The following is a 57,671-nucleotide window of genomic DNA, read 5'->3' as shown; positions in this document are numbered from 1 at the left end:
CACCGCGGTGCTGGCCATGGCCAACACCAACCCCGTGACCGACACCGCCGAAGCCGCCGAACACGTCTATGACCTTGGCCGCCGCGCCGGACTGGTCGACGTGCAGCCGGTCGGTGCGGTCACCAAGGGACTTGCAGGGGAAGGACTCGCCGAACTCGGCCTGATGGCGCGATCCCGCGCCCGGGTCCGGGTCTTCTCCGACGACGGTCGCTGCGTCCATGACGCCCGGCTGATGCGACGGGCCCTGGAGTACATCCGCAGCTTCGGTGGCGTCATCTCCCAGCACAGCCAGGACCCGCGACTGGCCGATGGCCAGGCGTGCTGCCACGAGGGTGAGGTCTCCGGCCGGCTGGGTCTGCCGGGCTGGCCCGTGGTCGCCGAGGAGGTCATCGTCGCGCGGGACGTCATGCTCGCCCGGCACACCGGCAGCCGGGTGCACGTCGCCCACGTGTCGACGCCCGGATCGCTCGATGTGATCCGCTGGGCCAAGAAACAGGGCATCGCGGTCACCGCGGAGGTCACCCCGCACCACCTGATGCTGACCACCGATCTCCTCGACGGCTACGACCCGGTCTTCAAGGTCAACCCGCCGCTGCGCCCCGGCGAGCTGGTGGAAGAACTGCGAAAAGGCCTGGTGGACGGCACGATCGACGCGGTCGCCACCGACCACGCGCCGCACGCGCGGCACGACAAGGAGCACGCCTTCGCCGAGGCCGCGTTCGGCATGCTCGGTCTGGAGCAGGCGCTGCAGGTCGTCAACACGACCATGGTCGCGACCGGGGCCATGACCTGGGCGAGGGTCGCTGACGTGATGTCCGTGACTCCCGCACGCATCGCCGGATTGCGCGGTCACGGTCGGCCGATCGACGTCGGGGAACCGGCCAACCTGACCCTCATCGACCCGTCGGCGAGGGTCACGATCGACGCCGACGCCTCACGCTCCCTGTCGCGCAACAACCCCTGGGCCGGAAGGCAACTCGCCGGCCAGGTGCACACCACGCTGCTTCGCGGCGTACCCACGTTCGAACTCCAGAACCAGCCGCAGGAGGCCACCGCATGACCGACATCCTCACCGGCCGGGAACCGGCCGTCCTGATCCTCGAGGACGGCACGACCTTCACCGGCCAGGCGTACGGCGCGATCGGGTCGACGTACGGCGAGGCGGTCTTCTCCACCGGGATGACCGGCTACCAGGAGACACTGACCGATCCCAGCTACCACCGCCAGGTGGTGGTGATGACCGCGCCGCACGTCGGCAACACGGGCGTCAACGACGAGGACTCCGAATCACGCAAGATCTGGGTCAGCGGGTACGTCGTGCGCGACCCTGCGATCCGCCCGTCCAACTGGCGCTCGACCAAAACCCTCGAAGACGACCTGCGTGAGCAGGGCATTGTCGGAATCTGCGACATCGACACCCGGGCACTGACCCGGCACCTACGCGAGCGCGGCGCGATGCGCGTGGGCATCTTCTCCGGTCCGCAGGCGGCGGGCGCGAGCGTGCAGCAGGTCAGCGACCAGCCGCTGATGGCCGGGTCGGAGCTGGCCTCGGAGGTGGCCACGAAGGAGCCGTACGTCGTTGCGGCCCAGGGTGATAAGCGCTTCACGGTTGCGGCGGTGGACCTCGGGATCAAGGCAATGACTCCGGCGCTCATGGCCCGGCGGGGGATCGACGTGCACGTGCTACCGGCCACCACCACCTTCGCCGAGATCGAAGCGATCACACCGGATGGGGTCTTCTTCTCCAACGGGCCCGGTGATCCGGCCACAGCGCCCCAGGTGGGGGTGCTGCAGGAGGTGCTGGCGGCCGGAATCCCGTTCTTCGGAATCTGCTTCGGTAATCAGTTGCTCGGGCGAGCACTGGGTTTCGGCACCTACAAGCTGAAGTACGGCCACCGCGGAATCAACCAGCCGGTGATGGACCGCTCGACCGGCAAGGTCGAGGTCACCGCGCACAACCACGGGTTCGCCGTCGACGCACCGCTCGACCGGGACAGCGAGACCGAATTCGGCCGGGTCAGGGTGTCACACGTCAATCTCAACGACGACGTCGTGGAAGGGCTGGAATGTCTTGATATTCCAGCCTTCTCGGTTCAGTACCACCCGGAGGCGGCCGCGGGCCCGCACGACGCGGAGTATCTCTTCGACCGGTTCGTCGACCTCATGAGCAACCAGCAGAAAGTGAGCAACTGATGCCCCGCCGCGAGGACATCAGGTCGGTCCTGGTGATCGGCTCCGGCCCGATCGTCATCGGTCAGGCCTGTGAATTCGACTATTCCGGCACCCAGGCCTGCCGGGTGCTGCGGGAGGAAGGGTTGCGGGTCATCCTGGTCAACTCCAACCCGGCGACGATCATGACCGACCCGGAGTTCGCCGACGCGACCTACATCGAGCCGATCAATCCCGACGTCGTCGAGTCCATCATCGCCAAGGAACGCCCCGATGCCGTGCTGGCCACCCTCGGCGGCCAGACCGCGCTCAACACCGCAATCGCCCTGCACGAGAACGGAGTGCTGGAGAAGTACAACTGCCCGTTGATCGGTGCCAGTGTCGAGGCCATCGAGCTGGGCGAGGACCGCGAGCGGTTCAAGGGAGTGGTCGAGCGCTGCGGTGCCGAGTCGGCCAAGTCCTTCATCTGTCACACGATGGACGAATGCATCACCGCTGCAGCTGAACTGGGCTACCCGCTGGTCGTGCGGCCCTCGTTCACCATGGGCGGGCTGGGGTCCGGATTCGCGTACGACGAGACCGACCTGCGCCGCATCGCCGGATCGGGTCTGCAGGCGAGTCCGACCACCGAGGTCCTGCTGGAGGAGTCCATCCTCGGCTGGAAGGAATATGAACTCGAGGTCATGCGCGATCGTGCGGACAACGTCGTCGTGGTCTGCTCCATCGAGAATGTCGACCCGGTCGGTGTGCACACCGGCGACTCCATCACGGTGGCCCCCGCGCTGACGCTGACCGACCGCGAGTACCAGCGGATGCGTGACATCGGAATCGCTGTGATCCGCGAGGTCGGTGTCGAAACCGGTGGTTGCAACATCCAGTTCGCCATCGACCCGCAGAACGGCCGGATCATCGTGATCGAGATGAATCCCCGCGTCTCCCGTTCGTCGGCCCTCGCGTCGAAGGCCACCGGCTTCCCCATCGCCAAGATCGCCGCCAAGATGGCCATCGGGTACACCCTCGATGAGGTGCCGAACGACATCACCCGGGAGACTCCGGCCAGCTTCGAGCCCACGCTGGACTACGTCGTGGTGAAGGTGCCGCGGTTCGCGTTCGAGAAGTTCCCGGCGGCTGACCCCACCCTGACCACCACCATGAAGTCCGTCGGTGAGGCGATGTCGATCGGGCGCAACTTCACCGAGGCACTGCAAAAGGCGCTGCGCTCGATGGAGCGCAAGGGTGCCGCCTTCCACTGGGACCCGGACAACGAGCCGAGCAAGGAGATGGGCCGGGCGCTGCTGGAGCAGGCCAAGACGCCCACCGATGGCCGAATTGTCCTGGTGCAGCAAGCTCTTCGAGCCGGACTCAGCGTCGAGGAGGTCTTCGACGCGACCAAGATCGACCCGTGGTTCCTGGATCAGATCGCGTTGATCAACCAGGTCGCGGTGATCGTGAAGGACGCCGACGAGCTGACGCCGGAGTTGTTGCAGATGGCCAAGAAGCACGGCTTCTCCGACGCCCAGTTGGCCCAGTTGCGGGCGATGCCCGAGGCCGTCGTACGCGGTGTGCGCCATGCCCTCGGGGTTCGCCCGGTCTACAAGACGGTGGACACCTGCGCGGCCGAGTTCGCCGCCAGCACGCCGTACTACTACTCCTCCTACGACCAGGAGACCGAGGTGTTGCCGCGTGACAAGCCGGCGGTCCTGATCCTCGGCTCCGGCCCGAACCGCATCGGTCAGGGCGTCGAGTTCGACTACTCCTGCGTCCACGCGTCGTTCGCGTTGCGGGACAAGGGATTCGACACCGTGATGGTCAACTGCAACCCCGAGACCGTCTCGACGGACTACGACACCTCCAGCCGGCTGTACTTCGAGCCGCTGACCCTGGAGGACGTACTGGAGGTCTATCACGCCGAGCGCACCGCCGGACCGATCGCCGGAGTCATCGTTCAGTTCGGCGGCCAGACCCCGCTGGGGCTGGCCGAAGCGCTGGAGGCAGAAGGGGTTCCGATCGTCGGTACCTCACCGGAGGCGATCGATCTGGCGGAGGACCGTGGCGCGTTCGGCCGGGTGCTGGCCGAGGCGCAACTGCCGGCACCCAAGCACGGCACGGCGTACAGCGCCGCCGAGGCCCTCGAGGTGGCCCGGGGGATCGGGTACCCCGTCCTGGTGCGTCCGTCGTACGTGCTCGGCGGTCGCGGGATGGAGATCGTGTACGACGACCAGACGCTGATCGACTACGTCACCCGGGCGACGACTGCCTCGCCGGAGCACCCGGTGCTGGTGGACCGGTTCCTGGACGACGCGATCGAGATCGACGTCGACGCGCTCTACGACGGCACCGACATCTACCTCGGCGGCATCATGGAGCACATCGAGGAAGCCGGGATCCACTCCGGCGACTCTGCGTGCGCGCTGCCGCCGGTGACGCTCGGTGCCGAGGAGATCGCCCGCGTGCGCGAGTCGACTCTCAAGCTGGCGGAGGGGATCGGCGTTCGTGGCCTGATGAACGTCCAGTTCGCCCTGGCCCAGGACATCCTCTACGTGCTGGAGGCCAACCCCGGGCCAGCCGCACGGTTCCCTTCGTCGCGAAGGCCACCGGCGTCCAGCTGGCCAAGGCCGCCGCTCGGGTGATGCTCGGCGCCTCGATCAAGGAACTGCGCGGCGAGGGACTGCTCCCGGCGGACGGTGATGGCACCACGCTGCCGCCCGACGCCGCGATCTCGGTGAAGGAAGCGGTGCTGCCGTTCAAGCGGTTCCGCACCAAGGACGGCGAGGTCGTCGACAGCCTGCTCGGCCCGGAGATGCGCTCGACCGGTGAGGTCATGGGCATCGACCGCGACTTCGGCTCGGCCTTCGCCAAGAGCCAGCTCGGCAGCGTGACCGGCCTGCCGCGCGCCGGCAAGATCTTCGTGTCCGTCGCCAACCGCGACAAGCGCGCGATGATCTTCCCGGCCAAGCGACTGGCCGACCTCGGGTTCACCCTACTTGCGACCGCTGGAACCGCAGATGTTCTGCGCCGCAACGGTGTTCACGCGCAAATCGTCCGCAAGCACAGCGATGGCCGCGGACCCGACGGTGAGCCGACCATCGTGGACATCATCCTGTCCGGCGAGGTGGGAATGGTCGTGAACACTCCGTCCGGTCAGGGTGCCCGGGCCGACGGTTACGCGATCCGCGCGGCCACCACCAGTGTTGACCGCCCGATCATCACCACCGTCCAGCAGCTGGCCGCCGCCGTCCAGGGCATCGAGGCGCAACTGGCGGGGCCCATGCGGGTGAAGTCGCTGCAGGAGCATGCCCGTGAGCTTCGGTAGGCGCCTCGCGCAGCAGGTCGACCGGTTCGGCCCGTTCTGCCCGGGCATCGACCCGCACGCCGCCCTGCTGAAGGCGTGGGGGCTCGCAGACGACGTCGAGGGCCTGCGGGTGTTCGCGGAGATCTGCGTTGAGGCCTTCGGCGGCCAGGTGGCCATCGTCAAACCCCAGTCGGCCTTCTTCGAGCGCTTCGGCTCCGCCGGAATTGCGGTGCTCGAGGATGTCCTGGCCGGGTTGCGCGAAGCGGGGACACTGAGCCTGTTGGACGTCAAGCGGGGTGACATCGGTTCCACGATGGGCGGTTACGCGGATGCCTACTTGAGCGAAGCGTCACCCTTGCGCGCGGACGCGATCACGGTCTCGCCGTACCTCGGCTTCGGGTCCCTGCGACCGGCACTGGACCTGGCCGCCGAAACCGGACGCGGAGTTTTCGTGCTGGCCCTCACGAGCAACCCGGAGGCGGCGCACGTCCAGCACGCGACGTACGACGGGCGTCCCGTGGTCGCCGAGGTGATCGAGCGGGTCGGACAGCTGAACGCACGTGCGCACCGGTTCGGTGACGTCGGCATGGTCGTGGGAGCGACCACCGGGGGCAGTTGGCCGATCTGCGCTTGACCGGGGCGCTGGCGGACGCCAAGGCGCCGCTGCTGGCGCCCGGCCTGGGTGCACAGGGTGCGACCTTCGAGGATGTACGGCGCGGGTTCGGTCCCGCCGCTAGTCTCGTCCTACCAGCGAGTTCCCGGGAGGTCCTCGCCGCGGGACCCGACGTTTCGGACCTACGCAGGGCCGCCCGAGCCGGCAACGACGCCGCGCGGTAGGTTCGGCGGTCGGCAACCGCCCTGCCGGTCCCCAGTCACCACAGAACGAGGAGTCTTCGTGGCCCTTCCCACCCTCACGCCCGAGCAGCGCGCGGAGGCGCTGGCCAAGGCCGCAGCAGCGCGTCGCGAGCGTGCCGAGATCAAGAACCGGCTGAAGTACTCGCAGGGTTCGTTGCGCGAGGTCATCGAGGCCGGCCAGGAGAACGAGGTGATCGGCAAGATGAAGGTCACCGCGCTCCTGGAATCGCTGCCGGGGGTCGGACCGGTGACAGCGCGTCAGATCATGGATGAGATCAGGATCGCCCATACCCGCCGGGTCCGGGGGCTGGGCGTCAACCAGATCACGGCGTTGCTCGAACGGTTCGACAACAACTAGCAACTACCAGAGGTCAGTAACCACGTGAGCCCACTGTTCGTGCTCGCCGGTCCGACGGCTGTCGGCAAAGGCACCGTGTCCGCCTACGTGCGCGATCACTTCCCGCAGGTCTGGTTGTCGGTATCGGCGACGACCCGCCCGCCCCGCCCGGGCGAAGTGGACGGGGTGCAGTACCTGTTCCTGAGCCAGGACGAATTCGACGAGATGGTGCGGCGCGGCGAATTCCTCGAGCACGCGGTGGTGCACGGTCAGGCGAGCTACGGCACGCCGCGCGAGCCGGTGGAGCGGGCCCGGGCCGAGGGCCGGCTGCCGCTGCTGGAGATCGACTTGCAGGGTGCGCGCCAGGTGCGTGAGGCGATGCCCGACGCGCACCTGGTTTTCCTCGCCCCACCGGACATGGATGAATTGGTCCGCCGGCTGGTCGGCCGGGGGACCGAGGACGAGGCCGACCGGGCCCGCCGCCTGCGCACGGCGGAGACCGAAATGGCCGCGATCGGCGAGTTCGATTCGGTCATCGTCAACGACGACGTTCGGCGAGCGGCCGAAGAACTCGTACACTTGATGCAGACCGACGCACACTGAAGAAACGAGATTCATCCGTGTCTGGGACCGTGGCCAAGCCCGAAGGCATCACCAACCCGCCCATCGACGACCTGTTGAAGGTCGCCGACTCCAAGTACGCCCTCGTGCTCTACGCCTCCAAGCGGGCCCGTCAGATCAACGCCTACTACTCCCAGCTGTCCGAGGGCCTGTTGGAGTACGTCGGCCCGTTGGTGGACAGCCACATCACCGACAAGCCCTTGTCGATCGCGCTGCGTGAGATCAACGAGGGCCTGCTCTCGATCGAGCCCACGACCGAAGCCTGAGTTCTTCGAATCTGAGCTGCGGAAGCCGACCGGTGCGGATCGTCCTCGGAGTTGCGGGCGGGATCGCTGCGTACAAGGCGTGCAGCCTGCTGCGGCTGTTCACCGAGGCCGGCCATGACGTCACCGTCGTACCCACCGCCTCCGCGCTGAAATTCGTCGGTGCCCCCACCTGGGCCGCGCTGTCCGGTAAACCCGTCACCGATGCGGTCTGGGATGACGTCGAACAGGTCCGGCACGTGAAGTTGGGTCAGGAAGCCGACCTGGTGGTCGTCGCCCCGGCCACGGCCGATCTGCTGGCCCGGGCCGCGCACGGGATGGCCAATGATCTGCTCACCAACGTCCTGCTCACTGCGTCCTGCCCCGTGGTGCTCGCCCCGGCGATGCACACGGAGATGTGGCAGCACGCCGCCACCCGCGCCAACGTCGCGCTGCTGCGCGAACGCGGCGTGCATGTCATCGAGCCCGCGTCGGGCCGGCTGACCGGTAAGGACTCCGGGCCGGGACGGCTCCCGGAGCCGGAACAGATTTTCGACGCTGCGCTCGCGGCGGCCGAACCCGTCGAGCAGGACCTGGCCGGGCTGTCGATCCTGATCTCCGCCGGCGGCACCCGGGAGCCACTGGACCCGGTGCGTTACCTGGGCAACCGTTCCTCGGGCAAACAGGGTTATGCGTTGGCCCAGGTGGCTGCGGCCCGCGGCGCCAAGGTCACCTTGGTCAGCACCGTCGACCTGGACACGCCCGAGGGAGTCGACGTGCAACGCGTCGAGACCGCGGATCAACTACGCGAGAAGGTGCTCGGCGCGGCGGTCGACGTGATCATCATGGCTGCCGCAGTCGCCGACTTCCGGCCCGCAAGGCGCGAGGCGGCCAAGATCAAGAAGACCTTCGACCCGGCCCATCCCGACGACGCGCCCACGATCACCTTGGTGCGCAACCCGGACATCCTGGCCCAGGCCGTGCAGGCTCGTGGCACTGCGGACTGGCCGGTTCTGGTCGGGTTCGCGGCGGAAACCGGCGACGCCGGGCACACTGTCCTGGAGCACGCTCGCGCCAAGCTCGCCCGCAAAGGATGTGACCTGCTGGTGGCCAACGAGGTGGGTGAGGACATCACCTTCGGCAAGGACACCAGCACCGTCTACCTGCTGCGCGCGGACGGCGGCCCCGAAGCCACCGTCGGTCCCGCCGACAAACGGCAGATCGCCGCTGCGGTGCTGGACGCCGTACGCGATCTCATCACTGTCCGACGCTCCGTCTAAACTCACCCCAGCAACCAGCCAGCAGCCGCTGCATACGAGGAGATCTCCATGGCACGCCTTTTCACGTCCGAATCCGTCACCGAGGGTCACCCCGACAAGATCTGCGACCAGATCTCCGACAGCATCCTGGATGCGATGTTGGCCGAGGACCCTACCTCGCGCGTCGCCGTGGAGACCATGGTCACGACCGGCCTGGTCCACGTTGCCGGTGAGGTGCGCACGCAGAGCTACGTGCCGATCGCCCAGCTGGTGCGCGACACCATCGTCGAGGTGGGTTACGACTCCTCCGACAAGGGTTTCGACGGCCGCTCGTGCGGTGTGTCCATCTCCATCGGCGAGCAGAGCTCCGACATCGCCCAGGGCGTGGACGACGCACACGAGAGCCGCACGCAGTCCTCCGAGGAGGCCTACGACAAGCAGGGCGCCGGCGACCAGGGCCTGATGTTCGGCTACGCGTGCAACGACACCGCCGAACTCATGCCGCTGCCGATCTTTCTGGCCCACCGGCTCTCCGAGCGGCTGACCGGGGTCCGCAAGGACGGCACGCTGCCCTACCTGCGCCCCGACGGCAAGACCCAGGTCACCATCGCCTACGAGGGCGACACGGCCGTCGCGCTGGACACCGTGGTGCTCTCGACGCAGCACGCGGACGGCATCTCGCTGGAGGGCATGCTCGAGCCGGACATCGACACTCACGTCATCAAGCCGGTGCTGGAGGAGCTTGCCGCCAACGGCACCCAGTTGCAGACCGACGGCTACCGCAAGCTGATCAACCCCACGGGCAAGTTCGTCATCGGCGGCCCGATGGGTGACGCCGGGCTGACCGGCCGCAAGATCATCGTGGACACCTACGGCGGCATGGCCCGCCACGGCGGTGGCGCCTTCTCCGGTAAGGACCCGTCGAAGGTCGACCGCTCGGCCGCCTACGCAATGCGCTGGGTCGCCAAGAACGTCGTCGCCGCCGGCCTGGCCACCCGATGCGAGGTGCAGGTCGCCTACGCCATCGGCAAGGCGCAGCCGGTCGGCCTCTACGTCGAGACCTTCGGCACCGAGACCGTGCCGGTCGACAAGATCCAGAACGCCATCCAGACCGTCTTCGACCTGCGTCCGGCGGCCATCGTCGACGAACTGGACCTGCTGCGTCCGATCTACAAGCCGACCGCCGCGTACGGTCACTTCGGCCGGACCCGCGCCGACGGCATCACCGACGCCTTCACCTGGGAGCGGACCGACAAGGTCGAAGACCTCAAGCGCGCTCTGTAACCGGATCAGCGGTGCCGGAACTACCGGTCGCCCGCGTCGTCCTGGACGGTCCGCTGCCGCATCTGGACCGGGAGTTCGAGTACGCCGTTCCCCCCGAACTCGCCGACGTCGCCGTTCCGGGCGTCCGGATCCGGGCCCGGTTCGCCGGCAAGGACACCGCTGGATTCGTGGTGGCGCGGGCCGAGAAGGCCGAGCACACCGGTAAGCTCACCCCGCTGCGGACGGTCGTGAGCGACGAGGCCGTGCTGACCCCGCACATCCTGCGGGTCGCGCGACAGATCGCCGGCCACTACGCGGGCACCTTGTCGGACGTGTTGCGGCTGGCTATCCCGCCGCGGCACGCCCGGGCCGAGAAGGCGCTGACGGCGGGGGCGCCGCCCCCGGTGCCGCCCCTCGCGGCGACCGTGTGGCAGCGCTATGAGGCCGGCCCGGCCTTCCTCGACCACCTCGGATCCGGTGGTGCGCCCGCAGCGGTGTGGACCGCCGGGCCGGACTGGCCCGACGGGATCGCCCAGGCCGCCCACGTCGCGTTGAGCGCGGGAAGGGGGTGGTGATCGTCGTACCCGATCACCGCGACGTGACCCGTGTCGATGCGGCGCTGTCGGCTGCCTTGGGGCCGGACCAGCACGTCCGGCTGACGGCTGACCAGGGGCCGCAGGCCCGCTACACCGCCTGGCTGAAAGCCCTTCGGGGACAAGTGAAGTGTGTGGTCGGCAACCGCGCCGCGGCATTCGCGCCGGTGCGGGATCCCGGTCTTTTCATCTGGTGGGACGACGGTGATGACCTGCTGGTGGAACCCCGTTCCCCGTATCCGCACGTGCGGGAGATCCTGCGCGCACGAGCCGTCGATGCGGGTGCGGCATTGCTGTCCGGGGCGGTCTCCCGGTCGGTGGCGCTGCAGGCGTGGCAGCTGCCGCAGCTCACCGGTCACGATCCGCACCCGGTCGTGCACATCGCGGGCGACGAGGTCGAGCGGGAACGCTCCGGGCCGGCCGCGACGGCCCGGATCCCGACGCGAGCCTGGCACATCGCCCGCGAAGGTCTGCAACACGGCCCCGTCCTGGTCCAGGTGCCCCGACGCGGCTACCTCCCGGCACTGCGGTGCGCCGACTGCGGGACCCGGGCCACCTGCGAACGCTGTCAAGGGCCGCTGGCGCTGGCCGGCCCGGACGGCCCGGCTCTGTGCCGGTGGTGCGGTGCCCGCGGGACGCAGTGCCGCGAGTGCGGCAGTACGGCGTTGCGCGCCACCGTCGTCGGTGCGCGCCGCACCGCGGAGGAGTTGGGCCGGGCCTTCCCCGGTGTCCCCGTCGTGCAATCGGGGGCGCGCGAGGTGTTGGACGCCGTACCCGCATCCCCGGCCCTGGTGATCGCCACCCCCGGGGCGGAACCCGTCGCTACGGGCGGTTATCGAGCCGCGCTGCTGTTGGACGCCTGGGCGCTGACCGAGCGACCCACCCTGGATGCGGGGGAGGAGGCGTTGCGCCGCTGGCTGGCCGCTGCGGTCCTGGTCGACCCGGCCGGCGCGGTCGTGCTGTGCGGTGTCTCCCGGCAACTGCCGGTGCACCAGGCTCTGGTGCGGTGGGCACCCGCGGCGTACGCCGATCGCGAACTGGCCGACCGCACCGCCCTGGGTCTGCCTCCGGCCCGGTGGATGGCGTTGCTGCGCGGCGAAGATGCGGACGTGCGGCATTTCGCTGCCGGGTTGCCCTCGGACTGGGAGCGGCTGGCGACGCCCACGCAGACCATCGTGCGCGCACCGCAGGGCCTGCCCGACCCGGCCCCGATCCTCAAAGCGGTGCGGTCGCGGTGGTCGGCGGCGAAGTTCGGCGGCCCGGTCACCGTCCGGGTAGAACCGACCGCGGGCGAACTGTGAGTACGCCGGTAGCCTCGTGACCATGACTGACTCTCCCGCCACCGGCGCCCCGGTCGCCTACGACGTGGTGGTGTTCGACCTGGGGAACGTCCTGATCAAGTGGGATCCGGTCGAAGCGATCGCCCAGGACGTCGGCGTCGAGCGGGCTCGGCGATTCGTCAACGACCCCGATTTCGACTTCGCGGGCTGGAACCTGTTGCAGGACAGCGGTCGTAGCTGGGAGGACGCGGAGGCCGCCGCCATCGCCTCGCATCCGCAGTACCGCGAGGAGATCCTGGCCTATCGCAACCACTTCCGGCACTCGATCAAGGAGCCGGTCGAGGGCACCCAGGAGATCCTGCGGGAGTTGCACGCTGCCGGCGTACCCCTGGTGGCGCTGACCAACTGGTCGGCCGGAATGTTCCCGGCTGCGCTGGATCGCTTCGACTTCCTGGACCTCTTCGACGACATCGTCGTATCCGGTGAGGAAGGTGTCGCCAAGCCGGACCCCGCGATATTCGCCGTGCTGGCCGACCGGATCCGGCACCTGGGCAGCTTGGACGATGCGCTGTTCATCGATGATTCGCTGGCCAACGTGCAGGGTGCGATCGACGCCGGCCTGGATGCCATCGTCTTCACGACGGCTGCGGATTTGCGGGCCGACTTGCACGCCCGCGGTCTGCCGATCAAGGAGGCCTGAGTGTCCATCACCGATATCCGGATATTCGGCGACCCGGTCCTACGGCAACCGGCCGCCGAGGTCACCGTCTTCGACAAAGAGCTCCGGCAGCTGGTCAAAGACCTCACCGACACCATGATGGACGCTCCGGGCGCCGGGCTGGCTGCGCCGCAGATCGGCGTCAGCCTGCGGGTCTTCACCTACTACATCGACGGTCAACTGGGCCATCTGATCAATCCTGACCTGTCCCTGTCCGCCGAGCAACAGATCGGCGACGAGGGCTGCCTGTCCCTGCCCGGGCTGGTGTTCGAGACCCCGCGGGCCCTGCGGACCGTTGCACGCGGATTCGACATGTACGGCGAGCCGGTGACCATCGAAGGGACCGACCTGATGGCCCGCTGTCTTCAGCACGAGACCGACCACTTGGACGGCATCATCTTCATCGACCGCTTGGATTACGAAACAAAACGATTGGCCATGAAAGCGATTCGCAACGCGCAGTGGACCGGGCAGGACGTGCCCGACGTGCGCATCAGTCCCCACGCCACCCGGGGGCGCCGATGAGAGTGGTGTTCGCCGGAACCCCGCAGGTCGCCGTACCCTCACTGCAGGCCCTTCTGCATTCGCGTCACGAGGTACTGGCCGTTCTCACCCGCCCCGACGCACCGGCAGGCCGGGGCCGCTCCACCCGCCGCTCCCCGGTCGGGCAGGTCGCCGACGAGTCCGGCATCCCGGTCCTCACTGCGAACCGTCCCCGCGAGGTCGAGGGGCAACTGCGTGAGCTCAATCCGGACGCCTGCCCGGTCGTCGCGTACGGCGCGTTGCTGCCGGCCGAGTTGCTGGCGATCCCGCAGCACGGATGGATCAATCTGCACTTTTCGTTGTTGCCGGCGTGGCGGGGCGCGGCACCGGTCCAGCACGCGATCGCACACGGTGACGAGGTCACCGGTGCGACGACTTTCGTCATCGATGAAGGAATGGATACCGGGCCGGTGCTGGGCAGGATGACCGCTGCGGTCGGGCCCCGGGAGACCAGCGGCGAGTTGCTCGAACGGTTGGCCGTGACCGGAGCCGATCTGCTGGTGGCGACCTTGGATGCGCTGGAGTCGGGCGCACTGGAACCGGCTCCGCAGCCGTACGACGGCGTGTCGATGGCGCCCAAGATCACGGTCGACGATGCCCGGATCGACTGGGAGACACCGGCGTTCGCGGTCGACCGGCACGTGCGCGCGATGACGCCCGCGCCCGGGGCCTGGACGACGTTCCGCGGAGAGCGGCTCAAGGTGCTGCCGGTGGGCACCACGGACCAGGTGCTGCCGCCCGGTCGGATGCGCGTGCAGAAGCGCGCGGTGCTGGTCGGCACCGCGACAGAGGCGGTTGAGCTCGGCCAGGTCCAGGCCGTCGGCAAGAAGGTGATGGACGCGGCGGCGTGGGCCCGCGGCGTACGCGACGGGGATGGTGAGGTGCTCGGTGGCTGAACGGGACGCACGGGGCCGGCAGCGGCCGGCCGCTCGGACGCAGAAGCGGGGTCAGTTCTCCACGAACCGGCCCAGCCAACGGCGCCGTGATGGGGACCCGGCGCGGCGGGCCGCCTGGGATCTGTTGCGCCGGGTGGACGGCGGGGGATACGCGAACCTGGAGATGCCCCGGCTGTTGCGGGCGGCTGGACTGAGCGGACGGGATGCGGCGTTCGCGACCGAGTTGGGCTACGGCACCTTGCGGATGCAGGGCTTCTACGACCCGGTCATCGAACTGTGCGCAGGCCGGCCCGTCGGCACGATCGACCCCCCGGTCCTGTCGACCCTGCGGCTGGGCGCGCACCAACTGCTCGGTATGCGGGTGCCCGCGCACGCGGCGGCCTCGGAGACCGTGGGGTTGGCCCGTTCGGTCAATGGTGCCGGTGCCGCGGGGTTCGTCAACGCCGTACTACGCCGAATCACCGAGCGCAGCCGGCAGGACTGGGTCGCTGAGGTCACGGCTGGCCGGGAACCGTTGGAAGCGTTGGCGATCGAGCATTCGCATCCGCTGTGGGTGGTGCGCGCGTTGCGTTCCTCCCTGGTGGCCAACGGGGTGTCCGCGGACACGCTGGAAGACCTGTTGATCGCCGACAACACTCCGGCTCCTGTGACCCTGGTCGCCCGGCCCGGGTTGTCCACGGTGCAGGAGCTGGAACAATTCGGAGCGATCCCCTCGGACATTTCGCCGGTCGGCGCGGTGCTCGAATCCGGTGATCCGGGGCAGATCCCCGCGGTGCGGGATACCCGCGCAGCCGTGCAGGACGCCGGCTCGCAGTTGGTGGGGCTCGCGGTGGCGGGAGCCGATGTGACGACCCGAGCCGATCAGGAGTGGTTGGACCTGTGTGCCGGGCCGGGGGCAAGAGCGGTTTGCTGGCGGCTCTCGCCCACCAGCAGGGCGCCGTACTCTTCGCCAATGAGGTCAGTGAGCACCGCACTGAACTGGTCCGCAAAACCCTTGTGGCAGCTATCGACTCAGGTGCTGAGGTGATGATCGGGACAGGAGACGGTCGCGACATGGGCGCCGAGGAGCCGGACACCTACGACCGGGTGCTCGTGGATGCACCGTGCACCGGATTGGGTGCGCTGCGTCGCCGGCCGGAGGCCCGGTGGCGACGGACCCCTGCAGACGTCGCTCCGCTCACCGTCCTCCAGAGCGAACTGCTAGCTTCGGCACTGGACGCGGCACGTCCGGGCGGGATCGTCGCGTATGTGACCTGCAGCCCGCACGTGGCCGAAACCCAGCAGGTCGTCTCTGAGGCGCTGACCGGTCGTGACGACGTTCGGCAGGAGGATGCTCGACCACTCTTCGAGTCGGTGGGTGACCTCGGACCCGGACCGGCAGTGCAGTTGTGGCCCCACATCCACGGCACCGACGCGATGTTCTTCGCGCTCCTGCGGAAGGTTGCTCCCTGATGCTGATCTCGCCCTCGATCCTGTCGGCGGACTTCGCCAACCTGCAGTCCGAGCTCGACCGCATCGCCAATGCCGACTGGGCCCATGTGGACGTGATGGACAACCATTTCGTGCCCAACCTGACCCTCGGCGCGCCGGTCGTCGAGGCGCTGGCCAAGGTGTCGCCCATCCCGCTGGACGCCCATCTGATGATCGAGGATCCGGATCGCTGGGCGCCGCAGTACGCCGAGGTGGGCGCGCGCAGCGTCACCTTCCACATCGAAGCCGCCAGCGACCCGGTCACACTGGCGCGCACGTTGCGATCCGAAGGCGCCCGCGCGTCGATGGCGCTCAAGCCGGGAACTCCGTTCGCGCCGTACGAAGATCTGCTCCCGGAACTCGACATGGTGCTGGTGATGACGGTGGAGCCGGGCTTCGGCGGCCAGTCGTTCATGGCCGATCAGATGCCGAAGGTGCGCCAGGTGCGCGAGGCGGTCCGCCGGCTCGGCGGGGAGGTCTGGATCCAGGTCGACGGGGGCGTCTCTGCGGCCACGATCGAGCAGTGTGCCGACGCTGGTGCGGATGTCTTCGTGGCCGGTTCCGCGGTCTACGGGGCGGCGTCTGCGGCAGATGCCGTGGACGAGTTGCGCGCACTGGCGGGTAAGCACACGCATACCTGATCCCGCCAGCCGGTGTAGAGTTTTGCCAAACGTGCTCCGGGGTCGGTGTAATTCCGAGCCGGCGGTGATAGTCCGCGACCCGCACATTCGCTTCGGCGAGTAGGCGGTTGATCTGGTGAAACTCCAGGACCGACGGTGAAAGTCCGGATGGGAGGCAGCACGCCAGCGTCGACGCGCACCCATGTGCGCTCGGCGGTCTCTGGTCACCCCGGTGCGCATCGGCGCAGGACGGGAAGGCGGACCAGGTGGCATCGACATACCTGTATCGCGCGGTGGAGCTCGCGCGCCGCGGACCGCTTGCCGACCCCAACCCCCAGGTCGGTTGTGTGCTGGTCCGCGATGACCGGGTGATCGGTGAGGGCTGGCACGAGGGTGCGGGCACACCGCACGCCGAGGTCGCGGCGCTGCAGGCCGCCGGCGGCGCCCGGGGCGCCACGGCCTACGTCAGTCTCGAGCCGTGTCACCACACCGGTCGCACCGGTCCGTGTACGCAGGCGCTGATCGACGCCGGGGTCGCGGAAGTCCGCTATGCCCAACCCGACCCGAACCCTGACGCGGCCGGCGGAGCGTCGGCGCTGCGTACGGCCGGCGTCCGGGTCGAGCACGAACACATCGACACCGACCTGAATCGCTATTGGACGTACGCCGTGTCGCACGCCCGTCCGTTCGTCACCTGGAAGTTCGCGGCGACGTTGGACGGTCGCAGTGCGGCGGCCGACGGCAGCAGCCAGTGGATCACCGGACCCGCCGCCCGGGCGGATGTACAGGCCCGCCGGGCAAGCGCCGGGGCGATCGTGGCGGGAACGGGCACGGTGCTCGCCGACGATCCGCGGTTGACGCTGCGCGGTCACGCCGGAAACCCGCTGCGCGTGATCGTGGGCAAGCGGAGCATTCCGGCGACCGCGCGGGTCCACGCCGACGACAACGTCCTGCAGATCGCGACCCATGATCCGTCCGTCGTCCTCGCGGCATTGCATGATCGGCAGATCTGGCACGCGTGGCTCGAAGGCGGCCCCACGGTGGCTGCCGCCTTCCTGCGCGCCGGACTGGTGGACGAGATCGTCGCCTACCTGGCTCCGGCGCTACTCGGTGCCGGCCGGTCCGCCGTCGCCGATCTCGGCATCGGCAGCATGGCCGGCATTCAGCGCTACGAACTGCGAGACGTCGCCCGTGTGGGTGAAGACGTGCGAATCACCCTGTCCGGAAAGGATGTCTGATGTTCACCGGCATTGTCGAAGAACTGGGCTCGATCGTGGCCATCGACACCGACGGCGATGCGGCCCGGGTCACCGTGCGGGGACCCAAGGTGCTGGACGACGTGAGTCACGGCGCGTCGATCGCCGTGAACGGAGTGTGTTTGACCGTCACCGACTGGACGACCGAGACGTTCACCGTCGACGTCATGGCCGAGACACTGCGGCGGACCAGCCTGGGTCAGGCGGGTGCACCCGTGAATCTCGAGCGGGCGATGCGGGCCGACGGACGCTTGGGCGGACACATCGTGCAGGGACACGTGGACGGGACGACCCGCATCCAGCACCGGGACCAGCAGCCGCACTGGACGGTGGTCCGTTTCGGGCTGCCCACCCCACTGGCGCCGTACGTCGTGGAGAAGGGGTCGATCACCATCGACGGAGTTTCGCTGACGGTCAGCGCCGTCGGGGCCGATTTCTTCGAGGTGTCGCTCATCCCGACCACGCTGGAACTGACCACGTTGGGGCGCAAAGGAATCGGTGACCTGGTGAATCTCGAAGTCGACGTGTTGGCGAAGTACGTGGAGAGGCTGATGAAGTGACGGACAGCAACATTTTCTTGACCTTGTTCGATGCTCACCTGACGATCGGGGGGCAGGCCATCACGTGGCGCGAAATCGTCGGTAACGCCTTCGGTCTTGCCTCGGCGATCGGCGGCATGCGTCGCAAGGTGTGGGCCTGGCCGGTGGGGATCATCGGCAACGCGTTGCTCTTCACGGTGTTCTTCGCGGTCGGCTTCACCGGTCACGGCCAGGAGAAGCTTTACGGCCAAGCCGGTCGCCAGGTGTTCTTCATCATCACCTCCGTCTACGGCTGGTGGCGCTGGCAACAGAACAAGAAGCAGGCATCCGATCCCGATGCACCCGCAGTACAACCGCGTTGGGCGACAGCTCAAGAGCGGCTCGGCTACATCCTGGTGTGGGCCGCAGGAGTCCTGGTGTGCCAGTGGGTATTTCGCACCATCGGTGTCGACTACTGGCAGCCACCGGAGTTCTACTGGTGGGCCGATGCCTGGATCTTCGTCGGCTCAATGCTGGCCACCTACGCAATGGCCCGTGGATGGACCGACTTCTGGCTGATGTGGCTGGCCGTGGACATCGTCGGGGTACCCGAACTCATCTACTTCAAGTTCTACCCCTCCGCTGTGCTCTACCTGGTCTACGCCGCCTTCGTCGTATGGGGCTTCTTCGTGTGGTGGCGTGCATCGCGGGAGGAACAATCGGTGCTCCAACCAGCCGGGCAGGTGTGACGTGGCTACCCGCGAGCTGGCGACCATCGAGGACGCACTGCGCGAAATCGCCGCCGGCCGACCGGTTGTCGTCGTCGACGACGAGGACCGTGAGAACGAGGCCGATCTGGTGATGGCCGCTTCGGCGGCCGATGAGCGCTGGGTCGGTTTCGCGGTCCGCCACGGCTCCGGGGTTCTGTGCGCTCCGATGACCGGTGACATCGCGGACCGTTTGGCCCTGCCGCCGATGGTGAGCGACAACCAGGACCCCAAGGGCACGGCGTACACCGTGTCGGTGGATGCCCGCGAGGAGGTCAGTACCGGCATCAGCGCGGCCGACCGGGCGCGCACACTGCGGGTGCTGGCGGACCCGGCGACAGCGGCCGGTGATCTGACCCGGCCCGGTCACGTCTTCCCGTTGCGGGCACGTGCCGGGGGAGTACTCGAGCGGCCCGGACACACCGAGGCCGCCGTCGACCTGGCCCGGCTCGCCGGGCTCGAACCGGTCGGCGCCATCGTCGAACTCGTCCACGACGACGGGTCGATGATGCGCCTGGCCGCCGCGCAGGATCTCGCCGTCCGCGCCGGTCTGCTGGTCATCTCGATCGCGGACCTGATCGCGTGGCGGCAGCGGCATGACCGGGTCCGCCGCGTCGCCAGCACCCGGCTACCCACGGCGCACGGCGACTTCATCGCCCATGGTTATCTCGACCTCGTCACTGGTGCCGAACACCTCGCCCTGGTCAGGGACGGTGGCGACGTGGTGCGCGTGCACTCCGAATGCCTGACCGGGGACGTTTTCGGATCGCAGCGCTGTGATTGCGGTCCGCAGCTCGACGCGTCGCTGAAGGCTGTTGCCGCAGAAGGTGGAGCGGTGATCTATCTCGGCGGCCACGAGGGGCGCGGAGTGGGGCTGCTGAACAAACTGAGGGCCTACAGCCTGCAAGACACCGGCCTGGACACCGTTGATGCACAGTCCGCGCTGGGGTTGCCTATCGACGCGCGTGAATTCGATGCTGCAGCAGCCATTTTGCGCGAGCGCGGCCTGATGACTATCCGACTACTGACCAACAATCCCGCCAAAGAGCACGCTCTGCGGGCCGGTGGTGTGGACGTGACGGCACGCCTGCCGCTGCATGTCGGTGCCAGTGTGCACAACCTGGGGTATCTGGCCACCAAGCTCGAGCGGATGGGCCACCTGGCACCCGAGCCTGACCTTCTGGAAGGGGCATCATGAGCGGACACGGACCGGTCCTGGAGGTGGACGCCAGCGGCCTGCGCGTGGCGATCGTCGCAGCCAGTTGGCACGACGAGGTGATGGACGGCCTGATCGCGGGAGCGCAGCGGGCGCTCGGCGGTTCGGCCGAGGTGATCCGGGTGCCCGGCACCTTCGAACTGCCGGTGGCGTGCGCGCGCCTGGCCCCGGCGTACGACGCGCTGGTCGCTCTCGGCGTCGTGATCCGGGGAGGGACCCCTCACTTCGAGTACGTCTGTGAGGCGGCCACCGTGGGCATCACGCAGGTCAGCGTGCAGACCGGCGTACCCATCGGCTTCGGGGTTCTGACCTGTGACACCGAGCAGCAAGCCCTCGATCGGGCCGGTCTGCCCGGGTCGATCGAGGACAAGGGATTCGAAGCGGCGCAAGCCGCAGTCGCGACGGCCAGTACCCTTGCCTCCTGTGAAGACGTTCGATCAGTTGTGGGTGGAGCTGGCCGCTAAGGCCCAGCAGCGACCGGAGGGTTCGGGGACAGTCGCCGAACTCGATGCCGGCGTGCATGCCATCGGCAAGAAGATCGTCGAGGAGGCGGCTGAGGTCTGGATGGCCGCCGAGCACGAGGGCCGCGAGCGCACCGCCGAGGAGATCAGCCAGCTGATCTACCACCTGCAGGTGCTCATGTTGGCCAGCGGCATTGAGCCGTCCGACGTCTACACCCACCTCTGAGGTTTGACCATGCTTCGAATTGCCATGCCCAACAAGGGCGCTCTTTCCGAGTTGGCCGCGCAGATGATGCGCGAGGCCGGCTACCGCGGTCGGCGGGACAGCAAGGAACTGGTGATCTCCGACCCCGAGCAGAACGTCGAGCTGTTCTACCTGCGTCCGCGCGACATCGCGGTCTACGTGGGATCGGGCACGCTCGATGTCGGAATCACCGGGCGCGACCTGATGCTGGATTCCGGCTCACCGGCCTCGGAGGTCCTGCAGCTCGGATTCGGTTCCAGCACCTTCCGGTATGCCGCTCCGGTTGGCGCAGACCAGGAACTGGCCGGTAAGCGGATCGCGACCAGCTTCCCGGGGCTGGTCCGAAACCACCTGGCCAGCCTGGGCGTGGAGGCATCGGTTGTCCGGTTGGACGGCGCCGTGGAGTCGGCGGTGACGCTCGGCGTGGCCGACATCATCGCCGACGTGGTCGAGACCGGGACCACCTTGCGCAACGCGGGCCTGGAAGTCTTCGGCGACCCGATCCTGGCCAGTGAAGCCGTCTTGATCCGTCCGGCCAACAGTGCGCGCAACCCGGCCGTCGATGTGCTCGTACGCCGGTTGCAGGGTGTGTTGACCGCGCGCAACTACGTGATGATGGACTACGACATCGCGGTCCAACTGGTCGAGAAGGCCTGTGAACTCACGCCCGGTCTGGAAAGCCCGACGGTCTCGCCGCTGCACGACAAGGGCTATGTCGCGGTGCGCGCAATGGTGCCCAAGGCCCAGACGAACACCGTGATGGACGAGCTGTACGAACTCGGCGCTCGCGCCATTCTGGTCACGGAGATCGCTGCGTGCCGGATCTGAGCGATCCCTACGCACCGTTCCTTCCGCGGCGAGCGCGGATCGTCTCCAGCATCGCGGCGCTGGGGATCGTGCTGGTTTTCGCGATCGTGGGCATCAACGTCCCGCAGGGCGGTTCGGCGGGCTGGACCGGCTTCGACAGCGTCATGTTGATCGCGGTGGGAGTGGCCATAGCTGCCTTCTTGCTGCGTTATGCGATGGTCGGTGCCTGGCCGGACGAGCAGGGTCTGCGGGTGCGCAACCTACTGATCACCCGGCGGCTGGACTGGGCGCAGATCGTGGCGGTGCAGTACGGCGGCGGCCAGCCCTGGGCGGTCCTGGACCTGGCCGACACCGAGCAGCTGGCGGTCATGGCGATCCAGCGGTCCGACGGGCCGGTCGCGATGCGTGAGGCTCAGCGCCTGGCGGCCTTGATCGCGGCGCATGGCGGCCCGGCCGCTCACGAATGACCCTTCGCCGCAACGATGTGTGACGAGACCGTCGCGAGTGGTGGCCGCTAGTGATCGGAGCACCGTGATGTGTGACGACACCGCCACGAGTCGCTGCCGGTCGACCAGGGTGGCCGCTGCGGCGCGGTATCAAGATCAGTAAAGGACCGCTCCTGGCTGGTGCGGATGCGCATCGCTCCGCCACCACCTGAGGAGAACGTCGTGACGACCGTGGACAGACCGCTGCCTGAGCTCCCGGCAGAGGAACACGAGCACTTCGAGTTGGATCCGGCGACCACCATCGACCGCGCGCGTGCGACGAACCCGGTGATCCAGGGATTGTTCACCGGCCTGCTGGGGACACAGACCTCACCGTGGCTGATCGTGGTCGTCCGGTTCGAGGACGACCCGCGCCCGGTACACATCCCGGGCGTCGATCCGTTGGCCCACCACCGCAAGCTGTTCACGGCGACGGGGGCGGGAACGATGAATATGGTCCGGTACTTCCGCGACATGAGTCACGGCAAATTGAACACCGGCGGCTCGGTCGTTGTCGGTCCGTTCACGATCGGTTACGACCGTGCCGCGTACGTCGGGAACTCCGCACCCGGGCCCGGCCAGATCGATCGCGGCGGCGTGCTCGCGGCCGGACGTGCCGCGGCGACCGCTCATCAGATCGACCTGTCCAGCTACGCCGGCATCGTCGTGTGCGGCTACGAGCTGCTGGACCTGTGCGGCTGGGTGGGCGGTATGGCGGCGCTGTGCGACTCACACTCGTTGGTCCCGAGCCTGCTCGGTCAGGAGATGGGTCATGGCTACGGATTGGATCACTCCCGCGTCGACACATCGACCGAGGATTACCAGGATCCGTGGGACACCATGAGCACGGCGAACGCGTACAGCGCCAGCGACCCCGACTACGGCTCGATCGGCCCAGGGCTGAATGCCTGGAACATGCGGATGCGGGGATGGCTGAACGAAGGGCGGGTTGTGCGGATCGACCCGATGCAGCCTGCGCATCGGGAGATCGAGCTCGGCCCCCTGCACGACGCCGGCCCGGCCGCCGCCGCGATCGACGTCGGCGAGTACCTCATCGAGTTCCGGATGGCCGACCGCTGGGATGCGGGGATTCCGCGATCTGCCGTGCTGGTCCATCGCGCCGAGGCCAATCGCTCGTACCTGATGGCCGGTTCCGACGGATCCCACGACCTGGTCGCCGGCGCAAGGTTCGAGCACCAGCAGTTCTTCGGCCCCAGCTTCACCGCCACCGTCGAGTCCATCGACGAGGCCACCCGTCGGGCGCGGATCCGGATCGACCAGACGGTACGGCGGCCTCGGGTGCCGCAGGCGGGAGTGCAGTGGCCACCGCCGATCAGCGACCCCGGTCCGGTCGAGATCGTGGACCCGCGCGTGGCGCAGCTGCAGGAACTGGTCGGCCGTTATCGCCAAGCTCTCGCGGTGAGCGACCGGTACGGCGCCCCGCAGCTGCTACTCCGGGCGCTGGGAGAGCTGGCCGAGGAGGTCGGTCGGCAGGCGGCGGACACCGAGGTCACCACCTTCCACGAGGGTTACTCGTTCGAACCGAAGTCGGTGATTGCCGAGCCGGCCCCGGGCTGATCCCGTCAAGGGGGCCACGACGCGATCCGCCCACGGCGGCGGGTCGACGGGACTGCCGCAACCGCTTGCTACTGCCGATCAACGAGGCGACCAAGGTCGGCGGCGATCGCCACGGCCTGCGGGTTGGCGACGGCTCCCGGCCAGAACATCAGGTCGAAACAACGCCGGACGCTAGCGATCGCCGCCGCCTCATCCAGGCCCGGCAGTTGATCGGCGAGAATCGCTGCCTCACTGTCGTATTCGTCGCGCGGCGCGCCCGAAAGGCCCATCGGGTCGGCCTCGTGGAGCCGCGCGGACAGATCTGCCACGATCCGCGGATCGGGAGAGGTGTCGACGACCCGGGTCGTCCACGGCGGTGGGTCTGCCGGGAAGAGTGTGTCCTCCTGAGCGGCCCACCGATCCCAGTGCGGGGCGAACGTGTCGCCGTCGCGGGCGAGGGCACGTGCCCTACGGACCGCGTTGTCGGCACTCAGCCAGATGCGCTCGTCGAAGAACCCGGTCGCCGGGGAGCACTACTGCCCACCCCCTCGACGACGATGAGGTCGGCTGGCTCCACGACGACTTCGTCCGCGAACGCACCTGTGTACCAATCGAATCGCCGGTACGCCGCTCGCTCGCCTTCACGTAGGGGCCGCAGCACCCGCTCGGCGAGGGTGACCGTTCCCTCGATGAGGCCATCCCACCCGGGGTACAGGTCATCCATGTGGATGACGTTCGCCTGGGGGAAATGCCGCGCGGTATAGGCCGTCTTGCCGGAGCCGCTGCGTCCGTCGATCGCGATGAGGCGCACGCTATTACGCTAACGGTCGTGAGTGTCGCGGTGCGTGTCATCCCCTGCCTGGATGTCGATGCCGGGCGCGTCGTCAAGGGCGTCAACTTCGTGAACCTGCGTGACGCCGGCGACCCGGTTGAGTTGGCCCACCGCTACGACGACCAGGGCGCAGACGAACTCACCTTCCTGGACGTCACCGCCAGTTTCGATCAGCGCGACACCACCTACGAGGTGGTCAGCCGCACCGCCGAAGAGGTGTTCATTCCCCTCACCGTCGGCGGCGGCGTACGCACGGTCGAGGACGTCGACCGGTTGCTGCGCGCGGGGGCCGACAAGGTCGGGATCAACACCGGCGCGCTGGCCCGCCCCGAGGTGATCGCGGAAATCGCCGACCGCTTCGGTGCGCAGGTGCTGGTGCTGTCGGCCGACGTACGCCGATCGCAGACCGGATCGTTCGAGGTCACCACCCACGGAGGGCGCAAACCGGCCGGGGTCGAGGCGATCGAATGGTGTGCCCGGGCTGAGCAGCTCGGTGCCGGGGAGATCCTGCTGAACTCCATGGACGCGGACGGCACCAAGGACGGGTTCGACCTGGAGCTGATCCGCGCGGTGCGGGCCGAGGTGAGCGTGCCGATCGTGGCCAGTGGGGGAGCCGGCAAGCCGGGGCATTTCGTCGAGGCCGTTGCCGCCGGTGCGGACGCGGTGCTCGCAGCCAGCGTCTTCCACTTCGGCGAATTCACGATTGGTGACGTGAAAGCCGCACTGGCGCAGGCCGGTTACGAGGTCCGCTAGACCTCAGGCGACAGAACCTCGAGTCCGGCGGCACGGGCGGCATCGCCGAGCCGGCGGTCGTAGGTGAGCACGTGGGAAGCGTCGAGCCGAATTGCCGCCTCCAAATGCAGCGCATCGAGGGTCCGCAAATACGGCATCGGGAGAAACCCGGCGCCGCGGTAGACCGCCCGGTCGAGCGCGGCGAGGCCGATTCCCTCGAGCAGGACGGTGACGTCCCTTTGCCTCAGGCCTTCGCGGATAGCCAGCCGCCTCAGTTCGGTCTCCAGCAGGTCGCTGGAGACCAATGTCGCCGAGTGGTGATCGAGCCAGTCCAGGACCGCCTGGCTCTCGGGCTGCTCAATGAGCAATGCGGCGAGTGCTGAGGTGTCGACGTAGACCACTCCCAGCGCGGGCGTCGGATTCACCCGTGGTCCGCGCGAAGGTCATCCAGGATCGCCGAGAGATCGGCGGTTGTGGCTTTGCGTTGGATGCCGAGGTCGGACCAGCCGCCAACTCGTCGTGCGGGTCGGACAATCGGCAGGGCCGGGACCGGTGCATCGAGCGGGACGACCATTCCGACAGGAGTGCCACTGTTGGTGAGCACGAACGACTGTCCCTGACTGACCGCGCGCAGCACCCGGCCCGATTCGTTGCGCAGTTCCCGCTGCGACAACGGCTCAGGCTCGGGCGTGCTCACCGCTCAACCGTAGCACCCGTGCGACACAAGTGTGGTTCAGTTCCCGAGTCTGAGGCCCTCGAACGTCGCGACGTCCGCGTCCGCACCGTCGAGGGTCACCGCATCGGTGCGCGGCCGGCCGAAGAGCACCATCACGATGTCCGAGAGCGGACCGGACAGCACCACCGAACCATGACCGTCCTTGGCGGAGTGCAGGTTTCGCCGTCCGAGACCGTCAGGAGCGGCAACCACACCCACGGGCACGCTGCGCAGCGACAGCGCGGTCATGCTCGCCAGCCCCGACCACACCGCGTCGGCCAGCTCCGGCGACAGCTCACGCGGCGTCCACGTCGCGGGATCGCCGCGCAGCAGATCCTCGTGATGCACGAAGAACTCCAGCAGGTTGACCTTCTCGTCCACTGCCGGGATCGCCATCGGGCTCCATTTCGGCGGCCCGGAACGCACCTTCTGCACCAGGCCGGGCCAGTCACCGGCCTTCAGGTCGTCCATCAGCTTCTGCGTGTGACCGGCGGCTGCCGGCAACACGATCCCGATGGCACCGTCGGGCCGGCGCTCCCGCACGACCAGGTGCGCGGCCAGGTCGTTGGCAGCCCAGCCCTCGCACAACGTGGGCGCGTCCGGGCCCAACCGCAGGAAGTCGTCACACAGGCCAGCACGCTCGGCTCGGGCGTAATCAGTCATGCGTCCATAATGACCCGGTGAGCAGTGCCACCCTCCCTTCCGACATCGCCGACCTTCTCAAGCGTGACGAGCACGGGTTGGTCGCGGCGATCATCCAGCAGCACGACACCGGCGAAGTGCTGATGCTGGGCTGGATGGACGACGAGGCCCTTTCCCGCACGCTGACCGAGGGACGGGTGACCTTCTGGTCGCGCAGTCGCAGCGAGTACTGGCGCAAAGGCGACACCTCCGGGCACGAACAACACGTGAAGTCCGTGGCCGTCGACTGCGACGGCGACGCCCTGCTGGTGCGCGTGGACCAGATCGGCGCGGCCTGCCACACCGGCAACCGGACCTGCTTCTTCACGGAACTGAGCGCATGATCGGCTTCGGCGAGACCTGGCCGGCGCTGAACGCCTTCACCGTCCTGGCCCGGGGCCGGCGCGTCATCCCCGTCGTACGCCGAGTGCTCGCCGACGGGGAAACGCCGCTGGGCGTCTACCGCAAGTTGGCGGCCGATCGTCCTGGCACGTTCCTGCTGGAGTCCGCCGAGCATGGTGGCGTGTGGTCGCGCTATTCCATCGTCGGTGTCTCCAGCGCGGCGACGCTCACGGAGGTCGACGGCCGGGCGACCTGGCTCGGCACGCCTCCGGTCGGCGTCCCCGAAGGCGGCTCACCCGTCGACGCGCTGCGCGACACGATCGCCCTGCTGGCCACGGATCCGCTGCCCGGCCTCCCGCCGCTGACCGGAGGGATGGTCGGCGCGGTCACCTACGACGCGGTCCGGCACTGGGAGAAGCTGCCGGACACCGGCGTCGACACGCTCGGTCTGCCGGAAATCAGCATGCTGCTCGCGACCGACCTCGCCGTGTTCGACCACTCGGACGGATCGCTCATGCTGATCGCCAACGCCATCAACTGGGATGCCAGCGACGAGCGCGTCGAGCAGGCCTGGACCGACGCGGTGGAGCGGCTGGACGCGATGGCGCACGACCTGCGCAGTGCGGCGCCCAGCACGGTCGCGATCCCCAAGGCCATCGCGCAGCAACCGGTGTCCAGTCACGCGCAGGAGCAGTTCCACGACATGGTGGAGGCGGCCAAGGAGGCCATCCGCGCCGGTGAAGCGTTTCAAATCGTGGTGTCCCAACGGTTTTCGGTGCCGTGTGCCGCGGATGCGCTCGACGTCTACCGGATGCTGCGGGTGTCGAACCCCAGTCCCTACATGTATCTGTTCCGGCTGCCGCTTCCCGGTGGCGGCAGCTATGACGTGGTCGGCTCCAGTCCGGAGGCGTTGGTCAAGGTGACCGGGCAGCGGGTCATCACCCACCCGATCGCGGGTTCCCGGCCGCGCGGTAAGAGCCCGGAGGAAGACCAGGACCTGGCCGACGACCTGCTCGCCGATCCGAAGGAGCGCGCCGAGCACTTGATGCTGGTCGACCTGTCGCGCAACGATCTGCAGCGGGTCTGCGATGCGGGGACCGTCGAGACGGTGGAGTTCATGACGATCCGGCACTACAGCCACATCATGCACCTGGAGTCCACGGTGGTCGGTCAGCTCTCGACCGGGCGATCGGCGTACGACGTGTTGCAGGCGACGTTCCCGGCCGGCACCCTTTCGGGCGCCCCGAAGCCACGCGCGATGGCGCTGATCGACCAATACGAAGGGCTGCGGCGAGGGGTCTACGGCGGTGTCGTCGGCTATCTGGACTTCGCGGGTGACATGGACATGGCCATCGCGATCCGGACGGCGGTGATCAAGGACGGCGTTGCCCACGTCCAGGCCGGCGCGGGCATCGTCGCCGACTCGGTCCCGGAGAGTGAGTACCAGGAGACCATCAACAAGGCGGCCGCCGCGCTGCGCGCCGTCGCGACCGCCGGGGGACTGACTCCGCTGTGAAACGCCTCGTCTTCCTGGTCATCGCGGTTGCCGTCGCCGTCCTGATGTTCGCCGCCACCCGCACGTGGGTCACCGGCACGGTCAGCGACGCGGTCCTGTCCGACGTCAAGGTCTCCGTCGCCGGCTCCAGCGCAGCTCCCGGCGTCTTCGCGGCCGCACTGGTCGGCGCCGCCGCCGGCATCGTGGCCCTCACCGCCGGCCGCATCGCCCGATGGATCGCCGCCGCGTTCGTCCTGCTGTCCGGGGTCCTGGCCCTGATCAGCGTCGTCATGGTGATGGTGAACCCGGACGGACCGGTCAGTGATCAGGCCGCCGCGACGACCGGGCGCACCGGGTCGGTGGCCGCGCACGGCACCCTGACGCCCTGGGTCTGGCTGGCGTTGGCCGCTGCGATCCTGCTGGTCGCTGCCGGGGTGCTCACCCTGGTCGCCGTCCGCCGGTGGGGCGGGCTGTCCGGCCGGTACGACGCGCCGGCCGGCCGCGCGCAGGCGCCGGTGAGCGACTGGGACAAGTTGACCGCCGGTCTGGACCCCACCGCCGAGCGCGATGGACCGTCGGCCTGACAGAATGGGCGCCATGGTTGAAGACACCGGCTCCCATGCTGCCCACGGCGCTGCTGAACACGACGGCGAGATCCACGAGGACCACGGGCACAGCGTCGCGGCCTGGACCTGCGTCGGCATCCTGATGATCGCCGCGCTGCTGATCTCCTTCGGCGTCGCCTTCGGTAACCACGTTCTCGACATCATCGGTGTCGTGCTCATCGTCGTCGGTGTAGCCGCCGGGATCGTACTCAACAAGGCCGGCTTCGGGACCGCCTCCGCGCCCGAGCGCCAGTCGGCAGCCCGCGAATCCGTCTGACCGGTGGGCACTGTTCTCGACTCCATCATCGAAGGGGTCCGCGCGGATCTGGCCGTGCGCCGGGTTCAGATCCCGGTCGTCGACGTCACGGCGGCGCCTTCCGTGCGCGATGCGTTCGGCGCCTTCGAGAAGGCCGGCCTGGGCGTGATCGCCGAAGTGAAGAGAGCCAGCCCCAGCAAGGGTGCGCTGGCGCAGATCACCGACCCCGCCGCACTGGCCCAGCAGTACGCCGAGGGTGGAGCGACCGCTATCTCGGTGCTGACCGAACAGCGCAGGTTCAACGGCTCGTTGGCAGACCTGGACGCGGTCCGGGCCCGGGTCGACATCCCGATCCTGCGCAAGGACTTCATGGTGGACGCCTACCAGATCGACGAGGCGCGCGCGCACGGCGCCGACATCGTGCTGCTGATCGTCGCGGCGCTGGATGACGCGCTGCTGCGTGACCTCTACCAGCAGGCCCGGGACCTCGGAATGACCGTGCTGGTCGAGGTCCACGACGAGGCGGAGGCCGAGCGCGCGGTCCACCTGGGTGCCCGCGTGATCGGGGTCAACTCCCGCAACCTGAAGACGCTTGACGTCGACCCCGGGGTCTTCGCGCGGCTGGCACCGATGATCCCGGACGACATGATCAAGGTGGCCGAGTCCGGTATCACCGGACCGGCCGATGTCGCGAGGTACCAGCAGCTGGGTGCTCGCGCCGTACTCGTCGGGGAAGCCCTGGTCCGCAGCGGTGATCCGCGGTCGGCCGTGAGCACGCTGATGGGGCGTGCGGCATGACGGGCCTGGGGCGGTTCGGTGACTTCGGCGGCCGGTACGTGCCCGAAGCGCTCGTCGCGGCGCTGGAAGAACTCGACGAGGTGCGCACCAAGGCCGCGCACGACCCGGCGTTCCTGGGTGAGCTGGCCCAGTTGCACCGCACCTACACCGGCCGGCCCTCCATCATCACCGAGGTGCCCCGCTTCGCCGAGCACGCCGGCGGCGCGCAGATCGTTCTGAAACGCGAGGACCTGAACCACACCGGCTCGCACAAGATCAACAACGTCCTGGGCCAGGCTCTGCTCGCGCGCCGGATGGGCAAGAAGCGCCTGATCGCCGAGACCGGTGCCGGTCAGCACGGCGTCGCCACCGCGACGGCTGCCGCGCTGATGGGCATGGAATGCGTCGTCTACATGGGCAAGGTCGACACCCAGCGTCAGGCGCTCAACGTCGCTCGCATGCGCTTGCTCGGTGCCACGGTCGTCCCGGTCGAGCACGGCTCGCAGACGTTGAAGGACGCCGTCAACGAGGCCTTCCGCGACTGGGTCGCCAACGTCGAGCACACCCACTACGTACTGGGTACCGTCACCGGGCCCTACCCCTTCCCGGAGATGGTGCGCGACTTCCACCGCATCATCGGCGTCGAAGCCCGCGGTCAGGTGCTGGACACCTACGGCCGGCTACCGGACGCCGTACTCGCATGTGTCGGAGGCGGATCCAACGCGATGGGGATCTTCCACCGGTTCATCGACGACGCCGGGGTGCGGCTGATCGGGCTCGAAGGCGGCGGTGAAGGCGTCGAGTCCGGGCGGCACGCCGCTCGGTTCAGCGGTCAGGCGACCCCCGGGGTGCTGCACGGTGCGTTCACCTACGTGTTGCAGGACGAGGAGGGGCAGACGGTCGAATCCCACTCGGTGTCCGCCGGGTTGGACTACCCGAGCGTCGGTCCGGAGCACGCCTACCTGCGCGATGCCGGACGCGCCGAGTACTGGGCCATCACCGATGACGAGGCGATGGAGGCGTTCGGGCTGCTGACCCGCACCGAGGGTATTCTGCCGGCGATCGAGAGTTCGCATGCCCTGGCCGGCGCGATCAAACTGGGCCGCGAACTCGGCCCGGGTGCACTGCTGCTGGTGAGCTTGTCCGGTCGCGGCGACAAGGACGTCGAGACCGCGGCGCGGTGGTTCGGACTTCTGGAGGACCACGCATGACCGAGTTGACCTCGGCACTGGACCGGGCCCGCGACGAGGGCCGCGCCGCGTTCATCGCCTACCTGCCCCTGGGTTTCCCGACGGTTGCCGACTCCCTGGACGCCATGCGGGCGGTCGTGGCCGCCGGAGCCGACGTGGTCGAGATCGGCCTGCCCTACTCCGATCCGTTGCTGGACGGTCCCGTCATCCAGACGGCGGTCAGCAAAGCACTGGCCCGCGGGTCGCATGTCCGCGACGTCTTTGCCGCCGTCCAGGCGATTCGCGAGGCCGGGGCGGCGGCCGTGGTGATGACCTCCTGGAACCTGATCCTGCAGTACGGCGTGGCCAAGTTCGCCGAGGATTTCGCCGACGCCGGAGGTTCGGGCTTGATCACTCCCGACATCACCCCCGATGAGGCGGGCGAGTGGCTCAGCGCTGCCGCCAAGTTCGACCTGGACCCGATCTTCCTCATCGCCCCGTCGACGACGCCTGAGCGGTTGGAGCTGACGACGCAGGCCTGCCGCGGTTTCGTCTACGCGGCCTCGGTGATGGGAGTGACCGGTGCGCGCGAGAGCCTCGGCGAGCGCGCCGCCGGACTGGTCGAACGGGCCAAGGCGGTCACCGACGTTCCGATCTGCGTCGGGATCGGGGTCTCCAACGCCGAGCAGGCCCACGAAGCCGCACAGTTCTCCGACGGGGTCATCGTCGGCACCGCCCTGGTGCGGCCGCTGGTCGATGCCGACGCCGAGGGCCGCAGCGCCGCCGAGGGGATCCGCGCGATGGTGCAGATCGCGCAGGGGCTGGCGGCCGGCGTACGCCGTTGATGGTCACCTACCTTCCCAGCCCTACCCACGGGGTCTTCTGGCTCGGACCTATCCCCGTGCGGATGTACGCGCTGTGCATCCTGGCCGGCATCGCGGTGGCGATCTGGATCACCGGCCGACGGCTGGTGGACCGTTGCGCCAAGGCAGAGGACGCGCTCAGCGTCGCCTGGTGGGCGGTGCCGTTCGGCATCGTCGGCGGCCGGATCTACCACGTCATCACCAGTTGGCAGCCGTACTTCGGGCAGGGCGGTCACCCGATCGACGCTCTCAAGATCTGGCACGGCGGACTCGGCATCTGGGGCGCCGTCGCGCTGGGTGCGCTGGGCGCCTACATCGGCTGCCGGCGGTCCGGCGTGAACTTCCTGGACTTCTGCGACGCGGCCGCGCCCGGGGTGCTGGTCGCGCAGGCCATGGGCCGCTGGGGCAACTACTTCAACAACGAGTTGTACGGCGGTCACAGCACCTTGCCGTGGGCGTTGCAGATCCATCAGTGGGACGAGTCGGCGGGCCGAGCGGTGCTGGACAGTGCGGGCAACCCGGTCGTCCTGGGTTATTTCCAGCCCACCTTCCTGTACGAGTCGCTCTACTGCCTGGCCATCGCCCTGCTCATCGTGTTGCTCGACCGGCGCCGGATCCTGGGGCGGGGGCGGGTGTTCGCGCTGTACGTGATGCTCTATCCGTGCGGACGCATCGTCTTTGAACTGATGCGGACCGACCCGGCGAACCATATTCTGGGTTTACGAGTGAATGTGTGGGTGTGCATTCTGGTGTTCATCGCAGGTTTGATCGGGTTCCTCGCGGTCGGCAGGCGCCATCCGGACGGAGTTCGCGAAGGCTGCGAGGAAGAACAGGTTTGTCTCACGGAATGAGACTTTGTGTCCCATTTGGTGAACACTCGCGCAGCCGACTAGGCTGACGGGACCCGCAGGCCAACGTCGTCCCGCTGGGCGCACTGCGGTGTGCCTTCGGTAGACGACGAACCGGCTCCGGCCGGAGAACGGTGAGCGGATATGGCTTCCATGCCCTTCTCAGCGGTACCCGCCTCCACGGGTCTCTACGACCCGGCCAACGAGCACGACGCGTGCGGGGTTGCCATGGTCGTGACCATGCGGGGTACCCCCGGTCACGACATCGTCGAGCACGCCATGACGGCGCTCATCAACCTGGAGCACCGCGGGGCCACCGGTGCGGACCCGATGGTCGGTGATGGGGCAGGCATCCTGACCCAGATCCCCGACGAGTTCTTCCGCGCCGTCGTCGACTTCGAGTTGCCCACCGCCGGCTCCTACGCCGTGGGCACGGTGTTCCTGCCCACCGACCCCGACGAGCAGTGGGCCGTGGGTGAGCGGTTTGCCCAGATCGCCGCCGAGGAGGGCCTACGGGTGCTGGGCTGGCGCGACGTGCCCACCAACCCCGATGTGATCGGTCAGGCCGCGCGCGACGTCATGCCGGCGTTCCGCCAACCGTTCGTGACCTCGGTCGAAGGCGACCTCACCGGCGTCGAACTGGACCGGCGCGCCTACTGTCTGCGCAAGCGCATCGAGAACGAAAAAGGCGTCTACTTCCCCTCGTTCTCGTGTCGGACCATCACCTACAAGGGGATGCTGACCACCGGCCAGGTCGAGCCGTTCTATCCCGACCTGTCCGACCGGCGGTTCACCACCGAGTTGGCGCTGGTGCACTCGCGGTTCTCCACCAACACCTTCCCGAGCTGGCCGCTGAGCCACCCGTACCGCTACATCGCGCACAACGGTGAGATCAATACCGTCAAGGGCAACCGCAACTGGATGCGCGCCCGTGAATCCCAGCTGAGCAGCGACCTGTTCAAGGGCGACCTATCTCGGATCCTGCCGATCTGCTCCAACTTCTCCTCCGACTCGGCCAGCTTCGATGAGGTCCTTGAGTTGCTGCACCTGGGTGGCCGCAGCCTGCCGCACGCGGTCCTGATGATGATCCCGGAGGCGTGGGAGAACCACTCCACCATGGATCCGGGCCGACGCGCGTTCTACCAGTACCACTCCACGATCATGGAACCCTGGGACGGCCCCGCCTGTGTGGCGTTCACCGACGGCACCCTCGTTGGCGCCGTCCTGGACCGCAACGGTCTGCGACCCGGCCGCTACTCGGTCACCGACGACGGCCTGGTCGTGCTCGCCAGCGAGGCCGGTGTCCTCGATCTCGACCCGTCCAAGGTGGTGCGCCGCGGCCGGTTGCAGCCCGGCAGGATGTTCCTGATCGACACCGAGCAGGGCCGCATCGTGGGCGATGACGAGATCAAGGAAGAACTGGCCGGCGCGCACCCGTACGCCCAGTGGCTCCAGGACGGCGTCATCAAACTCGCCGATCTGCCCGAGCGTGAGCACATCTGGCACACCCCCGCCTCGGTGGTACGTCGCCAGCAGACCTTCGGCTATACCCAGGAGGAACTGCGCATCCTCGTGGCGCCGATGGCCAAGACCGGCGGCGAAGCGCTCGGTGCGATGGGCACGGACACTCCGATCGCCGTACTCTCCGATCGCCCGCGGTTGATCTTCGACTACTTCACCCAGTTGTTCGCCCAAGTCACCAACCCGCCGCTGGACGCGATCCGCGAGGAACTGGTCACCTCACTGGGCGGCCTGATGGGTCCGGAGAGCAACGCGCTGACGGCGGGTCCGGAGCACGCCCGGATGCTGCAGTTCGACTTCCCGGTGATCGACAACGACGAGTTGTCCAAGATCACGCACCTCGAGATCGACGGCCGCCAGGCGACGTACGTCATCCGGGGCACCTACAACGTCAACGGCGGCGTCACGGCCCTGCGCGCACGGCTGCGCGGCATCTTCGCCGAGGTCAGCGAGGCGATCCGGGACGGCTACCAGTTCATCGTGCTGTCCGACCGGGACAGCAACGCCGAATTCGCACCGATCCCGTCGCTGCTGCTCACCTCGGCCGTGCATCACCACCTGACCCGCGAGAAGACCCGCACCCTGGTCGGTCTGGTCGTCGAGGCCGGGGACGTGCGGGAGGTGCACCATGTCGCGTTGCTCATCGGGTACGGCGCGGCGTGCGTCAACCCCTACCTGGCCATGGAGTCGGTGGAGGACATGATCCGCCGCGGCGCGATCACCGACATCACGCCGGAGAAGGCCGTCAAGAACCTCATCAAGGCCCTCGGCAAGGGCGTGCTGAAGGTCATGTCCAAGATGGGTATCTCCACGGTCGCCTCCTACCGCGGGGCCCAGGTCTTCGAGGCCATCGGACTGTCCCGCGAACTGGTGGACGAGTACTTCACCGGCACCGTCAGCCGTCTCGGCGGGGTCGGTCTGGATGTCCTGGCCAAGGAGATCGCCGCCCGGCACGCGATCGCCTACCCGGTCAACGGTCAGCCGCTGTCGCACCGCACCCTCGAGGTCGGCGGTGAGTACCAATGGCGTCGTGAGGGCCCGCAGCACCTGTTCGATCCGGAAACGGTGTTCCGCCTGCAGCACGCCACCCGGGCGCGGCGTTACGACATCTTCAAGCAGTACACCGCACGGGTCGACGACCAGGCCGAACGATTGATGACCCTGCGCGGTCTGTTCAAGTTCAAGTCCGATCGCCCCGCGATCCCGGTGGACGAGGTCGAGCCCATCAGCGAGATCGTGAAGCGGTTCTCCACCGGCGCCATGAGCTACGGCTCCATCAGCAAGGAAGCGCACGAGACGCTGGCCATCGCGATGAATCGCCTTGGCGCCCGGTCGAATACCGGTGAGGGCGGCGAGGACGTCGACCGGCTGCTCGACCCGACGCGCCGCTCGGCGATCAAACAGGTCGCCTCCGGCCGGTTCGGGGTCACCTCGCTCTACCTCACCGAAGCCGACGACATCCAGATCAAGATGGCGCAGGGCGCCAAGCCCGGCGAGGGCGGCCAGCTGCCCGGCAACAAGGTCTACCCGTGGGTCGCGCGCACCCGGCATTCGACGCCCGGCGTCGGGCTGATCTCGCCGCCGCCGCACCACGACATCTATTCGATCGAGGACCTCGCACAACTGATCCACGACCTGAAGAACGCCAACCCGGAGGCCCGGGTGCACGTGAAGCTGGTCTCCGAGGTCGGTGTCGGCACCGTAGCGACCGGTGTGTCCAAGGCGCACGCGGACGTCGTGCTGATCTCCGGCCACGACGGTGGCACCGGCGCAGCTCCGCTGACCTCGCTGAAGCACGCGGGTGCGCCGTGGGAGATCGGCCTGGCCGAGACCCAGCAAACGCTCCTGCTAAACGACCTGCGCGACCGGATCGTCGTACAGACCGACGGCCAGATGAAGACCGGCCGCGATGTCGTCATCGCCGCGTTGCTGGGCGCCGAGGAGTTCGGGTTCGCGACCGCACCGCTGGTGGTCAGCGGCTGCATCATGATGCGGGTCTGCCACCTGGACACCTGCCCGGTGGGTGTGGCCACGCAGAACCCGGAGCTGCGCGAGCGGTTCAACGGCAAGCCCGAATTCGTCGAGACGTTCTTCGAGTACATCGCCACCGAAGTGCGAGAACTGCTGGCGGAGTTGGGTTTCCGCTCCATCGAGGAAGCCGTTGGCCAGGTGGAGACCCTGGACACGACCGAGGCGATTCACCACTGGAAGGCGCAGGGGCTGGACCTCTCGCCGATCCTGCGGCAGGTCGACGTACCCGCCGGTGCCGCCCGGCACCACGTCGTGCCGCAGGACCACGGTCTGCAGAAGGCGCTGGACCAGCAACTGATCGCCATGTGCCACGACGCGCTGGAGAACCAGGAGCCGGTGCGCGGCGAGGTCGCCATCGCCAACGTCAACCGCACGGTGGGCACGATGCTCGGTCACGAGGTGACCAAGCGCTACCACGAGGGCCTGCCGGACGGGACGATCGAGTTGTCCCTCGTCGGTGCCGCCGGTCAGTCGTTCGGCGCCTTCCTGCCCAAGGGCATCACCTTGCGGTTGTTCGGCGAGGGCAACGACTACGTCGGTAAGGGTCTGTCCGGCGGGCGGGTCGTCGTGCGACCGACCCGGGACGCATCCCTGGTCGCGGAGCTGAACGCGATCGCCGGCAACGTGATCGGGTACGGCGCCACGAGCGGGCAGATCTTCCTGCGCGGTCTGGTGGGGGAGCGCTTCTGCGTGCGCAACTCCGGTGCGACGGCCGTGGTCGAGGGAGTGGGTGATCACGGGTGCGAGTACATGACCGGTGGCACCGCGCTGATCCTCGGTCCGACCGGCCGGAACTTCGCCGCGGGGATGTCCGGCGGTGTCGCCTACGTCCTCGACCTGGACGAGCGTCTCGTGAACCCCGAACTGGTGGACGTGATGGCGCTTCGCCTGTCCGACCTGGACGTGGTGCACAGATTGCTGCAGGAACATCAGGAATGGACCGACTCCGCGGTGGCCGGCGGCCTGCTGACCGATTGGGAGGCCAGCTCCGAACGGTTCTCGCTGGTGCTGCCGCGGGCCTACCAGAAGGTGCTGGACGTGCGTGAGGACGCACAGGCCGAGGGACTCGACCTCGACGGCGACGAAGTGTGGGAGCGAATCATGGAGGTGAGCCGTGGCTGACCCGCGCGGTTTCTTGAAGGTCCGCGAGCGTGAGCTGCCGGCCCGTCGTCCCGTCCCGGTGAGACTGAAGGACTGGAAAGAGGTCTACGAGGAGCAGCAGCTCGGCACCCTGCAGCGTCAGGCCAGCCGTTGCATGGATTGCGGAATCCCGTTCTGCCACAGCGGTTGTCCGCTCGGCAACCTCATTCCGGAGTGGAATGACCTGGCGTGGCGGGGCGACTGGTCCGATGCGATCGACCGGTTGCACGCGACCAACAACTTCCCGGAGTTCACCGGTCGGCTGTGCCCGGCGCCGTGTGAAACGGCTTGTGTGCTGGGCATTTCCGAGCCGGCGGTGACCATCAAGCAGATTGAGGTCACCACCATCGAGCAGGCTTTCGAGCACGGGAACGTCACGCCGCAGATCCCGACCCGCTTGTCCGGCAAGACGGTTGCGATCATCGGCTCCGGCCCCGCCGGCCTCGCGGTTGCCCAGCAGTTGACCCGGGTCGGGCATACCGTGGCGGTCTACGAACGTGCCGACAAGGCCGGTGGCCTGCTGCGGTACGGCATTCCCGAGTTCAAGATGGAGAAGTCCGTCCTCGATCGGCGCCTGGCGCAGATGGAAATGGAGGGCACCCGCTTCCGTTGCGGCACCGCCGTGGGCACCGAGGTGACTGGCGAGCAGCTGCGGCAGCGCTACGACGCCGTGGTGCTGGCGATCGGTGCGACCGTGCCGCGCGACCTGCCCGTCCCCGGCCGTGAACTGAACGGCATCATGCAGGCAATGGACTTCCTGCCGCCGGCCAACCGAGTCGCGGTGGGGGAGAGCGTCGAGGGCCAGGTCACGGCGCAGGGTAAGCACGTCGTGGTCATCGGCGGTGGCGACACCGGCGCGGACTGCATCGGTACCTCACTGCGCCAGGGCGCTGCATCGGTCACCTCGCTGGAGATCATGCCGCGACCGACCGATGAGCGGCCCGACAACCAGCCGTGGCCGACGTACCCGATGATCTACCGCGTCGCCAGCGCCCACGAAGAGGGTGGCGAACGCACCTACGCGGTGAACACCACGGAACTGGTGGGTGACGATCAGGGCAACGTGAAGGCGCTACGCCTGGTAGAGGTGGAGCGGACCGATAAGGGCTTCGAGCCGGTCCCCGGCACCGAGCGGGAGATCCCCGCCGACCTGGTTCTGCTGGCGATGGGGTTCCTGGGTCCGGAGAGCAAGGGGGTCGTCGAACAACTCGGTGTCGATCTCGACGAACGCTCGAACATCAAGCGGGACAAGGATTTCATGACCTCCGTCCCCGGTGTGTTCGTCGCCGGTGACGCGGGCCGCGGGCAGTCGCTGATCGTGTGGGCGATCGCCGAGGGCCGAGCCGCAGCCCGGGGGTAGATGCCTTCCTCACCGGCGGATCGGCCCTCCCGGCGCCGATCAAACCCACCGATCGACCCCTGGTGGTGTGAGGGTGTTACTCGTTCGTACGGCTTCTGCTCATTAGGGTTGGGAGCATGCGACGCGCCAAGATCGTGGCCACTCTCGGCCCAGCCACCGATGGCCCGGAACGAACTCTCGAGCTGGTGCAGGCCGGGCTCGACATCGCGCGGCTGAATCTGTCGCACGGGGAGCATCCGGAACACGAGAAGCGGTACGTGGCGATCCGTGACGCCTCGAACCAGACCGGCCGCGCGGTGGGCATCCTGTGCGACCTGCAGGGGCCGAAGATCCGCACCGGCCGGTTCGCCGACGGCCCGGTGGAACTGAAGAACGGTGCGACCTTCACCATCACCACCCGGGATGTCCCGGGGACCCAGGACATCGTGTCGACGACCTTCAAAGGTCTGCCCGGTGATGTCCGGCCCGGGGACCGGTTGCTCATCGACGACGGCAAGATCGAACTTCGCGCGGTGGCGGTCGACGGTCAGGATGTTGTCACGACGGTGGTCGAGGGCGGGGTCTGCTCGAACAACAAGGGCATCAACCTGCCGGGTGTCGCCGTCAGCGTGCCGGCGCTGTCGGCCAAGGACGAGGACGATCTGCGGTTCGCGCTGCGGCTGGGCGCCGACCTGATCGCGATGTCCTTCGTGCGCGAGCCCTCGGACATCGACCGGGCGCACGAGATCATGCGCGAGGAGGACCGATTCGTCCCGGTCATCGCCAAGATCGAGAAGCCGCAAGCGGTGGCCAACCTGCGCGCGATCGTCGACGCCTTCGACGGGGTGATGGTGGCCCGCGGCGACCTGGGCGTGGAGATGCCGCTGGAAGAGGTACCGATCGTGCAGAAGCGTGCGGTCGAGATCTGCCGGCGCGCCGCCAAACCGGCCATCGTGGCGACCCAGGTGCTGGAGTCGATGATCGAGAATCCCCGCCCGACCCGGGCGGAGACCAGCGACTGCGCGAACGCCGTACTCGACGGTGCGGACGCCATCATGCTGTCCGGCGAGACCAGTGTCGGCGCGTGGCCGCTGGAGGCGGTCAAGACGATGGCCAAGATCATCGAAAGCACCGAGGAGCACGGTCTGGAGCGGATCCGGCCGCTCGGCACCAAGCCGAAGACCAAGGGCGGAGCGATCACCGCCGCTGCGGCCGAGGTCGGTGAGCAACTCGACGTGAAGTTCCTGGTCACCTTCACGACGTCGGGTGACTCCGCGCAGCGACTGGCACGGGTGCGCTCCAAGCGGCCGATGCTGGCGTTCACGCCGTTCGAGTCCACCCGCAACCGCCTGGCCGTGGTGTGGGGTGTGCAGACCTTCCTGATGCCCCAGGTCAAGCACACCGACCAGATGGCCAAGCAGGTCGACGAGATCCTGCTGACCAGCGGCCTGTGCGAGGAAGGCGACCAGGTCGTCATCGTCGCGGGTGCGCCGCCCGGCATCCCCGGATCGACGAACGCACTGCGGGTCCACCGGGTCGGCGACGCCGTGAACAAGGTCACCCCGGCGTACGAGGACGACTAGCCCACGCCGTCGGTTTCGCAGTGGCCCGGGTGCTCGTCTATGCTTGGGCCCGCCCTGCCGGGGTGGTGGAATGGCAGACACGGAGCACTCAAAATGCTTTGCTCGCAAGGGCGTGCGGGTTCAAGTCCCGCTCCCGGCACTCTGATCGAAGGTGGCCTTTCTCAAGGCCGCGCAATGACGCTACTTCAGCGAAGTCCGATAGATGTGGTAGGTGGTTTCGGCCGCGAACGCATCGGTGAACTTGGCGTTCGCAACCGGCAGTGACCGGTTCTCGTTGAGAACTTGCACCGCCTTGCCCGAAATGCCCGGTGGCAGGGTGAATGTGCGTTGGCCTGCCGTACCGTCGGTCATCGCGAAGATGTAGGCGTACCCGTCCTTGAGCTTGAGCATCGAATCGATGCCGGTGCCGAAGCTCCACCGATACGACTGGGTGTTGAGGACCGGGGCCAACGCCTTCACCTGGTTGTTGACCACGCCCATCGCGTCGATATTCGCGCGGTACTTCTTGCCGCAGGTGCTGGTCGGGCTGTACTGCGCTTCCCGGATCACGTTGGCGCTTTGGCAGGCCCCGGTGAACGATTGGTTGAACCAGAACAGTCCGCGGGCCTCATGGATAATCGTCGACATCGCCGCCGCCTTCAACTGCGCCGGTGTGATGTAGGGCGCGGCAGGCGCACCGGACATCCCGTTGAAGTTCTCTATCCAGGTCCACGTGGGTTGCAATTTGCCGTCGGCTGCGTCCCGCTTGCGAAGGGCCTCGTTGGTGAGGCCGTAGGAATGCGCGGTCCGGCACGTCTTTTGCGGGATCGGCACCGCGTATAGGTTGCCCCGATACGGCGTCCAGTCACAGAACGGGATCGAGTACCAGTACATATCGACGGAGACAGCGTCGGTGTAGTCGTTCACGAATTTGAGCTGATCGGAGAGCGCCATATCGCTCCCGATGACCTGTGAGGTGTAGTTGGCGTAGGAGAAGCGGTTGGAGCCCACGGTTTTGCGGAGCGCCGCCAGGTGCTGCTGGCCCGCAGAAGCCGGGGTGAAGGTGCCGTCGGCTTCGTCATCGAGAAACACCCCGGGGTTGTACGGCGAAGTATTCGACTGACCCTTGAGGCCGGTACCCAGCCAGTACACGCGGTTGGACGGGAACAGCGAGAAATCCGTGCCTTCCCACATCCCGATATAGGTGTTGATCCCCTTCGATTTGTCGAACGCGATCTCCTGGTCACTGGAGACATTGCAGAACCAGCAGCCGATAGGGAAGAAGCTGGCGGAGTTCCAGCCCCCTGCCCGTGCGTTCGCAAACTTGGCCCAGTAGGCCGAACCGCCCTCCCACGGGATCCGCGGGAGATTTCCCACCAGTGTCGTTCTGGTGCGCTTCAGAAACTGCGGCTGGTCGCGGTCGGGAGAGACCCTACTGACGGCCGAAGCGGACGAGCCGACCAATTGGACGGCGGGAATTCCGATGGCGGTGACTGCAACGGCGGTGACCGCAGCCAGGTACCGATTGCGTCGCGGAGTCGACGGCAATTTCATCATGGAAACCTCCTCGCCCGGCGCGACCACCAAGAAACCCGGCCGGATGGTTACATTGAAGCCGGTGCCGATTGCCGGTAGGTCAAACCGAGGCGTCGGATTCCCGTTGCCTTTTCTAAAGCAACGCGGTGACCTCGGGGTTGGCACCTGCCCGTACGGCGGCCTGCGCGTCTCCTGCGGAGCGGGCATCCCGCGCCAGCGCAGCCAGGCGCTGGCAGTCCGACAGAGTGTGCCGGGACAGGGCGTAGCGGACCATGGGCACCTTGGCCGACGCCATCGAAAGGCTCTGTACCCCCAGGCCGGTGAGCACGAGCGCCAGCAACGGATCACCGCCGGCCTCGCCGCAAACTCCCATCGGTTTGCCGCGGTCGGCCGCGCCGTGGCAGGCAGCGGCGACCACGTCGAGCACTGCGGGCTGCCACGGGTCCAGCAGGTCCGACAGGGCGCCGTGCATCCGGTCCGCGGCCATGGTGTACTGACCCAGGTCGTTCGTGCCCAGGCTGCCGAAATCGACCTCGGCGAGCACGTCCCGGGAGCGCAGGGCCGCGGCAGGCACCTCGATCATCACCCCGGACTTCGGCAGGCCGTTCTCGCGGACGCGCCGCGCGAACCAGGCCGCTTCCTCGGCAGTGGCCACCATGGGGGCCATGACACGGACGTCGGCGCCGGTGTCCTTCGCGGCGATCGCGAGCGCCTCCAGTTGCGCGTCCAGCAGATCGGGCCGCACGGCGGACAACCGCAGCCCACGCTGACCGAGGGCGGGGTTCTCCTCGGGTCCGAGGTCGGCGAACGCCAGCGGTTTGTCCGCGCCCGCATCGAGGGTGCGCACGATGACCCGGCGCCCCGGGAACGGCGCGAAGACCTGCCGGTAGATCTCGGCTTGCTCCTGCGCGGTCGGTGCGGTCGTGGCCGACAGGTAGACGAATTCGGTGCGGAAGAGCCCGACCCCCTCGAGGTCCTGGGCTCCGGCGTCGACGGCGTCGGCGACACCGCCGATGTTGGCCAGGAGGGCGACCGGGTGACCGTCCTGCGTGCGGCCGGGCCCGGAGGAGGAGGCGAGGGCCGCCGTACGCCGATCGCCCCGCTCGCGCAGCCGCTCGACCGTCTCGTGCGAGGGAGACAACAGCACCTCGCCGGCGTCGCCGTCCACGGCGACCATGGTGCCGGGCTTCAGGTCCATTGCTCCCTCGCAATGCACCACGGCCGGGATGGCCATTTGCGCCGCGAGAATCGCGGTGTGGCTCGTCCGGCCGCCCTCGGCGGTCACGATTCCGGCGACCAGGGATCGGTCGAGGGTCGCGGTCTCGGCGGGGGCCAGATCTTCGGCGACGATGACACTGGGCTGGGTGAGTTCGGGAACGCCGGGTGCGGGCACCCCGAGCACCGCAGCGACCGTGCGGGCACCGACGTCACGCAGGTCGGTGACCCGCTCGGCGAAGTAGCCGCCGAGCGCCTCGAACTGGGCGGCGAACTCCTCGACGCCGGCCGCGACCGAGGTCGCCGGGCCCTGCCCGGCGGCCAGGTGTTTGCCGACCGCCTTGTGCAGACTCTTGTCCCGGGCGATCAGTGCGGTCGCGGTGAGGATCTGCTGTGCGGTGTCGTCCGCATGCGCCGCGCGGGTATCGAGGTCGGTAGCGACGTGTTCGAACGCCTCCTTGACCCGGACCAGTTCGGCGTCCGGATCGGCCGCCGCCGGCTCGTTGTCCGGCGGGCGGACCGCCGCAGAGACGAGCACGACGGGACCGTACGCCGCTCCGGAACTGACCCCGATACCTCGCAGCACAGTCATCGGACTCAGGCGTCCAGATCCTGCGACAACAGCTCGACGAGGGAATCCAGTGCCTGATCGGCACCTTCCCCGTCAGCAGTCAGCACAACTTCTTCACCGTGCTTGGCGCCCAGCGCCATGACGCCGAGGATGCTGGTCGCGTCCACCGGGTCCTCGCCCTTGCGGCCGATCTCGATGTCCAGGCCGCTCTCGGATGCCGCTTGGACGAAGAGCGCTGCCGGACGGGCGTGCAGGCCGACCGATGAGGCGATGGTGACGGTGCGTTCCGCCATGAGTGTCTCCTTGCTGGTTGACGAACGATGGCCTGTTCAGACAGTAGCGGCGGCGTCCACCTGCTGGCGGCTGCGGTCACCCGACTTCAGGGCGACAACCAACGCCGTGGTGATGAGGACACCGATCGCCAGCGCGACCAGGAAGAGCAGGAAGTTGCCGATCAGCGGCAGCACCCAGATTCCGCCGTGCGGGGCGCGCAACGTCGTCCCGAACTGCATGGCCAGGGCGCCGGTCACGGCCGAACCCGCCACCGAGGAGACGATGACCCGCCACGGATCGGCTGCTGCGAACGGGATGGCGCCTTCACTGATGAAGGACAGACCGAGCAGCCAGGCGGCCTTGCCGTTCTCGCGCTCGGGTTCGCTGAACAGGCCCGGTCGCACGGTTGTGGCCAGTGCCATCGCCAGCGGCGCGACCATACCGGCGGCCATCACGGCGGCCATGATCTTCAACTGGGGGCGTTCGTGGCGGTGCCGGCAGCGGCCAGACCGGTGGTCGCGAAGGTGTAGGCCACCTTGTTGACCGGGCCGCCGAGGTCGAAGCCCATCATGGCGCCCAGGATGGCTCCCAGGACCAGGGCACTCGTGCCGGACATCCCGTTCAGCCAGTGGGTCAGACCGTCGGAGATGCCCTTGATGGGGCGGCCCAGCACGGTGATGAACAGACCAACGGTCAGCAACGTCGACAGCAGCGGGATCACGACGACCGGCATCACACCGCGCACGCCCTTGGGCACCGCCCAGCCGGAGATCCACTTGGCCAGGAACCCGCCGAGGAATCCGGTGACGATGCCGCCGATGAAGCCCGCGTGCATCGTCACAGCCACCGCGCCGCCGACGATGCCGGGGACCAGGCCGGGCCGGTCGGCGATCGCGAAGGCGATGAACCCGGACAGGATCGGGACCAGGAATCCGAACGCGGCTGCTCCGATCAGGAAGAGCAACGCCGCCCAGTGCATACCGTTGGCCGGGTTGAAGCTGTTCTGCAGGATCGTCACGCCCTGAGCAGTGGACGTCGGGTCCAGCGTGAAGTTCTTCGTCACGTCGATCGCGCCGCTCTTGCCGCCCGCGAACTGGGCGACCATGAAGCCGAGCGCGATCAGGATGCCGCCGGCGGCGACGAACGGGATCATGTAGGACACGCCGGTCATCAGGATCTGACGGATCCGGGTGCCCCAGCCGGCGCTCTCATCGACCTTGGTCGCCATGCCGGAGCCGGTGAGCGTGGCGGTGGCTGCGGCGGCGGCCCTGCTCGGGTCGGCCTTCCACTCGGCCGCGAGGGCGGCCGCCTCGTCGATGAGAGCCGGCCCGTCGCTGATCGCCTTCTTGACCCCGACGTCGACCAGCGGCTTGCCGGCGAACCGGTCGCGCTCGCGCACCTCGACGTCGTGGGCGAAGATCACCGCATCGGCGGCCGCGATCTGCTCCGGGGTGAGTTTGGTCAGGCCGGCTGACCCCTGGGTCTCGACGGTCATCGTGTACCCGGCTTCGCGGGCTGCGTTCTCCAGCGCCTCGGCCGCCATGTAGGTGTGGGCGATCCCGGTCGGGCAGCTGGTCACGCCGACGAGGGTCAGCGATGCCGGTGCATCGTCGGTCGGTGCGGCAGAGCCCGGTGCCTCGGTGATCGGTGCCGTCGCCGCGTCGGCCGTGCCGGCGGTCCCTGCCGGTGCCGGCTCATCCAGGGACACGTGCTCGTTCACCAGGTCCACGACCTCCTGGTCCGAGGTCGCTGACTCCAGGCGAGCGCGGAAGTCCTTGTTCATCAATGCTTTTGCCAGCTTCGGCAGCATCTGCATGTGGGCGTCGCCACCGTCGGCGGGCGCCGCGATCAGGAAGATCAGGTGCGCCGGACCGTCTTTGGCCCCCAGTCGATGCCGTCGCGTGAACGGGCGAAGGCCAGCGACGGTTCGGTGATGGCGGCGCTGCGGGCGTGCGGGATGCCGATGCCGCCGGGCAGGCCGGTCGCCATCTTGGCCTCCCGGTCCCGGACATCGCGCAGGAACACGTCGATGTCGGTACAGCGGCCGGAGTCGGCCAGGGTCTGCGCCAACCGGGTGGTGGCGTCCTCCCTGGTGGTGGAGTCCAGGTCGAGCAGGACCTGGTCGGTGGTGATGAGCGACACGGCTGTGTGTCCTTTCGTGGTGCGGTGCGGACCGCGGGGTGGGGTGGGACTACGAGATCGCGATGGTGGGATCGGGGTGGTGGGAGACGGTGACGTCGATGTCCTGCAGGTCTGCCGCCACGGGGACGGCGCTGCCCGGGAGGCGAACGGCGGCCGCTCCCCAGGTGGTCCCGGCGATCAGTGCGCGTTCCGGGTCGTGGCCGGCGTGGAGTTCGGACAGCAATCCGGCCAGCAGGCAGTCACCCGCGCCGACGGTGGAGCGCGGTTTGCTGACGCGCGCGCCGGCCCAGACGCAGCGCTCCGCGTCGACCAGTACCGCACCGTCGGCGCCCAGACTGACCACGACCGCGCCGACTCCGCCGGCGACCAGGGTGTGCGCCGCCTCGATGACCTCGCCGAGCGTGGCCAAGGGGGCACCGACGAGTTCGGCCAGCTCTTCGTGGTTCGGTTTGATCAGGTCGGGTCCGGCGGCCACGGCCACAGCAAGCGGCGGTCCGGAGGAGTCGACCGCGACCCGGACTCCGTGCTCGCGTCCCAGGGCGACGATCCGTGCGTAGAAGTCATCAGGTACGCCGGGTGGCAGGCTCCCGCAACCGACCAGCCAATCGGCGGCGGGGAGTTCGAGTGAGACCTGCTGCAGGAGGGCCGCCGTGTCGGTGCCTTCGAGGACCGGGCCGGCCTCGTTGAACTTGGTCGTCGTGCCATCGGGTTCCACCGCGGCGACGTTCATCCGGGTCTGTCCGACGATGGGGACCGCGCGGTAGGAGACGCCCGCGCGGGTCAGCAGTTGCGTCATGAGCTGCCCCTCGGGTCCGCCCGTCGGCAGCACCGCGAGGGACCGGCTGCCCATCGAGGTCAGGGCACGACTCACGTTGATGCCCTTGCCGCCGGGATCGATCCGACTGGACAGTGCGCGATTGACCTCCCCGACCCGGAAGCCGGGCACTGAGATCGTCCGGTCGACGCTGGGGTTCGGAGTGATGCTGACGATCATGCGAGCACCACCTCGGGTCCGGCGTCGGCAATCTCGGTCGCGGCCAGGCCGCGGTCGGAGATGAGGACGTCGACCCGGCTGAGGGGCGCGAACGAATGGAACTGATCCGCGTCGTACTTGCTGGAGTCGGCCAGGACCACGACGTGCCGCGCGCAGTCGATGATGGCCTGCTTCGAGGTGGCTTCGGCCTGGTCCGGGGTGCTCATCCCGTGCCGGAGGCTGAAGCCGTTGGTGCCCACGAAGGCGACGTCGGCGGACACGTTGGCCAGCGCATCGGTGGTCCATCGCCCGACCGTGGCCCCGGTGAGCCGGCGGACCCGGCCGCCCACCACGAACAGATCGACGTGGGGAAAGGTTGCCAGGGCGGCCGCGGCCGACACCGAGTTGGTGACGACGGACAGTTCGATCTCCCGGGGGAGCAGTTCGACCAGGGCCTGGGTCGTCGTACCGGCGTCGAGCACGATCGTCCCGCCGGTCGGGATCTCATCGAGGGCGCGTGCGGCGATCGCTCGCTTCTGGCTGGTCAGCCGCCCGGCGCGCACGTCCACGGCCGACTCCGGGGTGAACCGCTCGATCGGAATCGCGCCGCCGTGGACCCGGCGAACGGCGCCGCGTTGCTCGAGGACCCGCAGATCGCGGCGCACGGTTTCGGTGGTCACCCCGAGGGTGTGGGCGATCGTGCTGACCTCCACGCGCCCCGCCGTACGAGCCTCGTTGAGGATCTGCTCGTGTCGCTCCGTTGCGTACATAGAGCAAGGAAACCACATGAAACAATCGAAAACAACACAAACGGGCATTTGTTTGGGTTGGAAACTCGATCCGTGGGTGTCACCGGCCACGCGACAGCCTGAATCGGCGGATCCGGAAGTGCTGCCGCTCACACGTCGTATGGTTGAACGGTGGATCACCGCGAGCACCGCCGCCTGCTGGCCCAGGCGCGGGAAGCGTTCCTCGCCCAGGCCGAGCCGCCTGCAGTGCGCGATATCGTGCTCGACTCGTGGAAGCGCTCGCTGTCCAGCGGTCTGGATCCCGAGGCGGAGGTCGATCAACCGACCTTGACCCAGCAGGATCTGGTCGCGTTGCAGGCGGCCCACCCGCTGGGCGAGTTCATGCCGCTGATCCGCCAGTTACTGGTGGAGGGTGCCTCCGAGGCCGGGATGCTCGTGGCGGTCAGCGATGCAGCGGGACGGCTGCTGTGGGTCGAAGGCGACCAGGGCCTACGCGCCCGCGCCGAGTCGATGCTCTTCGTCCCCGGCGCGACCTGGAGCGAACAGGTCGTCGGCACCAACGCGCCGGGCACCGCCCTGGCGCTCGATCAGGCGGTGCAGATCCGGGCCGCCGAACACCTGGCCCGCCAGGTGACCCGCTGGAGTTGTTCCGCCGCGCCGATCCACGATCCGGAGACCGGCGCGATGCTCGGCGTCCTCGACCTCACCGGTGACGACGAGGCGGCCAACCCGCAGAGTCTGTCGATGGTGCGGGCGACCGTCGCCGCGGTCGAAGCCCAGTTGCGCCTGGCCCGGTTGTCGCGCTGGGCCGACCTATCGACGTACGCCGTGCCGGCGCCATCCCCTCAACGGCGCCTTCAGGTGCTGGGCGCCCGAGCGGGTCTGCTGACCGAGCCGCACGGAGTGCGGCGGCTCAGTCTGCGACACAGCGAACTGCTTCTGCTCCTGAGCCTTGCGCCGGACGGTCTGACCACCGAGGAGATCGCCGTCGCGCTGAGCGACCGGGAGATTCCGGCGGTGACCGTGCGCGCCGAGATGTCCCGGCTGCGAGCGGTGCTCGGTGAGGAAACGATTGCCTCACGGCCCTATCGGGTCGCCGGGCCGTTGACCACGGACCTGGCCGCCATGCGGGATCTGCTGGCGCGCGGATCGGTGACCGAGGCCGCCCAGTGTTACCGCGGGCCGCTGCTGCCGACATCGGAGTCGCCGGCGATCACCGAACTACGTGACGAGGTGCACGTGCAGATCAGGGCGGCAGTGCTGCGGGCGGGCGATCCGGACGTTCTGCTGCGCTTCGCCGACACCGAATTCGGTCGCGACGACCTGGAATTGTGGGAGGTCGCGCGGCGCCGGCTGCCAACCGATTCGCCCCGGATGGTCAGCGTGGAGGCGCGCATCCACGCGCTCACCTTCGGCGACTTCTGACCCCGGCACCGGTCCCGGTGTGATCAGTGCAACGTTGCTGCAACTGGCTGCTTCGTAATGTGCGTCACATCCGGCAAGGCCGCCGGAGCAGACCACCGAAAGGCAGTGTCCGATGACTGTTTACGCCCCGCCCGGACAAGAGGGCAGCAAGGTCACCTACAAGTCCCGCTACGACAACTACATCGGCGGACAATGGGTGCCGCCGGTGTCCGGTCAGTATTTCGAGAACGTCTCGCCGGTCAACGGCAAGGTCTTCTGCGAGGTGGCGCGCTCCACCTCCGACGACATCGAGAAAGCTCTCGATGCTGCGCACGCCGCCGCACCCGCCTGGGGCAAGACCTCGGTCGCCGAGCGTTCCAACATCCTGAACAAGATCGCCGACCGCATCGAGGCCAACCTGGAGATGCTCGCCGTCGGCGAGACCTGGGACAACGGCAAGCCGGTTCGCGAGACCCTGGCCGCCGACCTGCCGCTCGCGGTCGACCACTTCCGCTACTTCGCAGGTGCGCTGCGCGCCCAGGAGGGGCACATCTCCCAGATCGACGACAACACCGTCGCCTACCACTTCCAGGAACCGCTGGGTGTCGTCGGTCAGATCATCCCGTGGAACTTCCCGTTGCTGATGGCCGTGTGGAAGCTCGCGCCCGCGCTGGCGGCCGGGAACGCGGTCGTCATCAAACCGGCCGAGCAGACCCCCGCCTCCATCATGTTGCTGATGGAGCTGATCGGCGACCTGCTGCCGGACGGCGTGATCAACGTGGTCAACGGCTTCGGTGTCGAGGCCGGTAAGCCGCTGGCCTCCTCCAAGCGCATCCGCAAGATCGCCTTCACCGGTGAGACCACCACCGGCCGGCTGATCTCGCAGTACGCCTCGGAGAACCTCATCCCGGTCACCCTCGAACTGGGCGGCAAGAGCCCGAACATCTTCTTCGAGGACGTCGCCAGCCAGCAGGATGCGTTCTACGACAAGGCCCTCGAGGGTTTCGCGATGTTCGCGCTGAACCAGGGTGAGGTCTGCACCTGCCCGAGCCGCGCGCTGATCCAGAAGTCGATCTTCGACCCGTTCCTGGGCGACGGCATCGACCGCGTGAAGGCGATCAAGCAGGGCAACCCGCTGGACACCGACACCATGGTCGGGGCGCAGGCCTCCAACGACCAGTTGGAAAAGATCCTGTCCTACATCGACATCGGTACCCAGGAGGGCGCGCGCATCATCACCGGTGGTGAGCGTGTCGACCTCGGCGGCGACCTGTCGGGTGGGTACTACGTGGCGCCGACCGTGTTCGTGGGCAACAACAAGATGCGCATCTTCCAGGAGGAGATCTTCGGACCGGTGGTCTCGGTGACCGAGTTCGACGACTACGACGACGCCATGTCGATCGCCAACGACACGCTCTACGGGCTGGGCGCCGGCGTCTGGTCGCGGGACATCAACACGGCGTACCGGGCGGGCCGCGAGATCCAGGCGGGTCGGGTGTGGACCAACTGCTACCACGCCTACCCGGCGCACGCCGCGTTCGGCGGGTACAAGTCCTCGGGTATCGGCCGCGAGAACCACCTGATGATGCTCGACCACTACCAGCAGACCAAGAACCTGCTGGTGTCGTACGACGCCAACAAGCTCGGGTTCTTCTAAGCCGGCATGAGCGCCGACCGAGGTGAGGACACGAGCGAAGCGAGGCCCGGAGCCGAGGCCGGAGGCGCGACAGAGAGAATGGTCGACTACGTCACTGTCCCAAGACCCGTCGAGCGGGTGGCGGTGACCGGCGAGGCTGCGCAACTGCTGCGCAGCCTCGCTGCGGCCAACGGCCCGTTGATGTTCCACCAGTCCGGTGGCTGCTGCGACGGGTCGGCGCCGATGTGCTTCCCCCAGGGTGAGTTCAAGCTGGGCGACGCTGACGTCCACCTCGGCGACCTCGACGCAGGCGAAGGGGTCGTCGTACCCGTCTGGATGTCCAAGGAACAGTTCGAGGTGTGGAAGCACACCCACCTGACCATCGACCTGGTCCCCGGCAGGGGCGCAGGGTTTTCGCTGGAGGCGCCCACGGGCAAACGGTTCCTGATCCGCTCGCGTCTGATGTGAGGTGGGTGACCTACGGCTGACACGTAGGCGTAACACGGCCGTGCTTGAGTATGGGTCGTGAGCACCGTCGATACCGCATCGCCGCGGATCCTCGTCGCCGAGGACGAGGCCATCATCCGCCTGGACCTGACCGAAATGCTGACCGAATCCGGGTACGACGTCCTGGAGGCAGTCGGCGACGGCCGGGCGGCCGTCGAACGAGCAACCGCACTGCAGCCCGACATCGTCGTCATGGATGTCAAAATGCCTGTGCTGGACGGCATTTCGGCGGCCGAGCAGCTCGGCGCAAGCGGGGTCGCACCGGTGGTCATGCTGACCGCGTTCTCCGACAAGGAGCTGGTCGAGCGGGCCTCGGACGCCGGGGTCATGGCCTACGTGCTCAAACCGTTCACGATCGACGACCTCCGCCCGGCGATCACCGTCGCACTGCATCGGTGGAGTGAGCGCAAGGCCCTGGAGACCGAGATCGCGGATCTGGGCGAACGGCTGGAGACCCGCAAGAGACTGGATCGTGCCAAGGGCATCTTGATGGCCCGTCTCGGTCTGGACGAGCCGGGCGCTTTCCGGTGGATCCAGAAGACCGCGATGGACCGCCGGCTGGGCATGCGCGAGGTCGCCGACGCGGTGATTGCGGGCGGTGCGGCACCGGCTACGCCGACTGCACCGTCGGCCGGCACCGCGGGACAACCGGTCGGCGAACGACCCAAGCCGAGCCCGCCGCGGGCTCCGGCGGACGGGCAAAGGTAACAAACAGGACTCGAACCCGTGTGTGTCCCTAGAAGACACCGCGATTCGGCTTAGTGTTCATCGGCAGACGACTGCGCGGGCAGTTGCTACGTGTTACAGGAGGATTTTCCAGTGCGTTCTTTCATGAAGGTGGCGGTCCCGGCCGTCGCGGCGGGTCTGGCGCTCGCCGGCTGCGCCAACAGCAGTACCGGTGGTGGCACCAGCTCCGCCGGTGCAGGTGGTGGAAGCAATCTGACCTCGCTTCCCGTGGTGACCACGCTCGATGTCCCCAAGGACGCAGTGTCGCCGGCCGGGGACGGCAAGGCCACGTGTGACTCGGGTACGACGCTCGCGTACGTGGGTGCCGAGACCGGCGCCAACGCCCAGTTGGGTATCAACATCTACAACGGCGTGCAGCTGGCCATCAACCAGCACAACAAGGCCAACCCGGGCTGCCAGGTGCAGTTCAAGAAGTACGACACCGAAGGCGACCCGACCAAGGCCACCGGCCCGGTCACCCAGGCTGTGAACGACGACAAGATCATCGGCGTGATCGGTCTGCCGTTCTCCGGTGAGTCCAAGGCGACCGGCAAGATCTTCGACCAGGCCGGTCTGGCGCACATCACGCCCTCGGCCACGAACCCGACGCTGACCCAGAACGGTTGGACGACGTTCTTCCGCGGTCTGGCCAACGACAACGTGCAGGGCCCGGCGGCCGCCAACCTGGCCACCAAGCTCGGCGCCAAGAAGGTCTTCGTGGTCCAGGACGACTCCGACTACGGCATCGGTCTGGCCGCAACCACCACCAAGGCGCTGGGCGACAAGCTCGCCGGCACCGACAAGGTGACCACCGGTCAGAAGGACTTCTCCGCCACGGCGCAGAAGGTCATCAACTCCAAGGCCGACGTCGTGTTCTACTCCGGTTACTACGCCGAGGGTGCGCCGTTCGACCAGCAGTTGGTGCAGAAGGGCTTCAAGGGCGCCTTCATCGGCCCGGACGGTGTCAAGGACGACGAGTTCATCAAGCAGGCCGGTAGCGCCAGCTCCAACGCCTACTTCACCTGCCCCTGCATCCCCGGCGAGTTGATCCCCTCCTTCAGCAAGGACTACTCGAGTGTCTCGGGTGGCAAGGCTCCGGGCACCTACTCGGTCGAGGGTTACGACGCGGCGACGATCATGCTGACCGGTATCGACAAGGGCGACGGCACCCGCGCCAAGTTGAAGGACTTCATCAAGACCTACGACGCGGACGGCCTGTCCAAGAAGTACAAGTGGACCTCCACCGGTGAGCTCGAAGCACTCCCGGTCTACGGCTACAAGGTCGACAACGGCAAGATCGTCTCGGTCGGTGTGATCAGCCAGTAACTGTCCGATCCGGGCTAACCACGGCTGCGGCCCCGTCAGTCCCCGGGCTGACGGGGCCGCAGGTGCGGGTGGCCCGAACCTCGATCGAACCCCCAGGAGCCATTTGTGCACACCTTTGCTCTCGCCGTCGCGACGGACGACAGCTGGATCCAGTTCGACTGGTCCTACCTGCTACAGAATTTCTGGACCGCGACCTTCGACGGACTGACCTTCGGTGCGATCTACGCCCTCGTGGCCCTCGGATACACACTGGTGTACGGCGTGTTGAACCTGATCAACTTCGCCCACTCCGAGGTCTTCATCTCCGGTGCGTATGCGGTGGTGTTCACCCTGACGGCGCTGGGGTTCGGGCCCAATGCGCCGAACCTTCCCCTGGCCTCGATCATCCTGGACCTCGTGCTGGCGTGCCTGGCGGCCATGCTGGTCAGCGGCCTGGTCGCACTCCTGGTGGAGCGGGTCGCCTACAAACCGCTACGAGATCGCGGTGCCCCGCGGTTGGCCTACCTGATCAGCGCGATCGGCGCCTCGTTCGCGATCCAGTACCTGCTGTTCAACTGGCGCGGTTCGAACGCGGAATCGGCGGTCATCATGTTCACGCCGAAGCCGGTCTTCGACGTGTTCGGCACGATCATCGACAGCCAGCAGCTGACCATCGTCATCGCGGCAGTCGTGATGATGGTCGCGGTCGACCAGTTCATCCGCCGCACCCGCCTCGGTCGCGGTATCCGCGCCGTCGCCCAGGACCCTGACACCGCAACCCTGATGGGCGTCAACAAGGAGCGCATCATCATGTCGACGTTCCTCATCGGTGGCCTGTTGGCCGGTGCTGCGGCGCTGTTCTATGTGATGAAGGTTCCGGCGGGCGTCATCTACAACGGCGGTTTCGTCCTGGGTATCAAAGCCTTCACCGCGGCCGTGCTCGGCGGGATCGGCAACATCCGAGGGGCGTTGCTCGGTGGTCTGCTGCTGGGCATGATCGGTAACTACGGCCAATACCTGCTGGGCGATGCGCAATGGACCGACGTGGTCTGCTTCGTGGTCCTGGTGCTGGTCCTCATGGTCCGGCCCGAGGGCATCCTCGGCTCCAGTCTGGCGAAGGTGCGTGCGTGATGAGTATGGGTCAAGCCCCCATGGGCGGCGCCGCCGAGGCGCAGGAGATGCAGGACGAGCAACTCGAGGAGTCGACCCGCAGACCGGGCCGGTTCCACAAGCTGCAGGAGAAGTGGAACGGCCTCGAGCGCTGGCAGCAGTGGGCCTTCCTGGCGGTCTTCGGGCTCATCGTCTTCTTCCTGCCGGTGCTCAATCCGCCGATCATCAGCACCGAGCCCGGGACCGACTTCCCGCTGGCCTGCTTCGACATGGCCCGGTTCGCGTTGGCGGCCCTCGGTCTGAACGTCGTCGTCGGGCAGGCGGGATTGCTGGACCTGGGATACGTCGGCTTCTTCGCCGTCGGCTCCTACGTGGCGGCGTTGTGGACCAGTACCGACTCCACGATGGTCCACATTCCCTACCTGTGGACCCTGCCGCTGGCGATGATCGTCACCGTCGTGTTCGGTGTCCTGCTGGGTGTGCCGACACTGCGACTACGCGGTGACTATCTGGCCATCGTGACGCTGGGGTTCGGTGAGATCATCCGGTTGCTGGCCAGCATCATTCCGCCGCTGCGCGGCAACGTCGGTTTCCAGAACGTCGGTGCGCCACCCGGCGAACACAACGGCCAGCCGATCTTCGACAACAGCCACGGCACGCCCTGGTACATGTTCACCGTGGTCATCATCGTCCTGGTGATGATCCTGCTGGGCAACCTCGAACGATCCCGTGTGGGTCGGGCCTGGGTCGCGATCCGCGAGGACGAGGACGCCGCCGAGACGATGGGTGTGCCCACGTTCAAGTTCAAGTTGTGGGCGTTCGGGACCGGTGCCGCCATCGGTGGTTTGTCCGGTGCGATCTTCGCCGGGCAGGTCGGCTTCGTGAACAACCAGAAGTTCGACGTGGCCACGTCGATGCTGTTCCTGGCGGCGGTGGTGCTCGGCGGTGCCGGCAACAAGTTCGGCGCCATCCTGGGCGGCGCTCTGGTGTCCTACCTGCCCAACCGGTTCCTGTTCATCGCCGACTGGAAGTACTTCATCTTCGGTGTCGCCCTGATCGTCTTGATGATCTTCCGGCCCCAGGGTCTGCTCGGTGTGCGCAACCACCTGCTGGCCGCGACCCGTCGACTGAAGCAATGGGTGAGTACGACGCCGGTCGCGACGACCAGCCCGGCGACGGCGACGGGGGAGGAGCAGCGATGACCAATCCGCATGACGATCCGGACGCGACGCCGCCTACCGAGGGTCACCTCAGCCCCGAGGTCGAAGTCACCGTCCCGGAGGACCTGCCCGATATCGCCCAAGTGGTGGCGCCGGATCGCACGATCCGGGTCGGGGTCGGCGAGCCGCTGGTCTCGCTGAACGAGCTGACCGTGACCTTCGGCGGTCTGACCGCGCTCGATCACGTCACCTTCGACATCCTGCGCGGGGAGATCCTGGGTCTGATCGGACCCAACGGAGCGGGCAAGACCACCTGTTTCAACGCGATGACCGGTGTCTACCGTCCCTCCGCCGGGACCGTCACCATGGAGGGCAACTCCCTGGTCGGCAAGAAGAAGCACGCCATCACCCAGGCCGGTATCGCCCGGACGTTCCAGAACATCCGGCTCTTCGGCGAGATGACCGCTCTGGAGAACGTCGTGGTGGGCCTGGATGCCCGGCACCGCACCAGTGTTCCCGGTGCGATCTTCCGGACCACGCGACACCGGCGCGAGGAGCGTGAGGCCATCGACCGGGGGATGGCGTTGCTGGAGTTCGTCGGTATCGCCGACAAGGCCACCGCTCCCTCACGCAGCCTGCCCTACGGCTACCAGCGCCGGTTGGAGATCGCCCGTGCGCTGGCCACGGAACCCAAGCTGCTGTGCCTGGACGAGCCGGCGGCCGGCTTCAACCCGGCCGAGAAGCAGGAGTTGATGGAGCTGATCCGCTCCATCCGCGACGACGGCTACACCGTCCTGCTGATCGAGCACGACATGAAACTGGTCATGGGCGTCACCGACCGCATCGTGGTGCTGGAGTTCGGTCGCAAGATCGCGGACGACGTACCGGCCAAGATCCAACAAGACCCCGCGGTCATTGCCGCCTACCTGGGCACCGACGAAGAGGACGAAGACGATGGCGCTGCTTGAGCTGGACGACGTCAGCGTCCACTACGGGCGGATCCAGGCGATCCACAACATGTCCATCCACGTCGACGAGGGGGAGATCGTCAGCCTGATCGGCGCCAACGGTGCCGGCAAGACCACCACGATGCGCTCCATCGCCGGTCTGCTGTCCCTGTCCGGTGGGAGCATCAGCTTCGACGGCGAGGACATCTCCAAGACCAGAGCGCATCTGCGCGTCGTGAAGGGTATGTCGCTGACCCCCGAGGGCCGGGGCATCTTCCCCTCGCTCACGGTCATGGAGAACCTCGACATGGGCGCCTACACCCGCAGCGACAAGGCGGCGATGGCCGAGGATCTGGACCGGGTCTTCGACCTGTTCCCGCGACTGAAGGAACGCCAGAAGCAGTCCGGCGGCACGATGTCCGGTGGCGAGCAACAGATGCTGGCAATCGGGCGCGCGTTGATGGCCCGGCCCAAACTGCTGCTGCTGGACGAGCCGTCGATGGGTCTGGCGCCGCAGTTCATCCGGCAGATCTTCTCCATCGTCAAACAGGTGAACCAGCAGGGAACGACGGTCCTGTTGGTGGAGCAGAACGCCAACCAGGCGCTCAGACTGGCGCACCGCGCCTACATCCTGGAGACCGGCCGGATCACCCGGGAGGGCCTGGGCCGCGAGCTCGCGTCGGACGACGCGGTGCGCGCCGCATACTTGGGCGCCTGACTCCCCAGCCGGGCACGAGCGCGAGTATTGTCTGACGCGTTCTGTCGTGCTCGGCCCGAGGAGTTGTGTGTTGGCTGCGAACCTGACCGTTTGTCGCATCGGAAGCTCCGATCACGACATCCTGGCCCCCCTGTGGGTTTCCTCGGTCAGCGACGACGGACATCGCACCGACTTCGCCGAGCGACAGGTGATCGAGGGCCGACTCGCGAATGCCCTTGCGCGAGAAGAAGTTTCGATCTACCTGGCTCGAGTCGACGATGTACCCGCCGGGTTCGCGGTGCTCACGCTCGACCAGTTGTCCGGTCTGACGGTCGAGCCCACC

At 67.9% G+C, this 57,671-nt stretch carries 56 protein-coding genes, 1 tRNA gene, 4 pseudogenes and 1 riboswitch (2 of these 62 only partly in view); of the genes and pseudogenes, 48 read left to right on the top strand and 13 right to left on the bottom strand.

Going from position 1 to position 57,671, the window contains the following annotated elements; translation table 11 throughout:
• The 25 genes and pseudogenes from ACFQBT_RS09240 to ACFQBT_RS09120 all read left to right on the top strand — a co-directional run.
• Positions 1–1,060 carry the 3' portion of a dihydroorotase gene (locus ACFQBT_RS09240; RefSeq protein ID WP_377822159.1) on the top strand. It extends 236 nt beyond the left edge of the window, so the window shows 1,060 of its 1,296 coding nt (coding positions 237–1,296); the start codon falls outside the window, past its left edge; it ends in the stop codon at positions 1,058–1,060.
• On the top strand, positions 1,057–2,193 hold the full coding sequence (gene carA, locus ACFQBT_RS09235; protein WP_377822158.1) for a glutamine-hydrolyzing carbamoyl-phosphate synthase small subunit: 1,137 nt from the start codon (positions 1,057–1,059) through the stop codon (positions 2,191–2,193). Before ACFQBT_RS09240 ends, carA begins: the two co-directional genes overlap by 4 nt.
• Positions 2,193–5,482: pseudogene (carB, locus tag ACFQBT_RS09230) on the top strand (carbamoyl-phosphate synthase large subunit). The gene carA and the pseudogene carB overlap by 1 nt, the downstream one beginning before the upstream one ends.
• Positions 5,463–6,298: pseudogene (gene pyrF, locus ACFQBT_RS09225) on the top strand (orotidine-5'-phosphate decarboxylase). The pseudogenes carB and pyrF overlap by 20 nt, the downstream one beginning before the upstream one ends.
• Before the next feature lie 58 nt (positions 6,299–6,356).
• On the top strand, positions 6,357–6,674 hold the full coding sequence (mihF, locus tag ACFQBT_RS09220) for an integration host factor, actinobacterial type (RefSeq protein ID WP_377822156.1): 318 nt from the start codon (positions 6,357–6,359) through the stop codon (positions 6,672–6,674).
• A 24-nt stretch (positions 6,675–6,698) separates the two neighbouring features.
• Entirely contained in the window at positions 6,699–7,256 is a 558-nt protein-coding gene (gmk, locus tag ACFQBT_RS09215; protein ID WP_377822154.1) for a guanylate kinase, read from the top strand.
• A gap of 17 nt (positions 7,257–7,273) precedes the next feature.
• On the top strand, positions 7,274–7,540 hold the full coding sequence (rpoZ, locus tag ACFQBT_RS09210; protein ID WP_377822152.1) for a DNA-directed RNA polymerase subunit omega: 267 nt from the start codon (positions 7,274–7,276) through the stop codon (positions 7,538–7,540).
• Positions 7,541–7,572: 32 nt separating this feature from the next.
• Positions 7,573–8,796: a bifunctional phosphopantothenoylcysteine decarboxylase/phosphopantothenate--cysteine ligase CoaBC gene (gene coaBC / locus ACFQBT_RS09205; protein WP_377822150.1), complete on the top strand. Its 1,224-nt coding sequence runs from the start codon at positions 7,573–7,575 to the stop codon at positions 8,794–8,796.
• 48 nt (positions 8,797–8,844) lie between these two features.
• A complete protein-coding gene (gene metK / locus ACFQBT_RS09200; RefSeq protein WP_377822148.1) occupies positions 8,845–10,059 on the top strand; it encodes a methionine adenosyltransferase in 1,215 nt (404 codons plus the stop codon).
• A gap of 11 nt (positions 10,060–10,070) precedes the next feature.
• Entirely contained in the window at positions 10,071–10,613 is a 543-nt protein-coding gene (locus ACFQBT_RS09195) for a primosomal protein N' family DNA-binding protein (RefSeq protein WP_377822146.1), read from the top strand.
• On the top strand, positions 10,610–11,932 hold the full coding sequence (locus tag ACFQBT_RS09190) for a hypothetical protein (RefSeq protein ID WP_377822145.1): 1,323 nt from the start codon (positions 10,610–10,612) through the stop codon (positions 11,930–11,932). The genes ACFQBT_RS09195 and ACFQBT_RS09190 overlap by 4 nt, the downstream gene beginning before the upstream one ends.
• Before the next feature lie 22 nt (positions 11,933–11,954).
• Positions 11,955–12,611: an HAD family hydrolase gene (locus ACFQBT_RS09185; protein ID WP_377822143.1), complete on the top strand. Its 657-nt coding sequence runs from the start codon at positions 11,955–11,957 to the stop codon at positions 12,609–12,611.
• Positions 12,612–13,154 carry a peptide deformylase gene (gene def, locus ACFQBT_RS09180; RefSeq protein WP_377822141.1) on the top strand — a complete coding sequence of 181 codons (543 nt, stop codon included), beginning with the start codon at positions 12,612–12,614 and terminating at the stop codon, positions 13,152–13,154.
• Positions 13,151–14,068: a methionyl-tRNA formyltransferase gene (fmt, locus tag ACFQBT_RS09175; protein ID WP_377822139.1), complete on the top strand. Its 918-nt coding sequence runs from the start codon at positions 13,151–13,153 to the stop codon at positions 14,066–14,068. Before def ends, fmt begins: the two co-directional genes overlap by 4 nt.
• Positions 14,046–15,520 (top strand): annotated as a pseudogene (locus ACFQBT_RS09170) (RsmB/NOP family class I SAM-dependent RNA methyltransferase). Before fmt ends, ACFQBT_RS09170 begins: the two are co-directional and overlap by 23 nt.
• The gene (gene rpe / locus ACFQBT_RS09165; protein WP_377822138.1) at positions 15,520–16,179 is read left to right on the top strand and encodes a ribulose-phosphate 3-epimerase; all 660 of its coding nucleotides are present in this window, start codon (positions 15,520–15,522) and stop codon (positions 16,177–16,179) included. Before ACFQBT_RS09170 ends, rpe begins: the two are co-directional and overlap by 1 nt.
• Before the next feature lie 27 nt (positions 16,180–16,206).
• Positions 16,207–16,344: riboswitch (FMN riboswitch) on the top strand.
• 80 nt (positions 16,345–16,424) lie between these two features.
• The gene (ribD, locus tag ACFQBT_RS09160) at positions 16,425–17,396 is read left to right on the top strand and encodes a bifunctional diaminohydroxyphosphoribosylaminopyrimidine deaminase/5-amino-6-(5-phosphoribosylamino)uracil reductase RibD (protein WP_377822136.1); all 972 of its coding nucleotides are present in this window, start codon (positions 16,425–16,427) and stop codon (positions 17,394–17,396) included.
• Positions 17,396–17,974 (top strand): riboflavin synthase, encoded by a 579-nt coding sequence (locus ACFQBT_RS09155; RefSeq protein WP_377822135.1) that lies wholly within the window; start codon positions 17,396–17,398, stop codon positions 17,972–17,974. The genes ribD and ACFQBT_RS09155 overlap by 1 nt, the downstream gene beginning before the upstream one ends.
• Positions 17,971–18,681, top strand: coding sequence for a nicotinamide mononucleotide transporter family protein (locus ACFQBT_RS09150; RefSeq protein WP_377822134.1), 711 nt, complete (start codon positions 17,971–17,973; stop codon positions 18,679–18,681). The genes ACFQBT_RS09155 and ACFQBT_RS09150 overlap by 4 nt, the downstream gene beginning before the upstream one ends.
• Position 18,682: 1 nt before the next feature.
• Complete coding sequence (gene ribB, locus ACFQBT_RS09145) at positions 18,683–19,897, top strand: 3,4-dihydroxy-2-butanone-4-phosphate synthase (RefSeq protein WP_377822132.1); 1,215 nt, start codon at positions 18,683–18,685, stop codon at positions 19,895–19,897.
• The gene (gene ribH, locus ACFQBT_RS09140) at positions 19,894–20,379 is read left to right on the top strand and encodes a 6,7-dimethyl-8-ribityllumazine synthase (RefSeq protein ID WP_377822130.1); all 486 of its coding nucleotides are present in this window, start codon (positions 19,894–19,896) and stop codon (positions 20,377–20,379) included. The genes ribB and ribH overlap by 4 nt, the downstream gene beginning before the upstream one ends.
• Positions 20,339–20,602 (top strand): phosphoribosyl-ATP diphosphatase, encoded by a 264-nt coding sequence (locus ACFQBT_RS09135; RefSeq protein ID WP_377822128.1) that lies wholly within the window; start codon positions 20,339–20,341, stop codon positions 20,600–20,602. Before ribH ends, ACFQBT_RS09135 begins: the two co-directional genes overlap by 41 nt.
• A 9-nt stretch (positions 20,603–20,611) precedes the next feature.
• The gene (gene hisG / locus ACFQBT_RS09130; protein WP_377822126.1) at positions 20,612–21,448 is read left to right on the top strand and encodes an ATP phosphoribosyltransferase; all 837 of its coding nucleotides are present in this window, start codon (positions 20,612–20,614) and stop codon (positions 21,446–21,448) included.
• Positions 21,436–21,894, top strand: a complete 459-nt coding sequence (locus ACFQBT_RS09125) for a PH domain-containing protein (protein ID WP_377822123.1) — start codon at positions 21,436–21,438, stop codon at positions 21,892–21,894. Before hisG ends, ACFQBT_RS09125 begins: the two co-directional genes overlap by 13 nt.
• Before the next feature lie 201 nt (positions 21,895–22,095).
• Positions 22,096–23,490, top strand: coding sequence for a hypothetical protein (locus tag ACFQBT_RS09120; protein WP_377822121.1), 1,395 nt, complete (start codon positions 22,096–22,098; stop codon positions 23,488–23,490).
• Positions 23,491–23,558: 68 nt separating this feature from the next.
• On the opposite strand, the gene ACFQBT_RS09115 is transcribed toward ACFQBT_RS09120, so the two are convergent.
• Both ACFQBT_RS09115 and ACFQBT_RS09110 read right to left on the bottom strand, forming a co-directional pair.
• Positions 23,559–23,798, bottom strand: a complete 240-nt coding sequence (locus tag ACFQBT_RS09115; protein WP_377822120.1) for a hypothetical protein — start codon at positions 23,796–23,798, stop codon at positions 23,559–23,561.
• Between the two features lie 161 nt (positions 23,799–23,959).
• Entirely contained in the window at positions 23,960–24,280 is a 321-nt protein-coding gene (locus tag ACFQBT_RS09110) for a uridine kinase family protein (RefSeq protein WP_377822118.1), read from the bottom strand.
• 18 nt (positions 24,281–24,298) lie between these two features.
• On the opposite strand from ACFQBT_RS09110, the gene hisF reads away from it, so the two are divergent.
• On the top strand, positions 24,299–25,054 hold the full coding sequence (hisF, locus tag ACFQBT_RS09105) for an imidazole glycerol phosphate synthase subunit HisF (RefSeq protein WP_377822117.1): 756 nt from the start codon (positions 24,299–24,301) through the stop codon (positions 25,052–25,054).
• Here the strand turns inward: hisF and ACFQBT_RS09100 are convergent.
• Genes ACFQBT_RS09100 through ACFQBT_RS09090 form a run of 3 tightly spaced genes read right to left on the bottom strand, consistent with a single transcriptional unit; the run spans position 25,051 to position 26,411 of the window.
• Positions 25,051–25,458, bottom strand: a complete 408-nt coding sequence (locus ACFQBT_RS09100) for a type II toxin-antitoxin system VapC family toxin (RefSeq protein ID WP_377822115.1) — start codon at positions 25,456–25,458, stop codon at positions 25,051–25,053. The genes hisF and ACFQBT_RS09100 overlap by 4 nt on opposite strands.
• Positions 25,455–25,730 (bottom strand): type II toxin-antitoxin system Phd/YefM family antitoxin, encoded by a 276-nt coding sequence (locus tag ACFQBT_RS09095; RefSeq protein WP_377822113.1) that lies wholly within the window; start codon positions 25,728–25,730, stop codon positions 25,455–25,457. Before ACFQBT_RS09095 ends, ACFQBT_RS09100 begins: the two co-directional genes overlap by 4 nt.
• A gap of 36 nt (positions 25,731–25,766) precedes the next feature.
• Positions 25,767–26,411: a TIGR03085 family metal-binding protein gene (locus tag ACFQBT_RS09090; protein WP_377822111.1), complete on the bottom strand. Its 645-nt coding sequence runs from the start codon at positions 26,409–26,411 to the stop codon at positions 25,767–25,769.
• Positions 26,412–26,428: 17 nt separating this feature from the next.
• On the opposite strand from ACFQBT_RS09090, the gene hisI reads away from it, so the two are divergent.
• From hisI to ACFQBT_RS09030, 12 genes and pseudogenes are all read left to right on the top strand, one after another.
• Positions 26,429–26,773: a phosphoribosyl-AMP cyclohydrolase gene (gene hisI / locus ACFQBT_RS09085; protein ID WP_377822109.1), complete on the top strand. Its 345-nt coding sequence runs from the start codon at positions 26,429–26,431 to the stop codon at positions 26,771–26,773.
• Entirely contained in the window at positions 26,770–28,287 is a 1,518-nt protein-coding gene (locus ACFQBT_RS09080; RefSeq protein ID WP_377822107.1) for an anthranilate synthase component I, read from the top strand. Before hisI ends, ACFQBT_RS09080 begins: the two co-directional genes overlap by 4 nt.
• On the top strand, positions 28,284–28,850 hold the full coding sequence (locus ACFQBT_RS09075) for a Trp biosynthesis-associated membrane protein (RefSeq protein WP_377822105.1): 567 nt from the start codon (positions 28,284–28,286) through the stop codon (positions 28,848–28,850). The genes ACFQBT_RS09080 and ACFQBT_RS09075 overlap by 4 nt, the downstream gene beginning before the upstream one ends.
• Positions 28,851–28,863: 13 nt before the next feature.
• Entirely contained in the window at positions 28,864–29,148 is a 285-nt protein-coding gene (locus ACFQBT_RS09070; RefSeq protein ID WP_377822103.1) for an HGxxPAAW family protein, read from the top strand.
• A gap of 3 nt (positions 29,149–29,151) precedes the next feature.
• Complete coding sequence (trpC, locus tag ACFQBT_RS09065; RefSeq protein ID WP_377822101.1) at positions 29,152–29,925, top strand: indole-3-glycerol phosphate synthase TrpC; 774 nt, start codon at positions 29,152–29,154, stop codon at positions 29,923–29,925.
• Positions 29,922–31,115 carry a tryptophan synthase subunit beta gene (gene trpB / locus ACFQBT_RS09060; protein ID WP_377822099.1) on the top strand — a complete coding sequence of 398 codons (1,194 nt, stop codon included), beginning with the start codon at positions 29,922–29,924 and terminating at the stop codon, positions 31,113–31,115. The genes trpC and trpB overlap by 4 nt, the downstream gene beginning before the upstream one ends.
• Complete coding sequence (trpA, locus tag ACFQBT_RS09055; protein ID WP_377822098.1) at positions 31,112–31,918, top strand: tryptophan synthase subunit alpha; 807 nt, start codon at positions 31,112–31,114, stop codon at positions 31,916–31,918. The genes trpB and trpA overlap by 4 nt, the downstream gene beginning before the upstream one ends.
• Entirely contained in the window at positions 31,918–32,787 is an 870-nt protein-coding gene (gene lgt / locus ACFQBT_RS09050) for a prolipoprotein diacylglyceryl transferase (protein ID WP_377822096.1), read from the top strand. The genes trpA and lgt overlap by 1 nt, the downstream gene beginning before the upstream one ends.
• Positions 32,788–32,928: 141 nt before the next feature.
• Positions 32,929–37,458, top strand: coding sequence for a glutamate synthase large subunit (gene gltB, locus ACFQBT_RS09045; RefSeq protein WP_377822094.1), 4,530 nt, complete (start codon positions 32,929–32,931; stop codon positions 37,456–37,458).
• Positions 37,451–38,907, top strand: a pseudogene (locus ACFQBT_RS09040) (glutamate synthase subunit beta). The gene gltB and the pseudogene ACFQBT_RS09040 overlap by 8 nt, the downstream one beginning before the upstream one ends.
• Before the next feature lie 45 nt (positions 38,908–38,952).
• Complete coding sequence (gene pyk / locus ACFQBT_RS09035) at positions 38,953–40,398, top strand: pyruvate kinase (RefSeq protein WP_377822092.1); 1,446 nt, start codon at positions 38,953–38,955, stop codon at positions 40,396–40,398.
• A 56-nt stretch (positions 40,399–40,454) separates the two neighbouring features.
• Positions 40,455–40,537: transfer RNA gene (locus ACFQBT_RS09030), tRNA-Leu, on the top strand.
• Between the two features lie 41 nt (positions 40,538–40,578).
• On the opposite strand, the gene ACFQBT_RS09025 is transcribed toward ACFQBT_RS09030, so the two are convergent.
• The 8 genes from ACFQBT_RS09025 to ACFQBT_RS08990 are packed head-to-tail and all read right to left on the bottom strand — an operon-like array spanning position 40,579 to position 47,857.
• Entirely contained in the window at positions 40,579–42,120 is a 1,542-nt protein-coding gene (locus ACFQBT_RS09025; protein WP_377822090.1) for a hypothetical protein, read from the bottom strand.
• Entirely contained in the window at positions 42,047–43,720 is a 1,674-nt protein-coding gene (gene ptsP, locus ACFQBT_RS09020; protein WP_377822089.1) for a phosphoenolpyruvate--protein phosphotransferase, read from the bottom strand. Before ptsP ends, ACFQBT_RS09025 begins: the two co-directional genes overlap by 74 nt.
• Before the next feature lie 5 nt (positions 43,721–43,725).
• On the bottom strand, positions 43,726–43,992 hold the full coding sequence (locus ACFQBT_RS09015; RefSeq protein ID WP_377822087.1) for an HPr family phosphocarrier protein: 267 nt from the start codon (positions 43,990–43,992) through the stop codon (positions 43,726–43,728).
• Positions 43,993–44,028: 36 nt separating this feature from the next.
• Positions 44,029–44,436 carry a hypothetical protein gene (locus tag ACFQBT_RS09010; RefSeq protein WP_377822085.1) on the bottom strand — a complete coding sequence of 136 codons (408 nt, stop codon included), beginning with the start codon at positions 44,434–44,436 and terminating at the stop codon, positions 44,029–44,031.
• A gap of 5 nt (positions 44,437–44,441) precedes the next feature.
• Entirely contained in the window at positions 44,442–45,788 is a 1,347-nt protein-coding gene (locus tag ACFQBT_RS09005; RefSeq protein WP_377822083.1) for a fructose-specific PTS transporter subunit EIIC, read from the bottom strand.
• Between the two features lie 41 nt (positions 45,789–45,829).
• Entirely contained in the window at positions 45,830–46,114 is a 285-nt protein-coding gene (locus ACFQBT_RS09000; protein ID WP_377822082.1) for a PTS sugar transporter subunit IIA, read from the bottom strand.
• A 49-nt stretch (positions 46,115–46,163) separates the two neighbouring features.
• A complete protein-coding gene (gene pfkB / locus ACFQBT_RS08995) occupies positions 46,164–47,108 on the bottom strand; it encodes a 1-phosphofructokinase (protein WP_377822080.1) in 945 nt (314 codons plus the stop codon).
• The gene (locus tag ACFQBT_RS08990; RefSeq protein ID WP_377822079.1) at positions 47,105–47,857 is read right to left on the bottom strand and encodes a DeoR/GlpR family DNA-binding transcription regulator; all 753 of its coding nucleotides are present in this window, start codon (positions 47,855–47,857) and stop codon (positions 47,105–47,107) included. The genes pfkB and ACFQBT_RS08990 overlap by 4 nt, the downstream gene beginning before the upstream one ends.
• 150 nt (positions 47,858–48,007) lie before the next feature.
• Here ACFQBT_RS08990 and ACFQBT_RS08985 point away from each other — a divergent pair, with 150 nt between their 5' ends.
• The 10 genes from ACFQBT_RS08985 to ACFQBT_RS08940 all read left to right on the top strand — a co-directional run.
• The gene (locus ACFQBT_RS08985) at positions 48,008–49,261 is read left to right on the top strand and encodes a GAF domain-containing protein (protein WP_377822077.1); all 1,254 of its coding nucleotides are present in this window, start codon (positions 48,008–48,010) and stop codon (positions 49,259–49,261) included.
• Between the two features lie 112 nt (positions 49,262–49,373).
• Positions 49,374–50,897, top strand: coding sequence for an aldehyde dehydrogenase (gene adh / locus ACFQBT_RS08980; RefSeq protein ID WP_377822075.1), 1,524 nt, complete (start codon positions 49,374–49,376; stop codon positions 50,895–50,897).
• Positions 50,898–50,975: 78 nt separating this feature from the next.
• On the top strand, positions 50,976–51,344 hold the full coding sequence (locus tag ACFQBT_RS08975) for a DUF779 domain-containing protein (protein WP_377822074.1): 369 nt from the start codon (positions 50,976–50,978) through the stop codon (positions 51,342–51,344).
• Positions 51,345–51,401: 57 nt separating this feature from the next.
• Positions 51,402–52,091, top strand: a complete 690-nt coding sequence (locus tag ACFQBT_RS08970) for an ANTAR domain-containing response regulator (RefSeq protein WP_377822073.1) — start codon at positions 51,402–51,404, stop codon at positions 52,089–52,091.
• A gap of 111 nt (positions 52,092–52,202) precedes the next feature.
• The gene (locus tag ACFQBT_RS08965) at positions 52,203–53,435 is read left to right on the top strand and encodes a branched-chain amino acid ABC transporter substrate-binding protein (RefSeq protein WP_377822071.1); all 1,233 of its coding nucleotides are present in this window, start codon (positions 52,203–52,205) and stop codon (positions 53,433–53,435) included.
• Between the two features lie 105 nt (positions 53,436–53,540).
• Positions 53,541–54,545 (top strand): branched-chain amino acid ABC transporter permease, encoded by a 1,005-nt coding sequence (locus tag ACFQBT_RS08960; RefSeq protein WP_377822069.1) that lies wholly within the window; start codon positions 53,541–53,543, stop codon positions 54,543–54,545.
• On the top strand, positions 54,545–55,726 hold the full coding sequence (locus ACFQBT_RS08955; RefSeq protein WP_377822067.1) for a branched-chain amino acid ABC transporter permease: 1,182 nt from the start codon (positions 54,545–54,547) through the stop codon (positions 55,724–55,726). The genes ACFQBT_RS08960 and ACFQBT_RS08955 overlap by 1 nt, the downstream gene beginning before the upstream one ends.
• Entirely contained in the window at positions 55,723–56,652 is a 930-nt protein-coding gene (locus ACFQBT_RS08950) for an ABC transporter ATP-binding protein (RefSeq protein WP_377822066.1), read from the top strand. Before ACFQBT_RS08955 ends, ACFQBT_RS08950 begins: the two co-directional genes overlap by 4 nt.
• On the top strand, positions 56,639–57,349 hold the full coding sequence (locus tag ACFQBT_RS08945) for an ABC transporter ATP-binding protein (RefSeq protein WP_377822064.1): 711 nt from the start codon (positions 56,639–56,641) through the stop codon (positions 57,347–57,349). The genes ACFQBT_RS08950 and ACFQBT_RS08945 overlap by 14 nt, the downstream gene beginning before the upstream one ends.
• Before the next feature lie 70 nt (positions 57,350–57,419).
• On the top strand, positions 57,420–57,671 hold the start of the coding sequence (locus ACFQBT_RS08940) for a GNAT family N-acetyltransferase (protein ID WP_377822063.1). Its footprint extends 315 nt past the window's final position; only the first 252 of its 567 coding nucleotides appear in the window; its start codon is at positions 57,420–57,422; its stop codon lies off the right edge, out of view.

Origin of the sequence: Branchiibius cervicis, assembly GCF_042661605.1 — a bacterium.
Lineage (GTDB): Bacteria > Actinomycetota > Actinomycetes > Actinomycetales > Dermatophilaceae > Branchiibius > Branchiibius cervicis.
Note: the sequence above shows the minus strand (reverse complement) of the source record. Positions and strands in the feature narration are given on the sequence as shown.

Excerpts from the sequence above, each read along its gene's own strand:
- carA (WP_377822158.1), top strand. The coding sequence starts at position 1,057 with ATGACCGACATCCTCACCGGCCGGGAACCGGCCGTCCTGATCCTCGAG.
- metK (WP_377822148.1), top strand. The coding sequence starts at position 8,845 with ATGGCACGCCTTTTCACGTCCGAATCCGTCACCGAGGGTCACCCCGAC.
- ACFQBT_RS09185 (WP_377822143.1), top strand. The coding sequence starts at position 11,955 with ATGACTGACTCTCCCGCCACCGGCGCCCCGGTCGCCTACGACGTGGTG.
- fmt (WP_377822139.1), top strand. The coding sequence starts at position 13,151 with ATGAGAGTGGTGTTCGCCGGAACCCCGCAGGTCGCCGTACCCTCACTG.
- rpe (WP_377822138.1), top strand. The coding sequence starts at position 15,520 with ATGCTGATCTCGCCCTCGATCCTGTCGGCGGACTTCGCCAACCTGCAG.
- ACFQBT_RS09155 (WP_377822135.1), top strand. The coding sequence starts at position 17,396 with ATGTTCACCGGCATTGTCGAAGAACTGGGCTCGATCGTGGCCATCGAC.
- ribH (WP_377822130.1), top strand. The coding sequence starts at position 19,894 with ATGAGCGGACACGGACCGGTCCTGGAGGTGGACGCCAGCGGCCTGCGC.
- hisG (WP_377822126.1), top strand. The coding sequence starts at position 20,612 with ATGCTTCGAATTGCCATGCCCAACAAGGGCGCTCTTTCCGAGTTGGCC.
- ACFQBT_RS09090 (WP_377822111.1), bottom strand. The coding sequence starts at position 26,411 with ATGACTGATTACGCCCGAGCCGAGCGTGCTGGCCTGTGTGACGACTTC.
- ACFQBT_RS09080 (WP_377822107.1), top strand. The coding sequence starts at position 26,770 with ATGATCGGCTTCGGCGAGACCTGGCCGGCGCTGAACGCCTTCACCGTC.
- ACFQBT_RS09070 (WP_377822103.1), top strand. The coding sequence starts at position 28,864 with ATGGTTGAAGACACCGGCTCCCATGCTGCCCACGGCGCTGCTGAACAC.
- trpB (WP_377822099.1), top strand. The coding sequence starts at position 29,922 with ATGACGGGCCTGGGGCGGTTCGGTGACTTCGGCGGCCGGTACGTGCCC.
- trpA (WP_377822098.1), top strand. The coding sequence starts at position 31,112 with ATGACCGAGTTGACCTCGGCACTGGACCGGGCCCGCGACGAGGGCCGC.
- lgt (WP_377822096.1), top strand. The coding sequence starts at position 31,918 with ATGGTCACCTACCTTCCCAGCCCTACCCACGGGGTCTTCTGGCTCGGA.
- gltB (WP_377822094.1), top strand. The coding sequence starts at position 32,929 with ATGGCTTCCATGCCCTTCTCAGCGGTACCCGCCTCCACGGGTCTCTAC.
- pyk (WP_377822092.1), top strand. The coding sequence starts at position 38,953 with ATGCGACGCGCCAAGATCGTGGCCACTCTCGGCCCAGCCACCGATGGC.
- ACFQBT_RS09025 (WP_377822090.1), bottom strand. The coding sequence starts at position 42,120 with ATGCCCGCTCCGCAGGAGACGCGCAGGCCGCCGTACGGGCAGGTGCCA.
- ptsP (WP_377822089.1), bottom strand. The coding sequence starts at position 43,720 with ATGACTGTGCTGCGAGGTATCGGGGTCAGTTCCGGAGCGGCGTACGGT.
- ACFQBT_RS09015 (WP_377822087.1), bottom strand. The coding sequence starts at position 43,992 with ATGGCGGAACGCACCGTCACCATCGCCTCATCGGTCGGCCTGCACGCC.
- ACFQBT_RS09010 (WP_377822085.1), bottom strand. The coding sequence starts at position 44,436 with ATGGCCGCCGTGATGGCCGCCGGTATGGTCGCGCCGCTGGCGATGGCA.
- ACFQBT_RS09005 (WP_377822083.1), bottom strand. The coding sequence starts at position 45,788 with ATGCAGATGCTGCCGAAGCTGGCAAAAGCATTGATGAACAAGGACTTC.
- pfkB (WP_377822080.1), bottom strand. The coding sequence starts at position 47,108 with ATGATCGTCAGCATCACTCCGAACCCCAGCGTCGACCGGACGATCTCA.
- ACFQBT_RS08990 (WP_377822079.1), bottom strand. The coding sequence starts at position 47,857 with ATGTACGCAACGGAGCGACACGAGCAGATCCTCAACGAGGCTCGTACG.
- adh (WP_377822075.1), top strand. The coding sequence starts at position 49,374 with ATGACTGTTTACGCCCCGCCCGGACAAGAGGGCAGCAAGGTCACCTAC.
- ACFQBT_RS08975 (WP_377822074.1), top strand. The coding sequence starts at position 50,976 with ATGGTCGACTACGTCACTGTCCCAAGACCCGTCGAGCGGGTGGCGGTG.
- ACFQBT_RS08955 (WP_377822067.1), top strand. The coding sequence starts at position 54,545 with ATGAGTATGGGTCAAGCCCCCATGGGCGGCGCCGCCGAGGCGCAGGAG.
- ACFQBT_RS08950 (WP_377822066.1), top strand. The coding sequence starts at position 55,723 with ATGACCAATCCGCATGACGATCCGGACGCGACGCCGCCTACCGAGGGT.
- ACFQBT_RS08945 (WP_377822064.1), top strand. The coding sequence starts at position 56,639 with ATGGCGCTGCTTGAGCTGGACGACGTCAGCGTCCACTACGGGCGGATC.